Here is a 46,960-nt window from a genome sequence, read left to right as displayed (position 1 = left end):
GCCGCGACCGCTATCACCTGGTCTTGCGGAGTGTCGGCAGCCTGATGGAATGCGGCGGTGTCCGCTGCACCTGGAATCCCGGTGAGGTTTGGTGGTTCAACAACAATCTTTGGCACTCGGCGGGTAACGAAGGCGATGACTGGCGGATTCACGTCATTTTCGATGTTCTGCCGCGCCGCAACCTGGCACTGGTCGAGGAGTTCAAGCGTCACACGGAATATTACCGGGCGAAGCTTGTCGGGCAGCCGTGACGCATGAACGGTCTGATCCGGTAAGGGCACGACGAGTGGACGAAGATCCGATCGGCGCGACATTGGCTACTCGTCCCGACAGTGGGCGAGATGCCATCCTGGCGGACATCAGCCAGAATGGCATCCATCGCGGTGACGTCAAACCCATCTCGACCAATGGGCGCTTGCAGAGCTGGCTGATCGATCTGCGCGCGATCTTCATGCGTCCGGACAGTCTGGCCGCCATCGCCGATGAATTCTGGCTTCTGAATCGTGACCGCGCGCGGTTCCAGGTCGGCGGGATGGAGACGGCGGCAATTCCGCTGTTGACGGCCATCCTGTTGCGGGCTCCTGAGCAGCACCGGGATATCAACGGCTTCATGATCCGCAAGGAGAGAAAGTCCACCGGGCTCGGCAGAATTATCGAAGGCAACGTCACCGACGCCCCCATCATCCTGGTGGACGACATCATCAATTCAGCAAGCGGTGCCGAGAAAGCGCGCGTCGCCATCGAAGCCACAACCGGCAAAACGGTCGGCGGGTTGTTTGCCGTCATCGACTATGAGTCGCAGTCCGGCCTGCGCTGGCGGCAGCAAAAGGGCATTGCCGTACAGGCTCTGTTCAAACTGCGCGATTTCGGATTGGACTTGCAGAACGACCCGCCGCCGCCGCGTCAGGCCTATCGGCTGCTCTGGCACGTGCCGGTTCCGGGCGGTTTTCCTTTCCACGTCGTGCCGAAGTCGGCGCCGCTGCTGGTCGGCTCGGTGATTTATCGGGGCTCCGATGCCGGAAAAATGCAGGCGTTCGATGCCGATACAGGCCGGGTCATTTGGGAACATCAGGTGACCGGAGCTGCCGCGGGAAAGGGGATCTGGTCCTCTCCTGCATTCCATCAGGATCGGATCTATTTCGGTGCGTATAATGGCGTGGCCTATTGTCTGGATGCGGCGGACGGACAGGTGGTCTGGGCCGTAGCGCAAGGCGAATGGATAGGGGCCTCACCGCTCGTGGTGCCGCAACATGGATTGGTGTTTTTCGGCATTGAATATGAACGACCTTGGGCTCAGGGCGGCATCGCCGCGTTGAATATGCTGACAGGCGAAAAGACCTGGGAATATCCTGTCCGCAAATTCCAGCATGGCTCGCCCGCTTACTGGGCTGGCGGCGATCTCATCCTCTGGGGGACGGCCGATCACGTCATGGCCGCCATCGCGGCCAAAACCGGCAAGACGATCTGGACCTTCAAGACAAGGCGGTCGGTCAAATATGCCCCCGCCGTGTGCGAGAAGCGCGGCGTGGTCGCGTTCGCCTCGTTCGACAAGTCCATCTACGTGCTCGACCTCGCGACCGGGCAAAAGCTCGGCGAATGGGAAACCGAGGAGATCTGCTACACCACGCCACTCATCGTCGGCGACCGGCTGTTCTGCGGCTCCGGCGATCGCAACCTGTATGTGATTGATCTGGCGTCGATGAGCCTGATCAAGAAAATCCCGGCAAGGGCTCGGGTCTATTGTTCTCCGAGGCTGGTCGACGGCAAGGTGATGGTCGGAACCAATGGCGGGGTGGTGATGGAAATCGATCCGGATACGCTCGAAATCTGCGGCCGCCTGCAACTGGAAGACGCCGTCACCAACGCCATTGCCGCAACGCCCGACGGAAAGCGAATTTTCGTCTCGACGGCGATGAACCATCTGTACGCGTTCGAGCGGGAGCCGCTATCCGGCCAGCGCTGATCATGCCTTGACTGGCGCGATGAAGAGGGAGGACGCGAGCGTGGCGGATGGAGCGACCGTATCCAGCGCTCCGATCTCCACCGCAATCATGAACGGCGGATTGAAACTGGTCGCAGACCGCACAAAGGTGGCGATGTGGTTGGCCGGATAGTGCTCCAGCAGCGTATCGCGCAAAAGCCGCAAGTCCGGATGAGGGGCGTTGGCGGTCAACCGCGGCGTGGGCATTCCGAACACCGAGGGCTGGAACAGGAGCAGCGCGCCGCGCGTGTCGAATTTCAGCTTGTCGTACACGAAGCTGGTTGCCTCGAATATCTGCAGGCCTCCGCCAGGGTCGAAACGGACGTCCAGCAGCACGGTATCGATACTGGATACGCCGTCGACAAAGGTCACTGTCCTGCCTTGCGCAGCACCATCCCTGTAGAGATTGGTCGCAACACTGTCGAAGATGATGGGGTGTCCCTGGGTCAGGTAGGCGACGGCGCCGAGTTCTCCGGCGCGGGCCAGGATATGCCGTGTCACGTCGGCATAGTTTTGCCGGCGCGGCTGGTTGTCCTTGTAGAAGGGCTTCAGGCTGCGCACCGCAGGTTCGAGGTTTCCGGGTAGACGCCGGAATACATCGATCGGCACATTGGTCCAGATCTCCTTGCAGGCGCCAAGGAATCTCATCGCTTCGATCGTCAGATGGCGCACCGGGTCGACCCCGGCGCCGATGACGTAGACCGTCGTTGAGCTCATATCGCTGCTCCCAAATCCTGCGCGAATGCTTCGCCGGCGGCTGCAACCGGATGCCGTTCGGCAAAAGGCAACGATGCGTGGAATCCTTCAGCCGGCATCGGTTCGAGGCCGGCGCCGCTGCGGCGTCTGGTAGGGAAAGCCCAGTCCTTGCGCTGCGTGCTCTGGCGGCGCGCCGCCGGTGAGGCGCACCTTGTAGGCTGTCGCGGTCGCATCACCGTCGTAGCAAAGCGTGAGAATCGGCAGCTTCACCTCGACGATCCCATGGAGGGACGACCACTCCACCGGCCAGGCCAACGCCTGCCCCAGCGCTCCCTGGTCCGGTTGAGAGGAAACTTTGCTTCTCAGGTCGCCATAAACCGAAGCCAGGCGTTGGGTCGCCTGGCAATGGAAGCAGCATGGCCGATGCGGCGCCGAACGAAGACCGAGCGCCGACAGCAGCGGATTGACCGTGCAGTCGTCTATTTCCGCAATCTGCGAAGCATTGTCGTCAACGACATGGCCCTCGACCATGGCCCAGGTCGTATCCAGCTCTTGCCGTTCGATCGCGACCGTCTTCAGGAATGCGGCGCAGCAGGACGGGTAACCCAGCCAATCGGCCATCTGGCCCAGATCGGCCGCGCGCCATATCGAAGCGAGTTGTTCGATGCGTTCGTTGCGCGTGACGAGGTGCACTTCATCCGATGCCGCAACGCTCGATGACTTGCCGTTGAGCACGCGAACGAGGGGGGCATCGGCGGGACCAAGTATGCGGGAGGCGAGACCGCGGTTCGCCCATTCGGCCGACTGCGCCGAGGATCGTGCTTTGGGCACCGCCATGATCGCGGCCAACCGAACGCCGGCGGCCACGGACAGCCATTCCGAGATTCGTATCTCGTTGACCAGGCGGCCCAATGGTTCGGACCATCGATCCCGCGCCGCCGCGCTCGCCCATGCCATGCGCAGGAACGGCGGCATGCGGAAGTCCAATCGATCGGAATAGTCCCGTGGAACGCGTGATGCCGCGCTCACGACAGCGCCGGATGTCAGATCGAACGCGGCTGTCACGTCGGGGCCACCTGCGCCGGGGCACTGGCCGCCTGGCGGCGGGCGCGCAAGGCGCGCATCACGTATTCGACCGGCGAGTTCTGCCCGGATTCCCAACGCCGCAACAATTCCGCCTCCACGTCCAGTCGTTCGGGTCGCAGCGACAGCGGCGTGATGCCCTTGGCGACGAGCTCGGCCTCGATCTCGGCGAACACCCTGAGCCAGGTCGGGCATTGCTCCGATTTGCTGCGCCAGTCCCCCGCGATCGCCGTGCCCGGGCATTGGCCGCGGCACATCAGGAAGAACCGGCAGCCTTTGCAGCCACCTGCGTCCTGCGGCGTGTGGTAAAGCGCCAGATAGCGTTCGAACCCCTCGCGCGCGGCGGGCAGATAGTCGACGCCGTCCTTGTTGACCCGGCTGCATTTGTTGCGTTCGCCCTGTCCGTCCAGCCCCTTCACGGCACGCGTGGTGTAGGGATCGCAGGCCTGCCAGATACATTTTGATCCGGAGTCCTGGCCCAGCAGGAGCAGCTCGAGATCCTCAATCAGGGTCAGGGTCAAGCCGCTGAGCTTCTGGCGTGCCTTGCGCAATCGCCGCAGGGCATGGATGGTCTCCTCGGTGGAAAGCGCGTACTTCTCACGCGCCTCTTCGCTTTCCACCTCCAGCAAATGGAGTCCGATCCGCCGGATGCCGAGGCTCTCCAGATAACAGAACCAGTCGATCAGCTTCTCCAGCCGGTCGGCGCTGCCGTTCATGCGATGCAAGGTGACGATCAGGCTGGGTACGATGCCGTTGGCGACAAGCTTCTCGATGGCCTGCTCGCTGCGAGCCGTCGAACGACGGGTACGCTCCAGCGTATGATCCCAGCGCGCGTCGTTGAGTTCGCCCGGCCCATCCATCGAAAGGCCGACGCCAACCTGGTAACGCTTGAACAAGGCGATATGCTCATCGTCGATCAGGACGCCGTTGGTCTGGACGGTGTTGCGTCCCGTGCGTTTGAAGCCCCAGTCCCACAGGTCTTCCAGGACGTCCTTGGTCAGCAACAGAGGCTCGCCGCCGAACAGCAGAAACGGCTCATCGGCGCGGCTGTGCGCGACGATCGATCGCTTCATGGCATCGAGGTCGTAGCGCACGCCAAGATTACCGGCATCGCGCTGCGGATCCTCGTAGCAGTAGCCGCATTGCAGATTGCACCGCACGCCAATTGGCGTCACCGTCAACGGCATGGAACCTCTTCCCAAGGCAGGTTACGGGACAGCGACCAAGCGGAGCAGATATCCCGTTCCACCAGCGCGGCATGACCCCAGGTTTCAGCGATGGCTCTGGCGAGAGAGAACAATGGAGGACACCCTTCCTTGCAATCTTAAGTCGCTTTTCCCGGTCTGACAATGAGGTGAGAACCGGCGAGCTGGCCGGCGCAACAGACCACACCGATCTGCTGCGGCGCCGTCACGCTGTCTGTTGCGGCCGAAGAGGCCTTCCGCAATCCGGCGCCAGATATCCAAATCGCTGCATCATGGGCGCATGAGCGCGCGTGATCTCCTGGATCTGGGCGGGTGAGAGGACATCGCGCCACTGTCCGGCCCGCCCTTCACGAAAGAAGATTTTCGCGGTCTTGGGCCGTTCGATGAAGCCGTTCTCGGATTCCTGCCGCCGCAACTCACCAAACGACGATTTTGCGATGGCGGCCCGGAGTTGCTGTTCGCTCGGGGTCAGGCCCAGAAAGCGCGCCAGCGTTCCGAACGGCCGGACCGGATTGGCGACCAGGTCCTCATACCGCATGATGTGCATCGGCCGGTCGGCCAGTCCGAGCCAGCTCGCAACATTCTGGCTCCATGATCCCAGGACCTGGTAGGCCGCCCGTGCGGTTTCGGGGGTCTTCAGGCCCGGCGTCGCCATGGAGGCGATCATCGCGTCGATGCGCACGCCCGAATGGTGCGCATAGGAGATGGCGACGTCGAGCGGATTGCGGACGATATAGATGGCGGCCAGCGTGGCATTCAAATTGATCGTTGGGTGCTGATATTCATTGCCGATGCAGAGGTGGGTTTTGACCAGAACGGGCTCGCTCCGGCCGTTGGCCAATTGCCGCTGCACTTCCGGGCGGGCGGCGGCGACTTCGCTCTGATCGGCCGCGGCGAGACTTTTTCCCAGCACGCGCTCGAACGGCTTGGCGCCAAATTCCCAGAGCGTGTGCGTGTCCATCCGATTGATGTCCTGCGCTTCGTCGACGCCGGACAGTTCGTTCAGCAGATTATGGATGAACACTCTCACCCAGGTGTTGCCGGATTTCGGGTAGGACGCGATCCAGATGATGTTCTGCTTGGTTGGCTCCGAGTGAGCAGGCCTATCGGCACCGGGCGCGAGTACACCGAGTTGCATCAGAGTAGCTCCGATCGGGTGGAATGGATCGTGGTCCGCGATCCGCAGCGATCGAAGCATCGATCTTCCATCGCGCTCATCAAAGCGCGAACGGAATCCCGTTCGGGCACATACGACACGATTCGATGGCTTGTCAGTTTCATGTAAGGTTGTCTGGCCTGAGATACGCGGATGATTTTCTCGCAGTCACATCACAAGTTACGACACCGCGCGGCGGAGATGGAATACACACTGAGAAATTTTTGGAAGTCGTCAGATACCTCTTGAAATCGATCAGGTTGTATGTTGATTTCATACTACGAGACATAGTGTCGCAATAGCGGGTCGGGGAAGCCCGTTTGCGCGACGACTCCGGCTAGAACCACGACGACGCGGGCTGACTTAGACTCTTCAAAACAATTTGTGCGGTGTTTGGCTGGCCAGAGAAGATTTGGTCGGGAGGTAGCCTTGTGGCCTGAAGCATCGGTCAGTTTGAGGCCGGGTGTCGCTAAGGGATGTGAATGCTCGGATGATCGCGTCGCATGCCCCGCAACGATCGCATCGTTTCGAGCTGGAGGATATGCCGGCGATAATCGGGCTGGGCTCTGCGCGATTGAGCCGAAGAGGCGCGGGCTTGGGCCTCAGCGAATCTCAGCGAGCCGCGTAAGCGCGGACCAAGCCGACGAAAATATCGCGGTCCCGCAGGGCGCTCGGTCGCGGTGCATACGAATAGAGCTCGTTGAGATCGTTCCAGCAACAGCCGAGGACGTAATCCGCGGGGCTCAGCCTGTTGACTTTTGCCTTCCTGCGAAAGCCCTCGATCTTGTAGCCAGTGCTCGAGCTGTCCCCGTCGTCAGAAAGCCCGCGAACGTACGTCCAGTGCAGGTTCGGCTGCTTCTGGATGAGCAGATCACCGAGAAAAATGCCGAGATCGAAGACGACATTGAGCCCAAGAAGCCCCTCGGTCCACGGTGTCTGCATTTGATAGAACGCCTGACTGACGGCCGGCTCCCGGAGGTTGGCGAGCGCGAAGCCGTTGTCGGAAAACCAGGCCGACACGCTGGCGAGCCCTGCATCGTCGAGGCTGGCGCTCACCCCGAACTTGTTCAGAAACGATTGCAGCGCGGCGAGGCGCGCTGTGCGTTGCCCCATGAAATACGCGAAATTCTCGTCCGATCGCGCGGCGTATTCGTGGGAATAGCGCGTGTAATCTTCTTCAGCTTGATCATCGCGGCGGCGAAGAAACGGGCCCTGACGATGGGGTGGCCGGTAAGGCGGGTAGTCCGCCAGTGCTGGCGACAACACCTTTCGTCGTTCGACCAGTTGTTGTGGTTCGCGTCGCAGCCAACGAAACATGGTGAGCTCTCCGGATGCTCCGGTGACATTAATAGTGTCGCCAAAGCAAAATCGCCAGACCTTGCCATCAAACGACGTACGCGCGGGCTCATATCGATAGCGATGTGAGCCGGCACCTGGGAGGCTCCTGTGTCGGATAACAATTTGCAGAAATTTCCTGCCTCCGTGACCGCGCCGATCACGCTTTATTGGACGGGAGCCGGGTGGTCGTCCGTTCTGAACAATCCGTATTTCGGCGGCACCGTCTGGCAGTTCTATCGATCACCCGTCACAGGGCTTGCCGGACCGGCCAATGGCATCGCCGCGGACCTCAGAAGTCTTGGCTTACGGTACAAAGTCTATAACTTCACCCCACAAGGTCTCGCGGCGAACGCTAGCGAGGTTCAGGCTGGAAGGATTCCTGCCGGAGCCACGCCGCGACAGATCACCGGCCATATAAGCGACTTCAACGGTGAAGCTCTGGAGGACGCCGCCGCAAGGATCGGTCGGTCGAGCAACACGCGTTACATTCGGAACCAGACATTCACTTCCTTCCCCGACGGGGGATGGTGGCCTGGAGCCCAGCCGCCCCAGCCTGCTGCCCAAGCTCCCTGGCCGAGCAACAGTGGCCGGCCCGTCACTGAGATCGATGCCATTCGTGAAAAACAATCGCGGTTGAATGGAACAAGGTTTTTCAACGATGAGCTGACTATCGCCAATAAATCCGGTGCGGTCAGGCAAGCCATTGTGGATTCCCGCTACATGGGAATCCCAACGTATGCGGCGCAGCAATACGGCTATGTCGGACCACTATCCACCGATGGCGCAAGTGTCCTGGTGTTGCGGTCGGAGCTTGCGGCGAGCAACCTTGCTTATGTCGGTGGCCAGCTCGTGCGCGTGGCGGGAGTCGGCCTTTTCGGGCTGGGGGTCGGCTACGACATCTATAACGGTATCCAGGCGTATAAGGCCGGCGGTACAGAGTTCGGCCTCTTTCTCGGTACGACCGGCGTCACCTACGGCGGTGTGATCGCGGGCGGCACTTATGCATGGATAGCCGGTGCAACGCTTCCGGAAATCGCAACGGCGGCTGCATGGGGAAGTCTGCCGGGCGCGGTCATTGGCGGCGCCGTCGCGAACTACCAAGTGTACCAGTACCTCTGGTGGAAGGACCCGCAGTTTGCTGCGCGTCTCATGTACGCTGTGGCCGGGGACATTAAAGCGGCAGCCGAAGTGGATGTGCCGGGCAGTGCTTCCTATGTGCCGCCGAAGGACTGGCTTCGCGAACCCTTTGCGCCGCTCAAAACAACCGCGACTAACCGTTGGCCGGGTCTTCCCAACGACGATCTGAATGACGCCTTCGCCGCAGGGGGTGGGGATCCAGCCTGGATCCCCGGCGGAATCCCGCCTTCGTTCAACCCCAATCTGCCTGCCGTTCCCTATACCGCTGAGACGCAGTGGCTTTCCTCGGCGACAGCACTCCCGAGCCCGTCTCAGCAGAGTTCGGGTGGTTCTTCGATTCCGCTCAATCTCTTCAGTTCGGATCTGGGGCAGTTGCAGCCTGTCCTCCAGGTCAATCCCGCGGCGTCGAATTTCCAATTGGTCAACGGCAACGGCCAACCGTGGGCGCAAAGCGCCAGTTCGCAGACCGCCACGACCGGTCAGGCGACTGACGGCAAGTGGACCTACACGAACAATGTCCATCTCTCCTATACGTTCAACATTTTCGGAGGAAACCAATCGGCGGCTGAACCGGCAGCGCAGGGCGAGCTGACGCCCTTCACGGCGGAGATCGCCATCACCAATGCAGCCGCCAATCTCTTCGGGCCTGCTGCCGCCCCGGATCTCACCAGTGCGAATTGGGCGAACTCGGCTGTCGTCTACGTCCTGACCGCTGCAAACCAGCCGTCTGCGGATCCATGGGCCAACGCGCCACAGGGGCCGACAGGCCAGATCGGCGACGGCAACGGCATTGGCAATTGGGCCGACCCGCAAGCCCTCAATCCCACTCTGGTAAATCCGGCGGCTGCAAATCCGTGGACCACTGCCGCGGCAGCTCAGTTGACGACCGTTACGGCGAACGAGGTCACTGGCCAATCCGAGGGCGATATCACCGGCAACCCGGGCATCACCAGCGGGAGCTGGACCAACAACTTCAGTCTGACCGCTGTTTCGAACTTGTATCTCGGAAATCAATCGCCGCCTCCCGATCCGTTCGCCGCGATCCAGGGGTCGGAAAAGCTGACGGCCTTTACGGCGGACTATGCCTTTGCGCAGGCTGCCGCCGATCTGTTTGGTCCGCCGGAGACCACCGGCTCGCTCGGTCCCACCATTGTCTATGTTTCCAATTCAAATTCCGGCAACCAGCCGCAGCCAGATCAGCAGGCCAGCGCGCCGCGGGGATCAACCGGCCGGAACGATGACCGCGACGACATTGGCAATTGGGCGAACGGGCAAGTTCTGTTTTACGGGATCGCAAGCCAGTCCTCGACGTCCAATCCATGGGTGCAGGGCCAGTTCACTCAGGCCGAGGTGGACGTTGGCCAGTCCGACCAGGGTCCGTTGAGCTTTAGTTCAACGAACAACGTCAGCGTCAGCTATGAGTCCAGCACGACGATCGGAAACCTGCCGTCGTTCGGCTCGCGGTCCGTCACCGTAACCCAGGACTCGAACTTCCAGATCGGCGACGGCAACGGAATCAGCAATTGGTATGGCGCCGCGCACGCGCCCAGCAGCTACGGACTCGACGATTCGCGACTGCCGAGCAACCAGGGCGGTCTTGGCGACTATGGTTACTTTGCCGACAACCCGCTGGAGCCATCGGCGGAGTCCGGCAACATGTCGTACAGCGGCGCCGACGGCAGGTCGGTCTCGGGTACCTCGGGCTGGTACAACGGCATCACGGATTATTTGGGCAACCGGCCGGCCTCGAGCTACTATCCGTCGTGGGCGCCGGCCGGTTGGAATCTGTGGGGCTCAACCCCGCCCTCCGATTATTTTCCGCGGCCCCCGAACTTCGATTCGTTTGATTCATTCGACAGCTCGTTCGATTCCTTCGATTCATTCGACAGCTTCGACTCGTTCGATTCATTTGATTCCTTTGGTGGCGACGGCGGCGGCGGGGATGGCGGCGGCGGTGGAGATGGGGGTGGTGATGGAGGCGACGGCGGCGGCGGTGGAGACGGCGGCGGCGGTGGCGGCGGCAGTCCGATCGTCCTTGACCTGACCGGCAACGGAATTGCGATCACCCAGCTGGGGTCATCGAACCATTATTTCGACATGACCGGCGACGGCCTGCAGCATGCCACGGCGTGGGCCGGGGCAGGCAATGGCGTGCTGGTGCTCGACGCCAACAACGACGGCGTCATCAACCAGGCTAACGAAATCGAATTCACATTGTGGGATCCGACTGCCGGCTCGGACATGCAGGCGTTGCTCGATGTGTTCGATACCAATCACGACGGCAAGCTCGATTCCGGCGATACTGACTGGAGCCTGTTCAAGGTTCTCGTGACCAATGCGGACGGCACCACGCAGCTCGAAACGCTGGCGCAATTGGGCATCGCCTCGATCGACCTGACCTCGAACCAGCAGAAGATCGTTCTGCCCGACGGTTCTGCGATCCAGGGTCAGACCACCTACACCAGGACCGACGGCACCACCGGCACCGCAGCCGACGTCACATTTGCGTATGATTCCAACGGCTATGTCGTCGCAACGACGACGACACACAACGCCGACGGTTCGACCACGATCGACAACAAGGCGTCCTACACCGACGGCAGCCTCGCCAGGGAGACCGTCTCGACCACCAGCGCCGATGGCAACACCGTCACCATTACGAAGGATACCAATGGCGACGGCGTGATCGACAGCCGGCAGACCGACGTCCGGGTCGCGAATGCCGACGGAAGCACTACGCTGACGGTCACGAATTTCGATGCCGCCGGCAGCCACGTTCTCAATCGCACGGTCACCAGCACCAGCGCCGACCGCAATACCGTCACCATCGATCGCGATTCGACCGGAAGCGGATTCTTCAACCAGATCGAGGTCGATGCCAAGGATGCGTCCGGCAACCTGACCGTGACGGTCACCGATTACAATCCGGATGGATCGCTCAGGGATCAGGGCGTCACCACGACCAGCGCCAGCGGCCTGTCGAAGACCACGACGGTCGATTCGAACGGCGACGGCGTCGTTGACGAGACTGACACCGATCTGACCGTCATCAACGGCGACGGCAGCAAGACCGAAACGGTGTCGATCTACAATACCGACGGGTCATTGCGTGGCAGCATGGCCACGCTGACCAGCGCCGATCATCTGACCAAGACCATCCAGACCGACAGCAACGGCGACGGGGTTGCCGATCTCGTGCAGGTCGCAGCGATCGTGCTGAATGCCAATGGCAGCATGACAACGACCCAGCAGGACTTCGCTGCCGATGGCTCGCTGCGCGACAAGGTCGTCACCACATTGAGTGCGGACGGCTTGTCCAGGACGACCCAGGTCGATCACGACGGCGATGGCCAGTTCGACCTGACCACGACCGATGTGACGGTTCATAGTGCCGACGGCAGCATCACCGAGACCGTGACTGACCGCAACGCCGATGGGTCGCTGCGCGATCAGTCGGTCACCATCCGGAGCCAGAATGGCCAGACCCGAACCGTCGCGGCCGACACCATTGGTGCGGGGAGCATCAATTATACCGAGGCCGTTACGGCCGCGGCGAACGGGTCGAGCGTCGACACGGCTTCGTGGTTCAACCGTGACGGGTCGCTGAATTCGCAGACCACCACCACCACCAGCGCCGACGGGCTGTCGAAGGTCGTCCAGAGCGACATTGACGGCGACGGAACGGTTGACGCAACGCAGAACAACGCCACTGTTGTCCATGCCGATCACAGTTCGACCGTCACCCGGACCGATCTGAGCGGCAACGGCACGGTGCTGGATCAGACCGTGGTTACGACCAGCGTTGACGGTTTGTCCAAGACAACCCAGGTCGATGCCACCGGCGACGGCGTATTCGATCTGACCGAGAGCGATGTCACCGTCCTCAATGCCGATGGCAGCCGCACCGAGACGGTCACCGACCGCAATGCCGACGGTACGCTGAGGTCCAAGACGGTGACCACCGTCAGTTCCGACCGTCAAAGCAAGACGACGCAGATCGACGCGACCGGTAACGGCACCTACAACGAGGTCCAGGTCCTGGTCCGTCATGCCGACGGCAGTACCACGTCGACAGTGTCCGACTTTGCGGCCAACGGCTCACTGAGGGACCGGACGGTCACCACCACCAGCGCCAACGGATTGTCGACGACGACGCGGTTGGATGTGACCGGGTCCGGCGTCTTCGACCTGACGGAAACCGACGTCACCATCCTGAATGCGAACGGCAGCCACACCAGGACCGTCACCGACACCAGCGCCAGCGGCGCCCTGATCGATCGCACCGTCACCTCCGTCAGCGCCAACGGGCTGTCGGTGACGACGCAGCAGGATACGACCGGCACAGGCAGCTTCGATCAGACGCGCACCGACGTCATCTCTCTCAATGCCGACGGCAGCCGGACCGAGACCGTCTCCGATGTCAGTGCCAACGGTACGCTCGAGGACCGCACGGTCACCACGACCAGTGCCGATGGGCTGTCGGTCACCATGCAGCAGGACGCGACGGGGGCGGGCACGTTCAACGTGACCCGGACCGGCGTCACGGTGCTCAATGCCGACGGCAGCCGGACCGAAACCGTGACCGACCGCAGTGCGGACGGCACGCTGCTCGCTCGGGAAATTGTCTCGGCGAGCGCAAACGGCCTGTCGAAGACGATTCAGCAGGACAATAGCGGCGACGGGGTGGTCGATCACACCGAGACCGATGTGGTCACTGCCAACGGCAGCAAGATCGTGACGGTCGCCGATTTCAACGCCGACGGCTCGCTCAAGGACCGCATGGTCACCACGACCAGCGCCAGCGGTTTGTCGACCGTGATTCAACGCGATACCACCGGCTCAGGCCAGTTCACGGAAACCATCGACGACGTCACCGTCCTCGGTGTCGATGGCAGCCGAACCGAGACGGTCTCCGATCACAGCGCCAATGGTGCCTTGCTGGCCGAGACGGTGGTCACGACCGGCGCCAATGGGCTGTCGAAGACGACCCAGGTGGACAGCACCGGCGATGGCGTCTTCGATCGGACCGAGAGCGATGTCACGGTTCTCAATGCCGATGGCAGCCGCACCGAAACGGTGACCGATCGGAGCGCCAACGGCACCGTGCTGGCTGAGACGGTGGTCACGACCAGCGCCAATGGGCTGTCGAAGACGACGCAGATCGATTCGACCGGTGACGGCACCTTCAACGAGGTCCGGACCCGGATCCTGAATGCCGATGGCAGCACAACCTCGACCGTGTCCGACTTTGCGGCAGATGGCTCGCTCAGGGCGCGGACCGTCACCACGACCAGCGTCAACGGACTGTCGACGACGACGCAAATGGACGTGACCGGGTCCGGCAGCTTCAACCTGACGGAAACCGACGTCACCGTCCTGAATGCGAACGGCAGTCAGACTGAGACCGTCACGGATACCAGCGCCAATGGTACCCTGGTCGACCGCATCGTCACCACCACCAGCGCCAATCGGCTGTCGGTGACGACGCAGCAGGATACGGCCGGCACCGGAAGCTTCGACCAGACCCGCACCGACGTCACGGTTCTCAATGCCGATGGCAGCCGGACCGAGACCGTCACTGATGTCAGCGGCAACGGCGCGCTGGAGGACCGGACCGTCACCACGACCAGCGCTAACGGGCTGTCGGTCACGACGCAGCAGGATGCAACGGGATCTGGAATTTTCGACGCGACCCGTACCGACGTCACGGTTCTCAATGCCGACGGCAGCCAGACCGAGACGGTGACGGATCGCAGTGCCGACGGCTCGCTGCTGGACCAGGCGATTATCACGACGAGTGCCAACCATCTGTCGAAGACGATTCAGCAGGACGTCACCGGCGACGGCGTGTCCGATCACACCGAGACGGGCGTGGTCGCGGCCAACGGCAGCAAGATCGTCACGGTCGCCGATTTCAACATCGACGGCTCGCTCAAGGACCGCACCGTTACCACCACCAGCGCCAGTGGTCTGTCGACCGTGGTTCAGCGCGACCTGACCGGCTCGGGTAGTTTCACGCAAACCGCCAACGATATCATCGTCCTGAACGGTGACGGCAGCCGGACCGAGACGCTCACCAATCTGAGCGCCAACGGCACCGTGCTGACCGAGACGGTGGTCACGACCAGCGCCAATGGGCTGTCGAAGACGATCCAGCAAGACAGCACCGGCGATGGTGTCTTCGATCTGACCGAGCACGACGTCGCCGTGCTCAACGCCGATGGTAGCCAGACCAGGACGGTGACCGACAGCCATGCCGACGGCTCGCTGAAGTCGCAGACGGTGACGACGGTCAGTGCCGATGGTGGCACCAGCACCACGCAAATCGATTCGACCGGCGACGGCTATTACAACGAAGTCCGGACCGTGATCCGCAATGCCGACGGCAGCACCACGTCGACCGTGACGGACCGCAGCGCCAACGGCACGGTCGAAGGACGCACCGTCACCATCAGCAGCGCCAACGGACTGTCGGTGACCACTGAGGTCGACGTCACCGGATCCGGCAGCTTCAACCTGACGCGAACCGACGTCATCGCCCTGAACGCGGACGGCAGCAAGACCGAGACCGTTATTGCTCGGAGCGAAAATGGTTCGCTGGAGAACCGCGCCGTTACCACCACCAGCGCCAACGGGCTGTCGGTGACCACGCAACGTGATCGGGCTGGGGCCGGCAGCTTCGATCTGACCCGCACCGACGTCATCGTTCTCAATGCCGACGGCAGTCAGACCGAGACCGTCAGCGATGTCAGCGCCAATGGCACGCTGGAAGACCGCGCCGTCGTCACCACCAGCGCCAACGGGTTGTCGGTCACGACGCAGCTGGACGTGGCGGGGACCGGCACGTTCAACGACACCCGCACCGATGTTACCGTGCTCAATGCCGACGGCAGCCGGACCGAGACGGTGACCGACCGCAGCGCCAACGGTTCGCTGCTGGATCAGACGATTGTCACGACGAGCGCCAGCGGCCTCTCGAAGACGATTCAACAGGACGTCACCGGCGACGGCGTGTCGGACCACACCGAGACGGGCGTGGTTACGGCCAACGGCAGCAAGGTCGTGACGGTCGCCGATTTCAACACCGACGGCTCGCTCAAGGACCGCACCGTTACCACCACCAGCGCCAGTGGTCTGTCGATCGTGGTTCAGCGCGACCCGACCGGCTCGGGTAGCTTCACGCAAACCATCGATGACGACGTTGTCCTGAACGGTGACGGCAGCCGGATCGAGACGATCGCCAGTCACAGCGCCAATGGCAGCCTGCTGGCCGAGACGGTGGTCACGACCAGCGCCAATGGGCTGTCGAAGACGACGCAGGTGGAGAGCACCGGCGATGGCGTTTTCGATCTCACCGAGACCGATGTCATTGCCCTCAATGCCGATGGCAGCCGGACCAGGACGGTGACCGACAGCCATGCCGACGGCTCGCTGAAATCGAAAATTGTGACGACGGTCAGTGCCGACGGCGCCGCCACCACGATCCAGGTCGATTCGACCGGCGACGGCTATTACAACGAAGTCCGGACCGTGATCCGCAATGCCGACGGCAGCACCACGTCGACGGTGATGGACTGCAGCGCCAATGGCACGGTCGAGGGGCGCACCGTCACCACCACCAGCGCCAATGGATTGTCGATCATCACCCAAATCGACTCCACCGGGTCCGGCAGCTTCAACCTGACGCGAACCGACGTCACCGCCCTGAACGCCGACGGCAGCCGGACCAGGACCGTCAGCGACGTCAGCGCCAACGGCTCCCTGATCGACCGCATCGTCACCACCACCAGCGCCAACGGGCTGTCGGTGACCACGCAGCGGGATCAGGCCGGCGCCGGCAGCTTCGATCAGAGGCGCACCGACGTCACGGTTCTCAATGCCGATGGCAGCCGGACCGAGACCATCACCGATCTCAGCGCCAACGGTTCGGTCGAGGATCGCGCCGTCATCACCACCAGCGCCAACGGGTTGTCGGTCACGACGCAGCAGGATGCAGCCGGGTCGGGTACGTTCAACGACACCCGCACCGATGTTACCGTGCTCAATGCCGACGGCAGCCGGACCGAGACGGTGACCGACCGCAGCGCCAACGGTTCGCTGCTGGATCGGACGATTGTCACGACGAGCGCCAACGGCCTCTCGAAGACGATTCAGCAGGACGTCACCGGCGATGGGCTGTCCGATCGCACCGAGACGGGCGTGGTTACGGCCAACGGCAGCAAGGTCGTGACGGTCGCCGAATTCAACGCCAACGGCTCGCTCAAGGACCGCACGGTCACCACCACGAGCGCCAGTGGTCTGTCGACAGTGGTTCAGCGCGATCCGACCGGCTCGGGCCAATTTACCGAGACCATCAACGACGTCGCCGTGCTGAACGGTGACGGCAGCCGGACCGAGACGCTCACCGATCTCAGCGCCAACGGCAGCTTGCTGGCCAAGACGGTGATCACGACCAGCGCCAATGGACTGTCGAAGACGACCCAGGTGGACAACACCGGCGATGGCGTCTTCGATCGGACCGAGCTCGATGTCACGGTTCTCAATGCCGACGGCAGCCAGACCAGGACGGTGACCGACGGTCATGCCGACGGCTCGCTGACATCCAAGACGGTGACGACAGTCAGTGCCGACGGCGCCACCACCACGATGCAGATCGATTCGGCCGGTGACGGGTTCTACAATGAAATCCGGACCCTGGTCCGCAACGCCGACGGCAGCACCACGTCGACGGTCGTGGACTACAGCGCTAACGGCACGGTGGAGGGCCGCGCCGTCACCACCACCAGCGCCAACGGGCTGTCGGTCACCACCCAGGTCGACGCCGCCGGTTCCGGCAGCTTCAACCTGAAGCGAACCGACGTCACCGCCCTGAATGCCGACGGCAGCAAGACCAGGACCGTCAGCGATGTCAGCGCCAACGGCACCCTGATCGACCGCACCGTCACCACCACCAGCGCCAATGGGCTGTCGGTGACCACGCAACGGGATCGCACCGGCGCCGGCAGCTTCGATCAGACCCGCACCGACGTCACGGTTCTCAATGCCGACGGCAGCCGGACCGAGACCATCACCGACTTCAGCGCCAACGGTTTGGTCGAGGACCGCACCGTCATCACCACCAGCGCCAATGGATTGTCGGTCACGACGCAGCAGGATGCGGCGGGGGCGGGTACGTTCAACGACACCCGCACCGACGTCGTCGTCCTCAATGCCGACGGCAGCCGGACCGAGGCGGCCAGCGACTTCAATGCCAATGGATCGTTGAAGGACAAGATCGTCGTAACCACGAGTGCGGACGGCCGCACGGTTACGACGACGCGGGACCTCGACGGCAACGGCATCGCCGATCAAACCGAAACCGACGTCGTTGCCTCGAATGGCAACATCGTCAGGACCGTCGCCGATTACGGCGTCAGCGGCGCGCTTAAAGACCGGTCGGTTACCACCACCAGCGCCAGCGGTCTGTCGACAACGACCCAACGCGACACCACCGGATCCGGGGTGTTCACGCAAACCACCCTGGACGTCGTCGTGCTCAACAGCGACGGCAGCCGGACCGAGACCATCTCGGATTTGAATGCGAATGGCTCGCTGCGCGACAAGCAAGTGATCACGACCAGTGCCAACGGCCTGTCGAAGACGACGCAGGACGACACCACGGGGAGCGGCGTCTTCAACGTGACGGAGACCGATCTCACCGTGCTCAATGCCGATGGCAGCAGCATCGAAACGATCTCCCGAACCAATGCCGCCGGAACATTGACGCGCCGGGAAATCGAGACGATTAGCGCCGACGGCAAAACCGTATCGATGTCCCTGGACCTCAACGGCGATAGCGTCGTCGATCAGAACGTGACCACGGTCGTCAATCCCGACGGTAGCACGGTCGCCACGCTCACCGATTACGGCGCGACCGGCGCGCTCAAGGACAAGGCCGTCATCACCACGAGCGCCAACGGATTGTCGGTAACGACACAGCGCGACACCACCGGTGCCGGTTCGTTCAACCAAACCCGGACGGATGTCACCGTGCTCAATGCCGACGGCAGCCGCACCGAGACGGTCAGCGACTACAATGCCGGCGGTGCGCTGACGGACCGGACGGTGACCACCACGAGCGCCAATGGTCTGAGCGTGACCACGCAGTGGAATCTGACAGGGTCCGGGGTCAGTGCAAGCCAGACGGATGTGACGACTCTCAACGCCGACGGCAGCCGGACCGAGACGGTCACGACCCTGAACGCCGGCGGTTCGGTGACCTCCGCCAAGACCGAGACCACAAGCGCGAACGGCCTCAGTCACACCGTCGCATGGCTTTCCGGCACCGGTGCCGGTCAGACGTCAACCGATGTCACGGTCCTTGGTGCCGACGGTCGGCGCACTGAAACCGTATCGAACTATAAGGCCGGCGGCTCCCTGCTGTCGAAAACCGTCACCACGACCAGCGCGGACGGCAGAACCACGACCGTCGTTTCCGACACCAATGGCGACGGCTCTACCGATCAGAGCGAGACGATTTATTCGGCAGTCAACGCGGATCACAGCAAGACCAGTGTCATCGTCGATTACAATGGCAATGGCTCCGTCAAGGACGCCATGACCGCGACGACCAGCGCCGACGGTCGCACCGTCACCATCCAACGCGATGCGGACGGCAACGGCATCATCGATCAAACGCAGACCAGCGTGGCGGCCATTGACGGCAGCAAGACCGACACCTTCATCGACTACAGCCCGGCGGGCGCTGTCGAAGACCGGACGATCGTCAGCACCAGTGCCGACGGCCTGACCAGGACCACGCAGTGGGATTTTAGCGGCAGCGGAACCATTGGCCGTACGCGAACCGACGTGACCGTGAAAAATCTCGATGGCAGCACCACCGAGACCATTACCGATATCAACAGCGACGGCACGCTCCATCAGAAGGGGGTGCTGACCACCAGCGCCGACGGCCGGACCAGGACGCTGCAGGAAGATACCAGGGGGGCTGGCTACTTCGATCATACCGAAGTGACGACGATCGCCGTCGACGGCAGCTCGTCGACGATCACAAAAGATCTGACCGCCGGCGGCGCGTTGCTCGATCAGACCGTGACAACGGTCAGCGCCGACGGCTTCAGCCGAACCGTCGACGAGGATACCCACGGCACCGGGACCTATAATTATCACGCCGTCACCAACAAGAACATCGACGGCAGCTCGGTCACCAACGCCTACTATCTCAAGGCAAATGGTCAGGTCGCCGAGCGCATCGTGACGTCGATCGACGCCAATGGGCTTGTCACGACTGTCCAGATCGACAGTACCAACGCCGGCTGGTTCGACAGTATCGAAACCATCGTGACCCGGGCGGACGGCAGCACGGTGGCGACGACGCGCGAGCTCAATTCCGACGGGACGACGAAGAAGCAGTGGGTCACCAACACGACGGCTGACGGCACCACCACCACCGTTCTGGGGGCGGCACCGACCATCACCGGCACGCAGGCAGGCCAGCCGACCTCGTCGGAAGCGCCGGTCCATCCGTTTGCCGGCGTCACCATCGGTGACTCCAACGCCGGCGCGACCGACACGCTGACCATCACGGTGAGCGGGGCAGGTGGCACGCTGTCCGGCGCCGGCCTCACCCGTTTCGGCAACACCTACACCTTGACGGGGACGGCGGCCGCGATCACCAGCGCGCTCGACGCGCTCGTCTTCACCCCGACGGCCGGCCAGCCCAACACCTATGGCACCACCACCTTCACGCTGTCTGACAGCAGCACCGGCTACACGATACCGGCCTACAACAACCCGCTGACGACGCTGGCCACGTTCACCGGCGGCCCCAATGGCAAACAACCTCTCGCCGGCCTGATCGCGGATGCGGCGGGCAATCTGTTCGGCACGACATTTTTGGGCGGCATCGATGGCGACGTGTTCGAGATCACCAGGAACGGCAACGGCTACAGCAGCACGGCAACGGTGATTGCCGGGTTCAATAACATCGACGGAGCCACCCCCGCGGGCGGCCTGATCATGGACGCGGCAGGCAATCTGTTCGGGACGACCCAACAGGGCGGTGCGAACGGTCTGGGTACTGTGTTCGAAGTGACCAGGAGCGGCAACGGCTACAACACCATCCCGGTGGTCGTGGCCACGTTTAACGGCGCTAACGGCCAATCGCCCCAGTCCAACTTGGTCATGGATGCTGCGGGGAATCTGTTCGGGACGACAAATTTCGGCGGAGCCAACAACCTCGGTACCGTATTTGAAATCGTCAAGACCGCTGGCGGCTACAGCAGCACGCCGACGACCCTGGTGACGTTCGACGGCACCAACGGTTCTCGCCCCGGCTTCGGCGGCCTGGTCATTGATGCTGCGGGCGATTTGTTCGGAACGGCAGGGAACACCTTGTTCGAGCTCGTCAAGACCGCCGCCGGGGGCTACACGACGACGACCTTGGTGACGTTCGACAGCACGAGTGGCGATTCGCCTTCCGGCACCCTGCTGATGGATGCTGCGGGGAATCTGTTCGGGACGACAAGTTTCGGCGGAACCCACGGTGCCGGCACTGTGTATGAGCTCGTCAAGATCGGCAGCGGCTACAGCAGCACGCCGACGGTGCTGGCCTCGTTCAGCGGCTCGAGTGGTGCAAGGTCGTCCGGCCTGGTCATGGATGCGGCGGGAGATCTGTTCGGAACGACACAGCAGGGCGGAGCAAACGGCTACGGTACCGTGTTCGAGATTGCCAGGAACGGCAACGGCTACAACAGCACGCCAATCGTGCTGGCGACGTTCAACGGCGCCAACGGTCAATACCCCGTTGGCCTGATGATAGATGCGGCGGGCAATCTGGTTGGAACCACGTCTGCGGGCGGATCAAACGGCGACGGCGTCGTGTTCGAGATCCCAGTTGGGGCGGTGGCCGTCCCCACGGTCGACCGCACCACGACGGTGGTCAATTTCGATCCGCCGGTTCCGCCGACGGTGACGATCACCTCTGCGGCGGAGGAGAGCAAATACACGACCCGGATCATCGCCGGCAGGGTCACGTCGCCCGATGCAACGGTCGCCGGGCAGACCGTCACCTTGACGGACAACGGCGTGGTGCTGGGCACGGCAATTGTTCAAGCCAACGGGCTGTTCAGCGCGACCGTGACGCTGCCGAACCAGGGCGCCAATTCGATCGTTGCAACGGTGACCGACAGTCTCGGTCTCACCGGCAGCAGCGCTGCGGTGGTGGAGAGGGTCGACGTTCCACCGACCATCACGGGTACAACTGCCGGGCAGACGACCTCGGCACGGACGCCGATCAATCCGTTTGCCGGCGTCACCATCAGTGACTCCAATCTCGGTGCGACCGACACGCTGACAATCACGATGAGCGGGCTCGGCGGCACGCTGTCCGGTACCGGCCTGAGCCATTTCGGCAATACCTATACCCTGTCGGGAACCGCCTCTCTGATTACGAGCGAGCTCAACGCGCTTGTCTTCACACCCGCGGCCGGCGTGCCCAATACCAGCGATACGACGACCTTCACGCTGTCGGACGGCAGCTCGGCCTATACGTCCATGGCCTATGTCAGCCCGATGACGACGCTGGCCACGTTCACTGGCCCCAATGGCAATCAACCTATCGCCGGCGTGATCAGGGATGCGGCGGGCAATCTGTTCGGCACGACATTCATCGGCGGCGGCGGCATCGGCGAGATTTTCGAGATCGCCAAGAACGGCAGCGGCTACGCCAGCACGCCGACGGTGCTGGCCGGGTTCAACAACGTCAATGGAGCCACCCCTGCAGGCGGCCTGATCATGGATGCGGCCGGCAATCTGTTCGGCGCGACCCAACAGGGCGGCGCGAATGGCTTGGGCGGCGTGTACGAGCTCGTCAAGACCGGCAACGGCTACAGCAGCACACCGACGCTGCTGGCCGCGTTCAACGGCGCCAACGGACAATACCCCGAATCCAGCCTGATCATGGATGCCGCCGGAAATCTGTTCGGAACCGCAGCCTATGGCGGAGCCAATGGCTACGGCACGGTGTTCGAAATCGCCAGGAACGGCAGCGGCTACAGCAGCACGCCGACGGTATTGATGACGTTCGACGGGACCAACGGCAACCGCCCCGCTTTTGCCGGCCTGGTCATGGATGCAGCGGGCGACCTGTTCGGAACGACACAGCTCGGCGGTGCCAACGGAGGGGGGACCCTGTTCGAGATCGCCAAGACCGCCGCCGGCTACAGCACACCGACGGTGCTGCTTTCGTTCGACGGCGCGAGTGGCGGTTCGCCGTACGGCACCCTGCTCATCGATGATGCGGGGAATCTGTTCGGGACGACAACCTACGGCGGCGCCTACGGTCACGGCACCGTGTTTGAATTCGTCAAGAGCGGCAGCGGCTACAGCAGCACGCCGACGGTGCTGGTCTCGTTCAGCGACTCGGGTGGCGCAAAGTCCGGCCTGGTCATGGATGCGGCGGGCAATCTGTATGGCACCGCGCAGCGTGGTGGAGCCGACGGCAACGGGACCGTGTTCGAGATTGCCAAGACCGCGAGCGGTTACAGCAACACGCCAACGGTGCTGGGGACGTTCACCGGCGCCAACGGTCAATTCCCCATCGGCGCTCTGATGATCGATGCCGCGGGCAATCTGATCGGAACCGCCACGACGGGCGGCGCGAACGGCGACGGCGTCGTGTTCGAGATTCCCATCACGTCCGTGCCGGTCGCCACGGTGGATTCCACCACGACGGTGACCAACAGCAATCCCCCGGTGCCTCCGACCGTCACGATCACCAGCGCGGCGGTGGCCACCAATGTCGCGACGCAGACCATCACCGGCAAGGTCACGTCGCCCGACGCAACGGTCGCCGGCCAGACCGTCACGCTCACGGACAACGGCGTGACGCTGGGCACGGCGACGGTTCAGGCCAACGGAAACTTCAGCGTGACGGTCACGCTGCCGAACCAGGGCGCCAATTCGATCGTGGCGACGGTGACCGACAGTCTCGGTCTCACCGGCAGCAGCGCGGCTGTCGTGGACATGCTGGATGATGTCGCCCCGACGGTGACGATCACCAGCGCGGCGGAAGCAAGCAACGTCGCGGCGCAAACGATCACCGGCACGGTCGTCTCCGGCGGGACGGCGGCCGTGGTCGGCCGGACCGTGACGCTGAAGGACAATGGCGTGACGATCGGCACGGCGATTGTTCAGGCCAACGGCATCTTCAGTTCGACCGTGACGCTGCCGAACCAGGGCACGAACTCCATCGTCGCGACGCTCACCGACAGCTATGGCAATGTCGGCACCAGCGCGGCCGTGGTCGATACGCTCGACAATATCGCTCCGACCGTGACGATCACGAGCGCGGCGGTAGCGAGCAATGTCGCGACGCAGACCATCACGGGCACGGTCAGCCTGAGTGGCGCCGCGACGGTGGTCGGCCAGACCGTCACCTTGAAGGACAACGGCGTGGTGCTGGGCACCGCGACGGTTCAATCGGACGGGACCTTCAGCGCGACGGTGACGCTGCCGAACCAGGGCGCCAATTCGATCGTGGCGACCGTGAGCGACAGCTATGGCAATACCGGCAGCAGCACCGCTGTCGTGGACATGCTGGATAATATTGTCCCGACGGTGACGATCACCAGCGCGGCGGAAGCGAGCAATGTCGCCGCGCAAACCATCACCGGCACGGTCGTCTCCGGCGGGACGGCGGCGGTGGTCGGCCGCACCGTCACCCTGACGGACAATGGCGTGACGCTCGGCACGGCCATTGTTCAGGCCAACGGCAGCTTCAGCACGACCGTGACGCTGCCGAACCAGGGCGCGAATTCCATCGTTGCGACGCTCACCGACAGCTACGGCAACACCGGCAGCAGTGCGGCCGTGGTTGATACGCTCGACAATATCGCGCCGACCGTGACGATCACGAGCGCGGCCGTTGCCGGCACGATCGCCGTGCAGACGATTACGGGCACGGTCAGCCTGGATGGTGTCGGAACGGTGGTTGGCCGGACCGTCACCGTGACCGACAACGGCACGATGCTGGGCACCACGACGGTTCAATCGGACGGGACGTTCAGCGTGACGGTGACGCTGCCGAACCAGGGCGCGAACTCCATCGTTGCAACGGTGACGGACAGCTACGGCAACACCGGCAGCAGCGCTGCTGTCGTGGACCTGCTGGACAACATCGCCCCGACGATCGCCATCACCAGCGGGTCGGAAATCAGCAACGTGGCGGTGCAGACCATCACGGGCACGGTCGTCTCCGGCGGCACGGCTGCGGTGGTCGGCCAGACCGTCACGCTCACCGATAACGGCGTGCTGCTCGGCACGACGACGGTCCAAGCGAACGGGACCTTCAGCGTCACCGTGACGCTGCCGAACCAGGGCGACAATTCGATCATTGCCACTGTGACCGACAGCTACGGCAACACCGGCACCAGCGCGCCGGTGGTGGACACGCTCGACAACAGGGCCCCCGCGGTGACCATCACCAGCGCCGCGGTGGCGGGCAACGTCGCAGCTCAGACCATTACGGGCACGGCCGCTCCCGGCGGCGCGGGCGCCGTCGTTGGCCGAACCGTGACGCTTCTGGACAATGGCGTGGTGCTGGGCACGTCGACGGTGCAGTCGAACGGCACCTTCAGCCTGAACGTGACACTGCCGAACCAGGGCAGCAATTCGATCGTTGCGACCGTGACCGACAGTCTCGGTAACACCGGCAGCAGTACGGCCGTGGTCGACACGCTGGACAACATTGCTCCCACGGTGACCATCACCAGCCCGGCGGAGGCAAGCCGGGTCGCAACCCAGACCATTACCGGCACGGTCAGCCTGGGTGGTGCGGGGACGGTGGTCGGCCAGACCGTGACCTTGACGGACTATGGCGTGGTGTTGGGCACCGCGACCGTTCAAGCGAACGGAACCTTCAGCGCAACGGTGACGCTGCCGAACCAGGGTGCCAATTCGATCGTGGCGACCGTGACCGACGGCTACGGCAACACCGGCACCAGCGCGGCCGTGGTGGACGTGCTTGGCAGCGCCGCGCCGACCATCACCGGAACCATTGCGGCGCAAGCGACCTCATCGCAGATGCCGGTTCGTCCGTTTGCCGGTGTGACCATCGGCGACATCAACGTCGGCGCGACCGACACGCTGACCATCACGTTGAGCGGGGCGGGGGGCACCTTGTCCGGCACGGGCCTGAGCGGCTCGGGCAGCACCTATACTTTGTCGGGAACGGCGGCCACGATCACGAGCCAGCTCAACGCGCTCGTCTTCACGCCTGCGGTCGGTGCTCCCAACACGAACAACACCACCACCTTCACACTGTCGGACGCCAGCACGGGCTATATCAAGCCGGTGACCTTCGCCGCCTCGCCGACGGTGCTGGACTCCTTCACCAGCGCCACCACGGGCTCGGCCCCGGTAGCCGGCCTGATCACGGACGCGGCGGGCAATCTGTTCGGCACGACGGCGCTAGGCGGCGCAAGCAATGCCGGTACGGTGTTCGAGATCGTCAAGACCGGCAACAATACCTACAGCAGCACTCCGACGGTGTTGGCCACGTTCAACAACACCAACGGTACCAAGCCCTACGGCGGCATGGTGATGGATTCCGCGGGCAATCTGTTTGGTACGACGATGAGCGGCGGGGCAAGCACCCAAGGCACGGTGTTCGAAATCGTCAAGACCGGTGGTACCTATAGCAGCACGCCGACAGTGCTGACCTCGTTCACCGGCGCCAACGGGGCTTCACCGGAAGGCAACCTGATCATGGATGCGGCCGGCAATTTGTTCGGCACGACATACTCGGGCGGGGCCAACAATCTTGGCACGGTATTCGAAATTGCCAAGACCGCCGGCGGCTACGCCAGCACACCGACCGTATTGGTCTCGTTCAATGGCACCAACGGCAACAATGTCATCGCTGGCCTGTACATGGATGCGGCGGGAAATCTGTTTGGAACGACCGCAGCCGGTGGCGGAGCCAATCACTTTGGCACTGTATTCGAAATCGCCAAGACCGGCGGCAGCTACGCGAGCACGCCGACAACGTTGGCCTACTTCAGCAACACCGATGGGATGATGCCGGAAGGCACCTTGATCGCGGACGCTGCGGGCAATCTGTTCGGGACCACCTACCAGGGTGGGTCAAGTAGCGTCGGCACTGTCTTCGAAATCGTCAAGACCGGGAGCACCTACAGCAGCGCGCCGCTCGTGCTGGGCACGTTCACAGGCGCCRCCAACGGGAGTGGACCGCAGGGCCCCCTGGTGATGGATTCGGCTGGCGATCTGTTTGGAACGACATTGAATTCCGGGGCAAACAGCAGGGGTACCCTATTCAAGATTCCCAAGATCGGCAGCAGTTACGGCGCGCTGACGGTATTGACCGCGTTCACAGGCACCAACGGTGCGAACCCGGGCGGCGGATTGATGATCGATGCGGCGGGAAATCTGCTGGGAACGTCGGAGACGGGTGGCGCGAACAATGTCGGCGAGGTGTTCGAGCTTCTCGCGACGTCCACGACGCCGATCGCCACGGTGGACAGCACCACGACGGTGATCAACTCCGTTCCCGCAGTAGCCCCGACCGTCACGATCACCAGTCCGGCGGAGGCCAGCAAGACCGCGACCCAGACCATCACCGGCACAGTGACCTCGCCCGACTCGACCGTCGCCGGCCGGACCGTGACGCTGACCGACAATGGCGTGGTGCTGGGCACCGCAACGGTTCAGTCGAACGGCACCTTCTCGGCCACGGTCACACTGCCGAACCCGGGCACGAACGCGATCGTTGCAAGCTTCACCGACAGTCTCGGGCTGGCCGGCTATAGTGCGGCGACGCTCGACATTCTTCAGGTCGCGTCGACCATCACGGGGACCCATGCGGGGCAAGCGACCGTAGCGCAGACGCCGATCAATCCATTCGCAGGAGTGACGGTCGGCGACTTGAATATCGGTGCGACCGATACGCTGACCGTCACGTTGAGCGGGGCGGGCGGTACATTGTCGGGCGCGGGCCTGAGCGGTTCGGGCACCACCTATACCCTGTCCGGGACGGCGGCCGCGATCACGAGCGAGCTCGCCGCGCTCGTTTTCACGCCGAACGCCGGCCAGCCCAATACCAGCGGCACGACGACGTTCACGCTGTCGAATGTCAGCTCGAACTACACCACGCTGCCCGGATATGCGAGCACTCCGACGGTGCTGGCTTCGATGAACAGCACGGTTGGATCGAGCCCCAACGCTGGCCTGCTAAGGGATGCTGCGGGCAATCTGTTCGGAACCACACAAAGTGGCGGAGCAAGCGGTTCCGGCACCGTGTTCGAGATGGTCAGGACCGCTAGCGGTTACGGCGCGCCGATCGTACTGGGGTCGTTCACGAGTGGCACCGCCTGGAGCGGGCTGAACATGGACGCCGCAGGCAATCTGTTCGCCACTCCATATAGCGGCGGAGCCAATGGTTTCGGCTCCGTGCTCGAACTCGTCAAGAATGGCAGCAGCTACAACGCTCCGATCGTCATTGCCTCTTTCAACAGCACTGTCGGCCAGACCGCCTCGGGTAATCTGATCACGGACGCTGCGGGTAATCTGTTCGGCGTAACACTATCCGGGGGAACCAACAACAACGGCACGCTGTTTGAAATTGTCAAGACCGGGAGCACCTACAGCAGTACGCCCACGGTGCTGGCCTCACTGAGCACCGCCAATGGCACCTTCCCCTTCAGCGGGCTGATCATGGATGCTGCGGGCAATTTGCTCACGACAGCACAAAGTGGCGGAGCCAGCGGGTTTGGTTCCGTGATCGAATTCGTCAAGTCCGGCAGCACCTACAGCAGCACGCCGACGACGCTGGTCTCGTTCAACGGCACCAACGGGAAAACTCCGGAGAGTGTCCTGATCGCTGACGCAGCGGGCAATCTGTTCGGGACCACCTACACAGGCGGGGCAAACAACCTCGGCACCCTGTTCGAAATCGTCAAGACCGGAAGCACGTATAGCGGCACTGCGACGGTGCTGGTGTCGTTCAGCACAGCCACTGGCTCCAACCCCTCTGGCAGCCTGGCCATGGATGCCGCCGGCAATATTTTCGGAACGACGAGAAGCGGCGGCGCATACGGCGCCGGTACCGTGTTCGAGATCGTCAAGACTGCGGGCGGCTACAGCAGCACGCCGACGGTCTTGACCTCGCTCAACACGCCTACCGGTTCATTCGGTGTCAATCTGGTGATCGATGCCGCGGGCAATCTGGTGGGGACGACATCGTCGGGTGGAGCAAGCGGCAACGGCGTGGTGTTCTCGCTGCCTATTGCTCCTCCAACGCCGATAGCGACGGTCGACAGCACCACGACGGTGATCAGCTCGACGCCTCCGGTCCCCCCGACCGTCGTGATCACGAGTCCGGGCCAGGCCGGCAACCTCGCAAGCCAGACGATTACCGGCACGGTAAGCTCCGACGCTGTCGTCGCGGGTCAGACCGTGACCTTGACGGATAACGGCGTGACACTGGCCACGGCGACGGTTCAAGCGAACGGGAGCTTCAGCGCGACCGTGACGCTGCCGAACCAGGGCGCCAACTCGATCATGGCAAGCGTGACGGACGGCGCCGGCTTGACCGGCTCCAGCGCGACGGTCGTGTTCACGCTGAACAACACGGCCCCGACGGTGACCATTACCAGCGCGGCGGAAGCGAGCAACGTCGCGGCGCAGACGATCACGGGCACGGTTGCCGCGAGCGGTACGGCGACCGCGGTCGGCCAAACCGTGACCTTGACGAGCAACGGCACGGTCGTGGGGACGGCAACCGTTCAGTCGAACGGGACCTTCTCGGCGTCGGTCACGCTGCCGAACCAGGGCGCCAACGCGATCGTCGCGATCGTGACCGACAATTTCGGCAACACCGGCAGCAGTGCCCCCTTGGTCGACACGCTCGATAGCGTCGCGCCCACGGTGACTCTCAGCGGAGCGGAGGCGAGCAAGAATGCGTCACAGACGATCACGGGCACCGTGACCTCCGGTGGCGCGGCGACGGTGGCCGGCCAGACCGTGACCCTGACGGACAACGGGGTGATGCTGGGGACGGCGACGGTCCAGTCGAACGGGACTTTCAGCGTTGCCGTGACGCTGCCGAATGCGGGCGCAAACGCGATCGTCGCGACGGTGACGGACAGCTTCGGTAACATCGGAACAAGTGCGGCGATGGTGGACACGCTCGGCAGCGTTGCGCCGACCATCACGGGCGCACACGGCTCGACGACCACGTCGCAGGCGCCGGTCAACCCGTTCGCCGGAGTGACCATCGGCGACTTGAACCTCGGTGCGACCGATACGCTGACCATCACGCTGAGCGGCGCGGGCGGCACGTTGTCGGGCACGGGCCTGAGCGGCTCGGGCAGCACCTATACCTTGTCGGGAACGGCCGCGGCGATCACCAGCGCGCTGAATGCGCTCGTCTTCACGCCGCTCGCCGGCCAGCCCAACACGAGCGCCACCACGACGTTCACGCTGTCGGATGCCAGCAACGCCTATGGAACTCCGCTGACCTATGCCGGCGCGCCGACGGTGCTGGCATCGTTCAACAACGCGAACGGATATCACTCCCAAGCTGGTCTGATCATGGACGCTTCGGGCAATCTGTTTGGAACGACAACGAATGGTGGAGCGAACGGCGTCGGCGAGGTTTTCGAACTCGCCAAAACCGGTAGCACTTACAGCACGACGCCAACCGTGTTGACCTCGCTCAGCAACGCCTTCGGATCTTACGCCGATGGTGGTCTGATCATGGATGCGGCTGGAAATCTCTTTGGAACGACGGTCCAAGGCGGCGCGAGCGGCAACGGCATCGTCTATGAACTCGTCAAGAACGGCAGTACCTACAACACGGCGACGACCGTGGCTACGTTCAACGGCACCAACGGCGCCGGTCCGCGGGGCAGCCTAATCATGGATGCTGCGGGCAATCTATTCGGGACGACGGGCACCGGCGGAGCCAGTGGCCAGGGTAATGTGTTCGAGATCGTCAAAAGCGGTAGCAGCTACAGCGGCACGCCGATATCATTGGCGTCCTTCAATATCACCAATGGCTGGTTGCCCTACAACGGCTTGATTATGGATGCTGCGGGCAATTTGTTTGGTACGACAGAAACCGGCGGAGCAAACAGCAAGGGCGTTGTTTTTGAAATCGTCAAGAGTGGCAGCGTTTACAGCAGCACACCGACAGTACTCACCTCATTCACCGGAAGTGATGGCCAAAATCCCTACAGCGGCCTGATCATGGATGCGGCCGGCGATCTCTTTGGAACGACCTATGGTGGCGGGGCCAACGGATACGGTACGGTGTTCGAAATCGTCAAGACCGGTGGCAGCTACAGCACCACGCCGATCACGCTGGCCAGTTTCAACAGTTCGAATGGTGCAAATCCGACGAACGGTCTGGTCATGGACGCTGCCGGCAATATCTTTGGAACGGCAACTAACGGCGGGGCAAACGGTTATGGCACGCTGTTCGAGATTGCCAAGAGTGGGAGCGGATACAGCAGCACGCTGACCGTGCTCAGTTCGTTCACCAACTCCAATGGAAGCAATCCTGCATCAAGCCTGTACGTTGATTCAGCTGGCAGCCTGTTCGGTACGACCTACGCCGGCGGCGCCAACAGCAATGGCGTAGTGTTCGAGCTTGTGGCAACCCCCGCAGTGCCGATCTCGACCGTCGATACGACCACGACGGTGATCAATTCATCGCCGCCCGTACCGCCGACCGTGACCATCACCAGCGCCGTCGTAGCGGGCAAAACAGCAACCCAGACCATCACCGGGACGGTCATCTCGCTCGATGCAACGGTCGCCGGCCGGACCGTGACGCTCACCGACAACGGCACGGTGCTGGGGACTGCGACGGTGCAGGCGAACGGCAGCTTCTCGCTGTCGGTCACGCTGCCGAACCAGGGCGCCAATGTGCTCGTTGCGAGCGTGACGGACAGTCTTGGCCTGACCGGCAGCAGTACGGCCGTGGTCGATACACTCGACACCATCGCTCCGAGCCTGGCCATCACCAGTGCGCCGGTGCCGAGCAACACCGGGGTGCAGACCGTTTCCGGCACCATTGCCACGGGCGGCACGGCGGCGGTGGTCGGACAGATCGTGACCTTGACGGACAATGGCAACGCGCTGGGCACGGCGGTCGTGCAGTCCAACGGCACCTTCTCGACGTCGGTGAAACTGCCGAACCAAGCCAACAATGCGATCCTTGCGAGCGTGACCGACAGCTACGGCAACACCAACAACACCTACCTCGCGACCACGGGCAGCGGTCAGATCACGATCGCAGCCCAGGCGGGCAAGACCAACGATCTCGATTTCACCGGAGGCATTACCGACCAGAACCTGTGGTTCCTCCAGTCGGGCAACGACCTGAAAATCGACATCCTGGGAACCAGCACAAGCGTGACCGCAACGGGCTGGTTCTCGAACAGCGCCAACCAGTTCCAGGAAATCACGGCCGCGGGCCTCAACATCGATAGCCAGGTGTCGCAATTGGTGCAGGCGATGGCGTCCTATTCGGCGAGCAACCCGGGCTTTGATCCGACCTCGCCGGGCAACACCGCCGCTCCAAACGATGCGAGCCTGCAAAACGCGATCGCGACGGCATGGCATTCTTGACGAGCGTGTTGAGCAGCATCTCATGTCGTGATTTTCTGCATTGCAGTTTCGCGATTCCTCGCTCGCTGGAGCCCGGCGAGTGACGAGGATGTCGATGAGAACGCCAGCCCCGGCGATCCAGGAATCGCTTTTGCCTTGGGCCACGATTTGCCATAGAGTCCCGGACAGCTTGGGGTAGAGTGAATGTCGAGCGGCCAACAGCGGGATGCAGGCCTGGAATGCCTGGCGCTTCTGCTGCGATTCCATCAAATTGCGGTCGACCCCGCTCAGATCGCCCACCAGTTTTCCGGCGCCACGATTGGCGTCACGGAGATGCTGCGCTGCGCAAAAGATCTGAAGCTTCGGGCGCGGGTGGTCACCGAGAATTGGGAAGGTCTCGCCAGGTTGCCGTTGCCCGGCATCGTGGAGCTCAGGGACAACAGCTTCGTCATCGTCGGCAAGGTGACCGCGGAGGACGCGCTGGTCCAGGTGCCGTCCGAAGGTCGTCCGCGCATCCTCAAACGCGCCGAGTTCGAATACGACTGGACCGGTCGCGTGGTGCTGATGGCGCGGCGGGCGTCGTTGACCGACGTCGCGCGGCGCTTCGACGTCACCTGGTTCTTGCAGGCGATGCACAAATACCGCCGGCTGCTCGGCGAAGTCCTGATCGCGTCGTTCTTCCTGCAGCTGTTTGCGCTGGCGACGCCGCTGTTCTTCCAGGTTGTCACCGACAAGGTTTTGACCCATCGCGRCTACACCACGCTCGACGTGCTGGTGGTCGGCCTGATCGCCGTGACGATCTTCGAGACTGTGCTCGGCGCGCTGCGCACCTACGTGTTTGCGCACACCACCAACCGGATCGACGTCGAACTCGGCGCGCGGCTGTTCAAGCATCTGGTGGCGCTGCCGATCGCCTATTTCGAAGCCCGGCGGGCCGGGGATTCGGTGGCCAGGGTGCGCGAGCTGGAGAACATCCGCAATTTCCTCACCTCGTCGGCGCTGACGCTGGTGATCGATCTCGGCTTCACCTTCGTGTTCCTGGCGGTGATGTTCTACTACTCACCGCTGCTGTCCTGGATCGTGGTCGGCTCGTTTCCGTTCTACATCGCGCTGTCGGCCGGCGTGACGCCGGTGTTTCGCCGCCGGCTGGAAAAAAAGTTCGACCGCGGTGCCGAGAACCAATCGTTCCTGGTCGAGAGCGTCAGCGCGATCCAGACGCTCAAAGCGATGGCGATTGAGCCGCAGATGCAACGGCGCTGGGAAGAGCAACTGGCGGGCTATGTCGGCTCCAGCTTCGACGTGCTGTCGCTCGGCAACTGGACCAGCCAGGCGGTGCAGTTCATCAGCAAGATCGTCACCGCGCTGACGCTGTATTTCGGCGCCCATCTGGTGATCGCGGGAGATCTCACCGTCGGCGAATTGATCGCCTTCAACATGCTGGCTGGCCGGGTGGCCCAGCCGGTGCTTCGGCTGGCGCAGCTGTGGCAGGATTTCCATCAGGCGCGGGTCTCGATTGCGCGGCTCGGCGATATCCTCAACACCGTGCCGGAACCGGCGTTCGATGCCTCGCGCGCAGCACTTCCGCAGATCAAGGGCGATATCACTTTCGACCACGTTACCTTTCGCTACCGCATCGACGGCCCGACCGCGTTGCAGGATATCTCACTGAAGATTTCCGCAGGCCAGGTGATCGGCATCGTCGGGCCGTCGGGGTCCGGCAAGTCGACCCTGACAAAGCTGGTGCAGCGGCTCTATGTGCCGGAGAGCGGTCGGATCCTGATCGACGGCGTCGATCTCACGGTGGCGGATGTCGCCTGGCTGCGTCGCCAGACCGGATCGGTGCTGCAGGAGAACGTGCTGTTCAATCGCTCGATCCGCGACAACATCGCGCTGGCCGATCCCGGTATGGGCATGGAGCGCGTGATCGCCGCCGCGGAACTGGCCGGCGCCCATGAATTCATCCTGCAATTGCCCGACGGCTATAACACCGTGGTCGGTGAACGCGGCGCCAGCCTGTCGGGCGGGCAGCGCCAGCGGATCGCTATCGCGCGGGCGCTGGTGACCAATCCCCGCATCCTGATCTTCGACGAGGCGACCAGCGCGCTGGACTACGAGAGCGAGAACATCATCCAGCGCAACATGCAGAGGATCGCCGCCGGCCGCACCGTGCTGATCATCGCCCACCGGCTGTCGGCGGTGCGTCATGCCGATCGCATCGTCACCATCGAAGCCGGGCGGCTGGTCGAGGATGGCAGCCACGACGAGTTGATGCAGCGCGCCGGCCGCTATGCCGCGCTTCACCAGTTGCAGGCGGGGCTCCATGTCGTCAACTGAGGCGCCGTCGACCGAAGCCGTGGCGAAACCGGAGGCGGTGAGGACCAGCGCGGCCGAGGCCGCGAAGCGGCGATGGAAGCGCGACGACACCGCGCGCCAGTTCCTGCCGGCGGCGCTGGAAATCCTCGAAACCCCGGCATCGCCGGCTGGCCGCGCCATCGGCCTGACCATCATCCTGTTCTTCGCGCTGGCCCTGACCTGGGCAATCTTTGGCCATGTCGATATCATCGCCACCGCCTCGGGCAAGATCGTTCCGACCGGGCGGACCAAGACCATCCAACCGCTGGAGACCGGCATCGTCTCGGCGATCCATGTCCGCGATGGCGACCATGTCACGGCGGGGCAGGTGCTGATCGAGCTCGACCGCACCGTCACTCAGGCCGAGCGCCGGCATGTCGCGCAGGATCTGTTGGCGAGCCAGCTCGACGTCGCCAGGCTCCAGGCGCTGCACGGCAATTTCAATTCAGGGGTGATCCCGTCGGATGTGGTGGCGCCTGCCGGTGCTTCGGATGCAGATCTGGCCAGAACCCGTTCGGCGATGAAGGCGCAGGCCGCCGAGCAACTTGCAAAACTGGCCTCGGTGAATCGGCAGATCGAACAGAAACTGGCGGAGGCCCAGTCAGTCACCGCGACCATCGCCAAGATCGACGCGTCGATGCCGCTGGTGGAAGAAAGCGCGTCGATCCGGCGCAAGGCGATGGAGATCCAGTATGGCAACCACATCGCTTACCTGGACGCCCAGACCCGCCTGGTCGACCAGCAGAATGAACGGCTCGTACAGCAGCGCAAGCTGATGGAGATCGCCTCGGCCCGCCAGGCGCTCGAGCAGCAGCTCGAGCAGGCCAAGGCCGGCTATGAGCGCCAGGTCCTCAACGATCTGTCGGATGCCGGCAAGAAGGTCGATGAACTCAGCCAGGACCTGATCAAGGCCGAGCGCAAGGCCAGCGAGCAGGTGCTGCGCGCGCCGATCGAGGGCACCGTTCAGCAACTGGCGGTGCACACCGTCGGCGGCGTGGTGACGCCGGCGCAACAATTGATGCTGGTGGTGCCGATCGACAGCAAGCTGGAAGCCGAGGCGATGATTTCCAACCGCGACGTCGGCTTCGTGCGCGAAGGGCAGGCGGCCGAGGTCAAGATCGACACCTTCAATTTCACCCGTTACGGCCTGATCGATGGCAAGGTGGTCGGTGTCTCACGCGATGCCATCATCAGGGACAAGCCGCCCGATCCGTCGTCGCGCGGCAAGGCCGGCGGCGCCTTGTCCGAATCGAGCGAGCCTGCCGGGCAGGAACTGTTGTATTCCGCGCGGATCGCGCTGGACCGCACCGAAATGGACATCGACGGACGGACCGTGGCGCTGGCGCCGGGCATGGCGGTGACGGTCGAGATCAAGACCGGCACCCGCCGGCTGATCGAATATGTGATGTCGCCGCTGCTGCGCTACCGGCATGAGAGCTTGCGGGAGAGGTAGAGACTAGTGTCGGGTTCAAGCGATGTCGATCGAGCGCTACATTGCCACCGGCCAGTCTCTCCCTTCAAAGCGCCGCGCTATTTTGCTGTTGAGGTTGTTTCTGGTGCGAAACTGGTGCGGTCTGCATTCCTTGCAGCGGGGCCCGTCGCCGACGCTATCGGGCGAGGAACGGAAAATGATCTTCTCAAGTAGCATGTCGTTCACGAGCGAAGTTGGAAACGCTATCGGAGCTTCTCCACCTTCGCTGCCATATCGGGGACGCGGCTTACTCTGTAGGTCGCGTTGCTGCATTTGAGAACCCAGACTTCGTGGTCGGGCTTCGATCGCGTCGCGTCCTTCACTGCACTGAGCGGCTTGCCGCAATCATAGCCTTGGATGCGTATCTGGGCAGCCAGCACGACCTGCGGCGTCTCCTCGATCGCGCGTGCGGGAGATCCCATGAGGCTGCTTCCTGAACTGCCGACGGCCAGAGCCAAGGCGAGACCAACGAACTTCGACATGTATCCCTCCCTCTCGAACGCCACAGGCCTTCTTCCGGCCAACCGTGCTGTCGGTATTTCTACCTGTCCTCGCAATAAGCGGCGAGCTTGAGTGCCTTCAGAGCAACATCGAAAGCCAAATCTGAGGGCGCAGTACCGTAGAGCGAGATATTCGATCGCTGGTTGATACACTGTCATTTGCTGGCGGGGAGGACAAGCAAATGACGCGTAGCATCTCCGAACCAAAGTCTCGTCATCGGCTCATTCGCGCAGCTGCGAAATAAGGCAAGCACGCAGCTCGTGGTCGGATGGCCGCAGCTCGCGGCCGGTCTCGGCGCGAGTGACTTTGCGAACGTCGGCCCCCTGGAATCGCGGCTGAACGGTGCGACCAAATCGCGCAGCCAGTCACTGCGCCGGCCTATGACAAATAAAGATCGCGGAAAATACCGCGAAAGCAAAAGTCGTCGGAGAATCAAAGATTTCCCGTAACATTGGCGAAGTCGCACGAGTGCAATCTTCGAACGACTTGCAGCAGCGCCGGTGCGATATGGAACAAGATCTGGCCGGAGTTGGCGTGCCGTGCTAGCGTCATGATCGCGGAGGCTGACGAAGTATTCTTTCGCACCCACGTTTAGCGACAAGCACCTTATCACCGGCAAGATCAGCGTACCCGTTTCGATCTCTGCGGACGCCATGCAGCGTTTTCGGCAGATGATATTGCATGTCCTTCTCGCGCAGAAGCGCAGCGGCCTGTGGGATGAAGATCCCACGCATCATAACGAAGGTGAGAAAGGGGTGTTCGACATGCTCCTGCGGGTCCCAAGACCGATTCTGTCTTTCCGCCTTGCCGCACTGTCGGCTCATGAAGGGTGAAGCGCCGGAGCTTCGGCGCCGACGTTCGATGTCTCGCCGGCCGCCGATCGGCTGCGTGCAGACAAAATCAGCGGGAAGCCTGCCGAACCTCCCAAACAGGAGGAGGCAAACATGTCGAATTCCCGTCGCGCCACGCTGCAAGGCAATACGCCGAGACCTTCGATGTTCAGACCCGCGAACGCGATCATTCCGGCGGGAGGCAAGGTGAATTGAACGAAGTCGCACATCAGAGATCGCCAAATCAAGAGAGGAGGATTCGACATGTTTCGAGGAATTCTGGCGCTGGCAATTTCTCTTTGCCTCGGCGCGGCGGCGGCGCCTGCCGCGCGGGCGCAGGGCGCTGCACCGGCCATCACCGAACAAGAGGCGCATGCCATCGCGGTGGATGCCTATGTCTACCTTTACTCGCTGATGTCGATGGACATCTCGAGAAAGCAATTCACCAACGGCACGACCGATTTCAGAGGCCCGATGAATACCTTTGTCAACGTGCCGGAATACCCCCCGGCCAATTTCAAGGGGGTGGTGCGGCCGAACTTCGATACGCTGTATTCCGTCTCCTGGCTGGACATGACCAAGGAGCCCATCGTCATCTCCGCACCAGATACAAGTGGGCGCTACTATCTGCTGCCGATGCTCGACATGTGGACCGACGTCTTCGCATCGCCCGGCTGGCGAACGACGGGCACCAAGGCCGGCACGTTCCTGATCACACCTCCGGGCTGGCGGCCCGATCTGCGCGACAAGTTCGCGGAAGAATTCAAGCTTCCGAGCGACACCAAGCGCATCGAAGCGCCGACGCCCTATGTCTGGGTGATCGGCCGCACCAAGACGGATGGCCCGCCGGATTACGATGCCGTCCATAAGATTCAGGCCGGTTACAAGGTCGCGTTGCTGTCCGAGTACGGCAAGACACCCAAGCCGGTCGAATTCAAGCCGGACCCAAGCGTCGACATGAAGACGCCACCGAAGGTCCAGGTCGACACCATGTCGGCGGGCGTGTACTTCGCCAACGCCGCGGAGCTGCTCAAGCTTCACCCGCCGCACGTGACCGATGAGCCGATCATCGCGCAGATGAAGAAGATCGGCATCGAGTCCGGCAAGAGTTTTGATATCGGCAAGCTCGATCCGGTGTTGCAACGGGCGCTGGAGACCGCACCGCAGGATGGCCAGAAGCTGATGGCATGGAAAGTGCCGACACTGGCGCGGGTCGCGAACGGCTGGTCGATGAACACCGATACGATGGGTGTCTACGGCAACTACTATTTGAAGCGAGCCATCGTCGCCCAGCTTGGGCTGGGCGCGAACCTGCCCGAGGATGCGATCTATCCGCTCAATCTCGGCGACGAGACCGGCAAGCCGCTGGACGGAGCCAACAAGTACACAATTACGTTTGAGAAGGACGCCGCCCCGCCGGTCAATGCCTTCTGGTCGATCACGCTATACGACCCCGAAGGTTTCCAGGTCGGCAATGTGCTCAACCGTTTTGCGGTGAGCAGCTGGATGCCGTTCAAGTACAACGCAGACGGGTCGCTCGATATATTCTTCCAGAACGATAGTCCGGGCAAGGACAAGGAGGCCAACTGGCTTCCGGCGCCGAAGGGAGCCTTCAATCTGACCATGCGGCTCTACAGCCCGAAGTCCGATGCGCTGACCGGAAAATGGAATCCGCCGCCGGTCGTGAAGACGCAGGCGGGCACGGTGGGCTTGGCCCAATAAGGTTGATGTGAGCGCCGGCGCTTCGGCGCCGGCGTTCGACCGCACAAGCACAGACATCCCCGGAAGACCGATCGTTCGAGGCCGAAGCGAGTTGATCTTGAGGAGATTCACATGTTGACCAAACGTGAACTGCTTCGCACTGCTGCGATGACGACAGTCATTCTTGCGGCGACGAGGACCGTGCCGGCGTTTGCCCAGGCCAGCGCCGACCGACCGGGCTTCCTGAAGGCAAAAGACATTGCCGAGGCAGGCTTCATCTACGGCCTGCCGATCGTGATGAACTATGCCGTCATGTATGAATACGCCGTGGATCGCAACTCGGGGCAGTTCAAGGCGCCGTTCAATCAGATCAAGAACGAGCCCAACGTGTTCACCTACAAGGACACCGCCATCGTCACGCCGAACAGCGACACGCCCTATTCATTCGTGTGGATGGACCTGCGGGCGGAGCCGATCGTTCTTTCCGTCCCGGCAGTGGACCCCAAGCGCTACTATTCGGTGATGCTCTGCGACGGCAATACCTACAACTACGGCTACATCGGCAATCGTGCCACGGGAAGCGAGGCCGGCGATTACATGGTGGTGGGGCCGGACTGGAAGGGTGCGCCGCCGCCTGGAATAAAGAAGGTGTTCCGGTCAAGCACGCAGTTTTCAGTTGCCGGCTATCGCACCCAGCTCTTCAACGCCGACGACCTCGACAACGTCAAGAAGGTGCAGGACGGGTACAAGGTACAGACGCTTTCTGCCTATCTGAAACAACCGGTCACGACGGCCGCGGCGACCGTCGACTTTCCAAAGATCGACAAGGAACTCGTGAAGACCAATTTCTTCGAATTCCTCGATTTCGCCCTGCAGTTCGCGCCCGCCCAGGAGAACGAGAAGGACATACGCGCAAAGCTTGCCACCATCGGCGTTGGACCCGGCAAGACCTTCAACTTCAGAGACCTGCCGCTGGAGCAGAAGCTCGAAATCGGCCTGGGAATGAAGGAAGGGGAGCGGAAGATCGATGAGGCGGTCGCGACGGTCGGCAAGGATGTCAACGGCTGGCGGGTCGGTTCGTTGCCGGGCGATAGCGCGCATTACAATGGCGACTGGCTGAAGCGCGCCGTCGCCGCCAAGGCCGGCATCTACGGCAACGATGCCGTGGAGGCGGTGTACCCCCTCACGCGCACCGACAGCGATGGCCAGACACTCGATGGCAGCAAGCACGCCTACACGCTGACATTCGCTCCAGGTCAGCAGCCGCCGGTGAATGCCTTCTGGTCCATCACAATGTACGACGGGAAAACGCAGCTTCTCATCGAGAACCCGATCAACCGGTATCTGGTCAATTCACCGATGCTGCCCAACATGAAGACCAACACCGATGGATCGCTGACACTTTACGTCCAGAATAAATCGCCCGGCGCCGACAAGGAAGCCAATTGGCTGCCGGCTCCAGACGGCCCGATTTATCTGGTGATGCGGCTCTACTGGCCGAAGACAGAGCCACCTTCGATCCTGCCCGCGGGCGAAGGAACCTGGCAGCCGCCCGGAATAAAGAGGGTGTCGTAGAGCTGGAAATTTCTGCCCGTGCATTAGTCCCGCGGCCGGTATGCGGCGGGACTGGCATGACACCGGGGTAAGTCAGTCGGTCGATCATTGCGGAATTACATCGAACCATTGTCTCAGTTGCCGCATCCGTCGTTCTCGCACCCCAACTCGTGTTTCATCCAGTTTAGTTGGGTCATACATCGATAGGCGGTGAGGGTGACGAGGCTCTGCAACGGTTCGAGGATCCTCATCACCCAGTTCAGCTCAGCCCGCGCTTTTCGGGACCGGTGTGTTGAGCAGCTGCTGCTCCCACAGGAACGCGATGCCACTCCCGCCGGCATGCTGCAGGATCACCTCCGTCAGCTTGACGGCCTGGTCGGCCCTGGCCCAGTCGCGCTGCCATTCGGCCGCCACTGCCAACCAAGTCATCATGTTGGCGCCGGCGGTAATCATGCGCTGGATGGCGACCTCGTGGGCCTCGACCGAAACGGCACCGGACGCATCTGTGACCACAGTGACGTCCCAGCCTTCGCCGAGGGCCTGGATCGTCGGCATCGCGACGCATATCTCGGTCCACAGACCAGCGATGATCAGCTGCTTGCGGCCCGTGGCCTTGACCGCGTCCACCACCTTCTTATCCTGCCAGGTGTTGATGAACGTCCGGTCGATCACCTCCTGTCCCGGGAACACTTCGGTGATCTGGGGGAAGAGGAGGCCACCCCGTTCGGCAATCACGCTCGTGAGGATCGTGGGGACACCGAAGGCCTTTGCGGCCTTCGCGAGAGCTGCCGTGTTGTTGATCACCATCTGCGGTTCATGGCTGTTCACGTTCGCAAGCTGGTAGGGCTGGTGGTCGATCAGAACGAGCACCGAGTCTTCGGGACGAAGAAGCGAAGCAAGGCCGTTACGAAGTTTCATCATGGCATCCTTTGTTGCCGTTGAATGCGGCATCGGTTTTGGGGAGACGCTCGCCAGAGGCGGCGTCACCTGCAGGGCTTATTGCCGTTCCCGCGTTCGATGCGGTAGTACCGTTTCGTGGCAAGCTGTGTCGCGAAATGAGGTACGCCAAAGTGGACATCGAAGAGCTACGGACATTCGTGGAAGTTGCCGATGCTGGCGGAGTTTCGCCTGCTGCGCTCCGGCTCGGGGTCTCCAAGTCAATCGTCAGTCGACGGCTCTTGCGGCTTGAATCGGAACTTGGTGTCCAGCTCCTTGCACGAACCACCCGCGGCGCCGCTCTAACGGAAGCTGGTGCGACGTTCAGAGACTATGCTGCGAGGGCCTGCACCGAGATCGACGTGGCCAAGGAGACGATCCTGCCTGCCGGCGAGCTTCGTGGACGCTTGCGAGTTGCCGTGCCGCTGTCCTTCGGCTCGAACTATTTCGCTCCCGTGATGGCGGAAATGGCGCGACGACACCCCCAGCTCCAAATCCACAGCTGCTACAGTGACCAATTCGTTGATCTCATCGCAGAAGGTTATGATTGCGCGATTCGGATTGGCTATCTTCAAGACTCAAATTTGATCGCCAAGCGCGTCGGACCGATCTACGGCAAGTTCGTTGCGAGTCCTGGCTACATCAAAGAGCACGGATCGCCTGAGACACCAGAGGAACTCATCGCCCATCAAGCTCTCATGCAGGGCACCGAAGCCTGGCAGCTCATGGACGGCGACAAGATCATCACGGTTCGTCCACAGGGGCGCTTCAAGGCCGACAACGGCACAGCTCTGGTGGCCGCCGCAACTGCAGGACTCGGGATTGCCTACCTCCCCGATTTCCTCACCAATGAATTGTTGGTATCGGGGGCGCTTGTTTCAGTCATGACCCGTCATCCACCACCTCCGGCGGGTGCCTATGTCATCCGCCCGCCAGGCCAGCATCCCGCGCGCAAGATCCGAGTCCTCACGGAATTGCTGATCGAGCATTGCGATCCGGTCAAGTGATTGTGCTGGTGGGCCCGGCAGGACTCGAACCTGCAACCAGACCGTTATGAGCGGCCGGCTCTAACCATTGAGCTACAGGCCCCGCCGCGAGACGGCCATGGGATGCGCGGCCGGCAACGGTGCGTCACCGTTTCACTTTGCGGGATTGTCGGCGCATCTTTCGTGTAACGCGCCCCGCTGGCCGGAGGACACACCGGGCGCGGAATTATGCCATATGTTACAACCACGACTTGCATGATTGCCGGAAAACCAGCAGTATGCGTGTTGGCTCAGGGGCGATCTGGAGTTGAACGATCTCGCCGCATCGCGGCGTCGTCGTCCCGGGATCGGCCCGACACATCCGCGCCTCACCCCGGGGATCCGATGACACGCATCGACGCAGTCGACTGCAACGCGAGTATCGCCATCATCGGCGCAGGCCCGGCGGGCCTGTCGACCGCATGGTTCCTGTCCAAGCACGGCTTTCACAACGTCACGGTGCTCGAGAAGCTCGGCCAGATCGGCGGGCTCTGCAAAAGTCTCACCGTCGACGGCATGAGCTACGACCTCGGCGCCAACTACCTCACCTGGGCCTACCAGGAAACGCTGAAGATCGCAGACGAGGTCGGCGCGACCACCTATGCCGAGAAGCCCTATACCTCGATCGACATCGCGCCGGACTGGAGCAGCTTCAAGTACCGATCGCTGATCGAGGCCGTGCTCTACGATCCCTACACCAAGTCGAAGATCCCGTGGTGGACCTTTCTCTGGGCGGCTTTTCGATACCTTTACATCCGCTGGCAGCTGAGCGGCGTCATCGACGCGCCGGACTACCTCGAGACGATCCACGAGCGCCCGGAGCTCTGCGTCGACTTCAAGACCTGGCTCGCAAAACAGCAGCTGACGCCGCTGGCGACACTGTTCCAGTTTCCGATCACGATCATGGGCTACGGCCAGCTCGACGACATCGCGGCGCCGTACGCGCTGCGCTACATGTCCGTCCGGACGTTCTTTCCGATGGTGTTCGGTCACGGCCCGGTCAACTGGATCATCGGGACCTGGCCGCGACGCTTCACCGACGGATTCCAGCGGCTGTGGGAACGGGTGTCGTGGCGGGTCGACGTCCGGCTCAACGTCAACATCACCAGGATCGAGCGTTCGGCGGACGGTGTCCAGATCGACATGGAGTACCCCGAGCAGGATCTGAACACCCTCAAGATCGTCAAGGACACCAAGCGCTATGATTATCTGGTGCTCGCCTGTCCGCTGACGGCGGACGTGTTCGTACGGCTCGGCCTCGTTCCGAACGCCGCGGAGCAGAAGCTGAACCGCGAGATCCGGATCAATCCGTATTGCATGACGACGTTCTGGATCGACATGAAGATGGCGGCGCCCGTCGCGCCGGTGCTGCCGCTGACCGAACCGGGCACGCCGTGGGCGGTTGCGCGGCAGTTTCAGGACAGCGGCAACATGTTCACGCAGTTCTACACGCGGCCCACCGAGAACCAGACCGACGACCAGGTCATCGCGGAGGTCAAGCGCCTGACCAAACTCCTCGGCGGCACGATCGACACCAGCCAGCCGCGCTGGCACACGTTCGACGAGTTCACCTACTTCCAGCACTTCACGCCGGAGCAGATCAAGGCCGGCATCTATGCCGACCTCGCCCGCATGCAGGGCGGCGACAGCACGTTCTACGTCGGCGGCGCGACCGACTTCGAGCTGGTCGAGCCGATCGTCGTCCATTCGAGATATATCGTCGAGAAGCACTTCGCCGGCGTGGCCCAGCGCGCGACGTAGCAAAAATCCGTCGACTTTCGATCGCGGCAGGAACAGAGTGGCTTGCCATGGCTCGCTGTGCAATCCTCTGTCTCGAAGAAGGATGGACTAGTTTTGACGACACCGTGTGATCAGTAAACGGCAATCGGCGCACACGCCAAGGGCTCGGTTTCAAGGGCTCGGTTTGAGGGCTCGGTTTGCATGACCGCGCTCTGGTGGCAGACATGCGTGATCTATCAGATCTACCCGCGCTCCTTTCAGGACAGCAACGGCGACGGTATCGGCGACCTCAAGGGGATCGAGCAGCGGCTCGACTATCTTGTCGGCCTTGGGGTCGAAGCGATCTGGATCTCGCCGATTTATCCGTCGCCGATGGTCGATTTCGGCTATGACGTTGCCGGCTATTGCGACATAGATCCATGCTTCGGCAATTTGGCGGATTTTGACGACCTGCTGATGCAAGCGCATCGGCGGGGGCTCAAGGTCCTGCTCGACTTCGTGCCCAACCACACCTCCGACCAGCATCCATGGTTCGTCGAGAGCCGCGCTGCCCGGGAAAATGAGAAAAGAGACTGGTACATCTGGCGCGATTCCGCCGCAGACGGCGGACCGCCCAACAACTGGATCAGCGATTTCGGCGGCTCAGCCTGGCAATGGGACGAGATCACCGGGCAATACTACTACCACGCCTTTCTGAAGGAGCAGCCGGACCTCAACTGGCGTCATCCGGATGTGCAGGCGGCGATGTACGATGTGATGCGGTTCTGGTTCGACCGCGGCGTCGATGGCTTCCGTATCGATGTGCTGTGGCACATGCTGAAGGCGGCAGACTTCCCGGACAATCCACCCAACCCGGAATATCGGCTAGGCATGGGCGAAATGCACCGCCTGCTGCAACGCCACTCGACAGACCAGCCCGAGGTGCACCGCATCGCTGCCGCGATGCGCGAAATCGCCGACAGCTACGGCGCAAAAGGACTGGGCGAGCGGGTTCTGATCGGCGAGATCTACCTGCCGGTGGATCGGCTAATGCACTATTACGGCCGGGAACGCCCAGGCGTGCATCTGCCCTTCAATTTCCAGCTCATCGATATGCCGTGGGACGCGCATACCCTTGCGACGGCAATCACCAATTATGAGGCCGCACTTCCGTTCGCTGGCTGGCCAAACTGGGTGCTCGGCAACCACGACCGGCCGCGCGTCGCCACCAGGCTGGGTCAGGCTCAGGCCCGCGTCGCTTCTGTCTTGCTGCTGACGCTGCGCGGCACACCCACAGTCTATTATGGCGACGAACTGGGTTTGAGCGATGTCATGATCGAATCCTCGCAAGTGAGGGACCCGCGCGAGTTGCGTGAGCCCGGGTTGGCGTTGGGCCGGGATCCCGTGCGCACGCCGATGCCGTGGGATGGCAGCGAAAATGCGGGTTTCAGCACGGCCAAACCGTGGCTGCCGCTCCATGCCGACTGGCGGACGCGCAACGTGGCGCGGATGACGGAAGATCCTCAATCCATCCTGACACTTTATCGTCGCTTGCTTGCGCTCAGACGCGATTGTCCGGCTTTGTCGATCGGCGACTTTGTTGTGTTGAATGTCGAAGACGAGATACTGGTCTACGAGCGTCGGCACGATTCGGAGCGGCTGATGGTGGCGCTGAACCTCGGGGGACGGCCCTACCTTCTGCAATTGCCGGATTGGGCGCGCGGGAGCCGGCTGCTCCTGTCCACGCACGAGGATGCGGTGCTGGCCGAAGACGGCGCTGTCCTGCTACGGTCGAATGAAGGCGTCGTGCTCGAGGCCGGATAGCACAGAGCAGGGAAGGATGGTCGTTTGCGCATTGCCATGCTGGCGCCGATCTCCTGGCGTACACCGCCGCGCCACTACGGGCCCTGGGAGCAGGTCACGAGTCTCCTGACGGAGGCGTTGGTGGCGCGCGGCGTCGACGTCACCCTGTTCGCCACGTTGGATAGCAGGACTTCAGCCCGTCTGGATGGGGTCTGCCCGGCGCCCTATTCCGAAGATCCCGCGATCGACGCGAAAGTGTGGGAGATGCTCCACGTCGCCCATGTCTTCGAGCAGGCCGGAGAGTTCGACCTGATTCACAACCAGGCCGATTTCGTCCCGCTCGCCTTCTCGCGGCTGGTTGGGACCCCGATGGTGACGACAATCCACGGCCTCTCGTCGAAACGCATTCTGCCTGCCTACAAGCAATACGAAGATCGCGTCCACTATGTCGCCATCAGCCAGGCCGATCGTCATCCGGACCTGCGCTATGCTGCAACGATCCACCACGGTATCCCGCTGGCAGACTTTCCATTCGATCCGCATGGCAGCGAAGACCTGCTTTTCTTCGGCCGCATCCATCCGGACAAGGGGCCTGCCGAAGCGATCACGGCGGCACATCGATCGGGACGGAAATTGATCATGGCCGGCATCGTCCAGAACCAGGATTACCACAATGAGCAGGTCGCCCCCGCACTCGACGACCGGTCTGTGGTCTATCTTGGCCCGGTCGGTGGAGCGGCGCGCGCGGCAACGCTCGGATCCGCGCGCGCGCTACTCCACCTCATTAATTTCGATGAGCCGTTCGGCCTGTCGGTGGTGGAAGCGCTGGCTTGCGGAACGC

19 protein-coding genes and 1 tRNA gene are annotated in these 46,960 nt (G+C 62.6%); 11 read left to right on the top strand and 9 right to left on the bottom strand.

Translation table 11 applies throughout. From position 1 onward, the window contains the following. A partial coding sequence (locus tag ACXJMY_RS31905; protein ID WP_456623316.1) for an aspartyl/asparaginyl beta-hydroxylase domain-containing protein occupies positions 1-251 on the top strand: 251 nt, incomplete at its 5' end. A 35-nt stretch (positions 252-286) separates the two neighbouring features. Next, a complete protein-coding gene (locus tag ACXJMY_RS31900) occupies positions 287-1,963 on the top strand; it encodes an outer membrane protein assembly factor BamB family protein (RefSeq protein ID WP_456623315.1) in 1,677 nt (558 codons plus the stop codon). On the opposite strand, the gene ACXJMY_RS31895 is transcribed toward ACXJMY_RS31900, so the two are convergent. The 5 genes from ACXJMY_RS31895 to ACXJMY_RS31875 form a co-directional block, all read right to left on the bottom strand. After that, entirely contained in the window at positions 1,964-2,698 is a 735-nt protein-coding gene (locus ACXJMY_RS31895; RefSeq protein WP_456623314.1) for an SAM-dependent methyltransferase, read from the bottom strand. It abuts the gene before it with no gap. Positions 2,699-2,785: 87 nt separating this feature from the next. Then, positions 2,786-3,652 carry a hypothetical protein gene (locus ACXJMY_RS31890; protein WP_456623313.1) on the bottom strand — a complete coding sequence of 289 codons (867 nt, stop codon included), beginning with the start codon at positions 3,650-3,652 and terminating at the stop codon, positions 2,786-2,788. An 86-nt stretch (positions 3,653-3,738) separates the two neighbouring features. Beyond that, positions 3,739-4,947, bottom strand: coding sequence for a radical SAM protein (locus tag ACXJMY_RS31885; RefSeq protein ID WP_456623312.1), 1,209 nt, complete (start codon positions 4,945-4,947; stop codon positions 3,739-3,741). Positions 4,948-5,170: 223 nt separating this feature from the next. Further along, the gene (locus tag ACXJMY_RS31880; protein WP_456623311.1) at positions 5,171-6,103 is read right to left on the bottom strand and encodes a sulfotransferase domain-containing protein; all 933 of its coding nucleotides are present in this window, start codon (positions 6,101-6,103) and stop codon (positions 5,171-5,173) included. A 630-nt stretch (positions 6,104-6,733) separates the two neighbouring features. Continuing rightward, a complete protein-coding gene (locus tag ACXJMY_RS31875; RefSeq protein WP_456623310.1) occupies positions 6,734-7,438 on the bottom strand; it encodes a hypothetical protein in 705 nt (234 codons plus the stop codon). A gap of 741 nt (positions 7,439-8,179) precedes the next feature. Between ACXJMY_RS31875 and ACXJMY_RS31870 the strand changes: the two genes are divergently transcribed. From ACXJMY_RS31870 to ACXJMY_RS31860, 3 genes are all read left to right on the top strand, one after another. Beyond that, positions 8,180-32,248, top strand: coding sequence for a choice-of-anchor tandem repeat GloVer-containing protein (locus ACXJMY_RS31870; RefSeq protein ID WP_456623309.1), 24,069 nt, complete (start codon positions 8,180-8,182; stop codon positions 32,246-32,248). Between the two features lie 183 nt (positions 32,249-32,431). Beyond that, entirely contained in the window at positions 32,432-34,561 is a 2,130-nt protein-coding gene (locus ACXJMY_RS31865) for a type I secretion system permease/ATPase (protein WP_456623308.1), read from the top strand. Further along, positions 34,548-36,032 (top strand): HlyD family type I secretion periplasmic adaptor subunit, encoded by a 1,485-nt coding sequence (locus ACXJMY_RS31860; protein ID WP_456623307.1) that lies wholly within the window; start codon positions 34,548-34,550, stop codon positions 36,030-36,032. The genes ACXJMY_RS31865 and ACXJMY_RS31860 overlap by 14 nt, the downstream gene beginning before the upstream one ends. A 221-nt stretch (positions 36,033-36,253) precedes the next feature. Here ACXJMY_RS31860 and ACXJMY_RS31855 read toward each other — a convergent pair whose 3' ends face one another. Next, entirely contained in the window at positions 36,254-36,532 is a 279-nt protein-coding gene (locus ACXJMY_RS31855) for a hypothetical protein (RefSeq protein ID WP_456623306.1), read from the bottom strand. 839 nt (positions 36,533-37,371) lie between these two features. After that, positions 37,372-37,611, bottom strand: a complete 240-nt coding sequence (locus tag ACXJMY_RS31850; protein WP_456623305.1) for a hypothetical protein — start codon at positions 37,609-37,611, stop codon at positions 37,372-37,374. A 34-nt stretch (positions 37,612-37,645) separates the two neighbouring features. On the opposite strand from ACXJMY_RS31850, the gene ACXJMY_RS31845 reads away from it, so the two are divergent. Beyond that, the gene (locus tag ACXJMY_RS31845) at positions 37,646-39,103 is read left to right on the top strand and encodes a DUF1254 domain-containing protein (protein ID WP_456623304.1); all 1,458 of its coding nucleotides are present in this window, start codon (positions 37,646-37,648) and stop codon (positions 39,101-39,103) included. Between the two features lie 111 nt (positions 39,104-39,214). Then, positions 39,215-40,657, top strand: coding sequence for a DUF1254 domain-containing protein (locus ACXJMY_RS31840; protein ID WP_456623303.1), 1,443 nt, complete (start codon positions 39,215-39,217; stop codon positions 40,655-40,657). A 243-nt stretch (positions 40,658-40,900) separates the two neighbouring features. On the opposite strand, the gene ACXJMY_RS31835 is transcribed toward ACXJMY_RS31840, so the two are convergent. Next, complete coding sequence (locus ACXJMY_RS31835; protein WP_027549465.1) at positions 40,901-41,554, bottom strand: hydrolase; 654 nt, start codon at positions 41,552-41,554, stop codon at positions 40,901-40,903. A gap of 152 nt (positions 41,555-41,706) precedes the next feature. Between ACXJMY_RS31835 and ACXJMY_RS31830 the strand changes: the two genes are divergently transcribed. Then, the gene (locus ACXJMY_RS31830; RefSeq protein WP_456623302.1) at positions 41,707-42,579 is read left to right on the top strand and encodes a LysR family transcriptional regulator; all 873 of its coding nucleotides are present in this window, start codon (positions 41,707-41,709) and stop codon (positions 42,577-42,579) included. 6 nt (positions 42,580-42,585) lie between these two features. Here the strand turns inward: ACXJMY_RS31830 and ACXJMY_RS31825 are convergent. Beyond that, positions 42,586-42,661: transfer RNA gene (locus ACXJMY_RS31825), tRNA-Ile, on the bottom strand. A 281-nt stretch (positions 42,662-42,942) separates the two neighbouring features. Here ACXJMY_RS31825 and ACXJMY_RS31820 point away from each other — a divergent pair. The 3 genes from ACXJMY_RS31820 to ACXJMY_RS31810 all read left to right on the top strand — a co-directional run. Next, the gene (locus ACXJMY_RS31820) at positions 42,943-44,358 is read left to right on the top strand and encodes an FAD-dependent oxidoreductase (protein WP_456623301.1); all 1,416 of its coding nucleotides are present in this window, start codon (positions 42,943-42,945) and stop codon (positions 44,356-44,358) included. A 180-nt stretch (positions 44,359-44,538) separates the two neighbouring features. Next, on the top strand, positions 44,539-46,140 hold the full coding sequence (locus ACXJMY_RS31815) for an alpha-amylase family glycosyl hydrolase (protein ID WP_456623300.1): 1,602 nt from the start codon (positions 44,539-44,541) through the stop codon (positions 46,138-46,140). Between the two features lie 24 nt (positions 46,141-46,164). Continuing rightward, a partial coding sequence (locus tag ACXJMY_RS31810) for a glycosyltransferase family 4 protein (protein ID WP_456623299.1) occupies positions 46,165-46,960 on the top strand: 796 nt, incomplete at its 3' end.

The sequence above is a fragment of the Bradyrhizobium sp. P5_C12 genome, assembly GCF_054049735.1.
The sequence above is the reverse complement of the archived record's forward strand: the minus strand, read 5'-3'. Positions and strand labels throughout refer to the sequence as shown.

Excerpts from the sequence above, each read along its gene's own strand:
- ACXJMY_RS31895 (WP_456623314.1), bottom strand. The coding sequence starts at position 2,698 with ATGAGCTCAACGACGGTCTACGTCATCGGCGCCGGGGTCGACCCGGTG.
- ACXJMY_RS31890 (WP_456623313.1), bottom strand. The coding sequence starts at position 3,652 with ATGCCGCCGTTCCTGCGCATGGCATGGGCGAGCGCGGCGGCGCGGGAT.
- ACXJMY_RS31885 (WP_456623312.1), bottom strand. The coding sequence starts at position 4,947 with ATGCCGTTGACGGTGACGCCAATTGGCGTGCGGTGCAATCTGCAATGC.
- ACXJMY_RS31880 (WP_456623311.1), bottom strand. The coding sequence starts at position 6,103 with ATGCAACTCGGTGTACTCGCGCCCGGTGCCGATAGGCCTGCTCACTCG.
- ACXJMY_RS31875 (WP_456623310.1), bottom strand. The coding sequence starts at position 7,438 with ATGTTTCGTTGGCTGCGACGCGAACCACAACAACTGGTCGAACGACGA.
- ACXJMY_RS31860 (WP_456623307.1), top strand. The coding sequence starts at position 34,548 with ATGTCGTCAACTGAGGCGCCGTCGACCGAAGCCGTGGCGAAACCGGAG.
- ACXJMY_RS31855 (WP_456623306.1), bottom strand. The coding sequence starts at position 36,532 with ATGTCGAAGTTCGTTGGTCTCGCCTTGGCTCTGGCCGTCGGCAGTTCA.
- ACXJMY_RS31850 (WP_456623305.1), bottom strand. The coding sequence starts at position 37,611 with ATGTGCGACTTCGTTCAATTCACCTTGCCTCCCGCCGGAATGATCGCG.
- ACXJMY_RS31845 (WP_456623304.1), top strand. The coding sequence starts at position 37,646 with ATGTTTCGAGGAATTCTGGCGCTGGCAATTTCTCTTTGCCTCGGCGCG.
- ACXJMY_RS31840 (WP_456623303.1), top strand. The coding sequence starts at position 39,215 with ATGTTGACCAAACGTGAACTGCTTCGCACTGCTGCGATGACGACAGTC.
- ACXJMY_RS31835 (WP_027549465.1), bottom strand. The coding sequence starts at position 41,554 with ATGAAACTTCGTAACGGCCTTGCTTCGCTTCTTCGTCCCGAAGACTCG.
- ACXJMY_RS31820 (WP_456623301.1), top strand. The coding sequence starts at position 42,943 with ATGACACGCATCGACGCAGTCGACTGCAACGCGAGTATCGCCATCATC.
- ACXJMY_RS31815 (WP_456623300.1), top strand. The coding sequence starts at position 44,539 with ATGACCGCGCTCTGGTGGCAGACATGCGTGATCTATCAGATCTACCCG.